56 protein-coding genes and 1 tRNA gene (1 of these 57 only partly in view) are annotated in these 54,851 nt (G+C 71.8%); 22 read left to right on the forward strand and 35 right to left on the reverse strand.

Features of this window, described 5'->3' with window-relative positions:
* The first annotated feature begins 82 nt into the window (after positions 1 to 82).
* Positions 83 to 523 (forward strand): phage holin family protein, encoded by a 441-nt coding sequence (locus tag ABD127_RS15055; protein ID WP_344202989.1) that lies wholly within the window; start codon positions 83 to 85, stop codon positions 521 to 523.
* Here ABD127_RS15055 and ABD127_RS15060 read toward each other — a convergent pair.
* From ABD127_RS15060 to nth, 5 genes are read right to left on the reverse strand one after another with little or no spacing between them, the layout of a single operon-like run.
* Positions 489 to 1,331 (reverse strand): hypothetical protein, encoded by an 843-nt coding sequence (locus ABD127_RS15060; protein WP_344202990.1) that lies wholly within the window; start codon positions 1,329 to 1,331, stop codon positions 489 to 491. The genes ABD127_RS15055 and ABD127_RS15060 overlap by 35 nt on opposite strands.
* A complete protein-coding gene (locus ABD127_RS15065; protein WP_344202992.1) occupies positions 1,328 to 2,497 on the reverse strand; it encodes a MarP family serine protease in 1,170 nt (389 codons plus the stop codon). The genes ABD127_RS15060 and ABD127_RS15065 overlap by 4 nt, the downstream gene beginning before the upstream one ends.
* Positions 2,494 to 3,156 carry an NUDIX hydrolase gene (locus ABD127_RS15070; protein WP_344202993.1) on the reverse strand — a complete coding sequence of 221 codons (663 nt, stop codon included), beginning with the start codon at positions 3,154 to 3,156 and terminating at the stop codon, positions 2,494 to 2,496. Before ABD127_RS15070 ends, ABD127_RS15065 begins: the two co-directional genes overlap by 4 nt.
* Positions 3,153 to 3,776 carry a TlpA family protein disulfide reductase gene (locus tag ABD127_RS15075; protein ID WP_344202995.1) on the reverse strand — a complete coding sequence of 208 codons (624 nt, stop codon included), beginning with the start codon at positions 3,774 to 3,776 and terminating at the stop codon, positions 3,153 to 3,155. Before ABD127_RS15075 ends, ABD127_RS15070 begins: the two co-directional genes overlap by 4 nt.
* The gene (gene nth / locus ABD127_RS15080) at positions 3,773 to 4,513 is read right to left on the reverse strand and encodes an endonuclease III (protein ID WP_344203695.1); all 741 of its coding nucleotides are present in this window, start codon (positions 4,511 to 4,513) and stop codon (positions 3,773 to 3,775) included. Before nth ends, ABD127_RS15075 begins: the two co-directional genes overlap by 4 nt.
* Positions 4,514 to 4,650: 137 nt before the next feature.
* On the opposite strand from nth, the gene ABD127_RS15085 reads away from it, so the two are divergent.
* A complete protein-coding gene (locus ABD127_RS15085; protein ID WP_229052245.1) occupies positions 4,651 to 5,328 on the forward strand; it encodes a Crp/Fnr family transcriptional regulator in 678 nt (225 codons plus the stop codon).
* Positions 5,329 to 5,442: 114 nt separating this feature from the next.
* On the opposite strand, the gene ABD127_RS15090 is transcribed toward ABD127_RS15085, so the two are convergent.
* The 5 genes from ABD127_RS15090 to ABD127_RS15110 form a co-directional block, all read right to left on the reverse strand.
* Complete coding sequence (locus tag ABD127_RS15090; protein ID WP_344202997.1) at positions 5,443 to 6,261, reverse strand: MBL fold metallo-hydrolase; 819 nt, start codon at positions 6,259 to 6,261, stop codon at positions 5,443 to 5,445.
* Entirely contained in the window at positions 6,258 to 7,061 is an 804-nt protein-coding gene (locus ABD127_RS15095) for an NUDIX hydrolase (protein WP_344202999.1), read from the reverse strand. Before ABD127_RS15095 ends, ABD127_RS15090 begins: the two co-directional genes overlap by 4 nt.
* A 27-nt stretch (positions 7,062 to 7,088) precedes the next feature.
* Positions 7,089 to 7,550 (reverse strand): RidA family protein, encoded by a 462-nt coding sequence (locus ABD127_RS15100; protein WP_344203000.1) that lies wholly within the window; start codon positions 7,548 to 7,550, stop codon positions 7,089 to 7,091.
* A gap of 1 nt (position 7,551) precedes the next feature.
* Positions 7,552 to 7,707, reverse strand: coding sequence for a Sp36 family protein (gene sp36 / locus ABD127_RS15105; RefSeq protein WP_344203002.1), 156 nt, complete (start codon positions 7,705 to 7,707; stop codon positions 7,552 to 7,554).
* A 144-nt stretch (positions 7,708 to 7,851) separates the two neighbouring features.
* Positions 7,852 to 8,412 (reverse strand): hypothetical protein, encoded by a 561-nt coding sequence (locus ABD127_RS15110; protein ID WP_344203004.1) that lies wholly within the window; start codon positions 8,410 to 8,412, stop codon positions 7,852 to 7,854.
* Positions 8,413 to 8,547: 135 nt separating this feature from the next.
* Here ABD127_RS15110 and bagA point away from each other — a divergent pair, with 135 nt between their 5' ends.
* Positions 8,548 to 9,516, forward strand: a complete 969-nt coding sequence (gene bagA, locus ABD127_RS15115) for an ATPase BagA (protein ID WP_344203006.1) — start codon at positions 8,548 to 8,550, stop codon at positions 9,514 to 9,516.
* A gap of 46 nt (positions 9,517 to 9,562) precedes the next feature.
* On the forward strand, positions 9,563 to 10,750 hold the full coding sequence (bagB, locus tag ABD127_RS15120) for an ArsA family ATPase (protein ID WP_344203007.1): 1,188 nt from the start codon (positions 9,563 to 9,565) through the stop codon (positions 10,748 to 10,750).
* Positions 10,751 to 10,752: 2 nt separating this feature from the next.
* Here bagB and ABD127_RS15125 read toward each other — a convergent pair whose 3' ends face one another.
* Positions 10,753 to 11,013, reverse strand: a complete 261-nt coding sequence (locus ABD127_RS15125) for a WhiB family transcriptional regulator (RefSeq protein WP_229052253.1) — start codon at positions 11,011 to 11,013, stop codon at positions 10,753 to 10,755.
* Between the two features lie 238 nt (positions 11,014 to 11,251).
* On the opposite strand from ABD127_RS15125, the gene ABD127_RS15130 reads away from it, so the two are divergent.
* Complete coding sequence (locus ABD127_RS15130; protein WP_344203010.1) at positions 11,252 to 13,387, forward strand: transglycosylase domain-containing protein; 2,136 nt, start codon at positions 11,252 to 11,254, stop codon at positions 13,385 to 13,387.
* 126 nt (positions 13,388 to 13,513) lie between these two features.
* On the opposite strand, the gene ABD127_RS15135 is transcribed toward ABD127_RS15130, so the two are convergent.
* The gene (locus tag ABD127_RS15135; RefSeq protein WP_344203012.1) at positions 13,514 to 13,975 is read right to left on the reverse strand and encodes a GatB/YqeY domain-containing protein; all 462 of its coding nucleotides are present in this window, start codon (positions 13,973 to 13,975) and stop codon (positions 13,514 to 13,516) included.
* 65 nt (positions 13,976 to 14,040) lie between these two features.
* Here ABD127_RS15135 and ABD127_RS15140 point away from each other — a divergent pair, with 65 nt between their 5' ends.
* Both ABD127_RS15140 and ABD127_RS15145 read left to right on the forward strand, forming a co-directional pair.
* Entirely contained in the window at positions 14,041 to 14,943 is a 903-nt protein-coding gene (locus ABD127_RS15140) for a metallophosphoesterase (RefSeq protein ID WP_344203014.1), read from the forward strand.
* A gap of 31 nt (positions 14,944 to 14,974) precedes the next feature.
* Positions 14,975 to 15,051, forward strand: a tRNA-Pro gene (locus ABD127_RS15145).
* A 142-nt stretch (positions 15,052 to 15,193) separates the two neighbouring features.
* Here the strand turns inward: ABD127_RS15145 and ABD127_RS15150 are convergent.
* From ABD127_RS15150 to gmd, 3 genes are read right to left on the reverse strand one after another with little or no spacing between them, the layout of a single operon-like run.
* Positions 15,194 to 15,709: a DUF4916 domain-containing protein gene (locus tag ABD127_RS15150; RefSeq protein ID WP_344203015.1), complete on the reverse strand. Its 516-nt coding sequence runs from the start codon at positions 15,707 to 15,709 to the stop codon at positions 15,194 to 15,196.
* Positions 15,706 to 16,692 carry a GDP-L-fucose synthase family protein gene (locus ABD127_RS15155; RefSeq protein WP_344203016.1) on the reverse strand — a complete coding sequence of 329 codons (987 nt, stop codon included), beginning with the start codon at positions 16,690 to 16,692 and terminating at the stop codon, positions 15,706 to 15,708. Before ABD127_RS15155 ends, ABD127_RS15150 begins: the two co-directional genes overlap by 4 nt.
* Complete coding sequence (gene gmd / locus ABD127_RS15160; protein WP_344203018.1) at positions 16,689 to 17,720, reverse strand: GDP-mannose 4,6-dehydratase; 1,032 nt, start codon at positions 17,718 to 17,720, stop codon at positions 16,689 to 16,691. Before gmd ends, ABD127_RS15155 begins: the two co-directional genes overlap by 4 nt.
* Before the next feature lie 154 nt (positions 17,721 to 17,874).
* Between gmd and ABD127_RS15165 the strand changes: the two genes are divergently transcribed.
* A complete protein-coding gene (locus tag ABD127_RS15165) occupies positions 17,875 to 19,353 on the forward strand; it encodes a potassium/proton antiporter (RefSeq protein WP_344203020.1) in 1,479 nt (492 codons plus the stop codon).
* A gap of 12 nt (positions 19,354 to 19,365) precedes the next feature.
* Here ABD127_RS15165 and ABD127_RS15170 read toward each other — a convergent pair whose 3' ends face one another.
* Together ABD127_RS15170 and ABD127_RS15175 are read right to left on the reverse strand one after the other, a co-directional pair.
* Positions 19,366 to 19,878, reverse strand: coding sequence for a LytR C-terminal domain-containing protein (locus ABD127_RS15170; protein WP_344203021.1), 513 nt, complete (start codon positions 19,876 to 19,878; stop codon positions 19,366 to 19,368).
* Positions 19,878 to 20,177, reverse strand: coding sequence for a type II toxin-antitoxin system VapB family antitoxin (locus ABD127_RS15175; RefSeq protein WP_344203022.1), 300 nt, complete (start codon positions 20,175 to 20,177; stop codon positions 19,878 to 19,880). The genes ABD127_RS15170 and ABD127_RS15175 overlap by 1 nt, the downstream gene beginning before the upstream one ends.
* Before the next feature lie 48 nt (positions 20,178 to 20,225).
* Between ABD127_RS15175 and ABD127_RS15180 the strand changes: the two genes are divergently transcribed.
* Genes ABD127_RS15180 through ABD127_RS15190 form a run of 3 tightly spaced genes read left to right on the forward strand, consistent with a single transcriptional unit; the run spans position 20,226 to position 22,603 of the window.
* Positions 20,226 to 21,827, forward strand: coding sequence for a helicase HerA-like domain-containing protein (locus ABD127_RS15180; protein WP_344203024.1), 1,602 nt, complete (start codon positions 20,226 to 20,228; stop codon positions 21,825 to 21,827).
* Between the two features lie 15 nt (positions 21,828 to 21,842).
* Entirely contained in the window at positions 21,843 to 22,115 is a 273-nt protein-coding gene (locus ABD127_RS15185) for a hypothetical protein (protein ID WP_344203026.1), read from the forward strand.
* Between the two features lie 2 nt (positions 22,116 to 22,117).
* On the forward strand, positions 22,118 to 22,603 hold the full coding sequence (locus ABD127_RS15190) for a YqeB family protein (protein ID WP_344203028.1): 486 nt from the start codon (positions 22,118 to 22,120) through the stop codon (positions 22,601 to 22,603).
* Positions 22,604 to 22,772: 169 nt separating this feature from the next.
* Here the strand turns inward: ABD127_RS15190 and ABD127_RS15195 are convergent, their stop codons facing one another.
* Positions 22,773 to 23,936, reverse strand: a complete 1,164-nt coding sequence (locus ABD127_RS15195) for a zinc-binding dehydrogenase (protein ID WP_344203029.1) — start codon at positions 23,934 to 23,936, stop codon at positions 22,773 to 22,775.
* A 104-nt stretch (positions 23,937 to 24,040) separates the two neighbouring features.
* Here ABD127_RS15195 and ABD127_RS15200 point away from each other — a divergent pair, with 104 nt between their 5' ends.
* Complete coding sequence (locus ABD127_RS15200) at positions 24,041 to 24,658, forward strand: 2-phosphosulfolactate phosphatase (protein ID WP_344203031.1); 618 nt, start codon at positions 24,041 to 24,043, stop codon at positions 24,656 to 24,658.
* 139 nt (positions 24,659 to 24,797) lie between these two features.
* On the opposite strand, the gene ABD127_RS15205 is transcribed toward ABD127_RS15200, so the two are convergent.
* Positions 24,798 to 25,388, reverse strand: a complete 591-nt coding sequence (locus tag ABD127_RS15205) for a TetR/AcrR family transcriptional regulator (RefSeq protein ID WP_344203033.1) — start codon at positions 25,386 to 25,388, stop codon at positions 24,798 to 24,800.
* A gap of 100 nt (positions 25,389 to 25,488) precedes the next feature.
* On the opposite strand from ABD127_RS15205, the gene ABD127_RS15210 reads away from it, so the two are divergent.
* The 4 genes from ABD127_RS15210 to ABD127_RS15225 all read left to right on the forward strand — a co-directional run bounded on the left by ABD127_RS15210 (position 25,489) and on the right by ABD127_RS15225 (position 31,404).
* Positions 25,489 to 27,783, forward strand: coding sequence for an MMPL family transporter (locus ABD127_RS15210; protein WP_344203035.1), 2,295 nt, complete (start codon positions 25,489 to 25,491; stop codon positions 27,781 to 27,783).
* A 606-nt stretch (positions 27,784 to 28,389) separates the two neighbouring features.
* On the forward strand, positions 28,390 to 29,805 hold the full coding sequence (locus ABD127_RS15215) for a hemolysin family protein (protein WP_344203037.1): 1,416 nt from the start codon (positions 28,390 to 28,392) through the stop codon (positions 29,803 to 29,805).
* On the forward strand, positions 29,798 to 30,820 hold the full coding sequence (locus ABD127_RS15220) for a hemolysin family protein (RefSeq protein WP_344203039.1): 1,023 nt from the start codon (positions 29,798 to 29,800) through the stop codon (positions 30,818 to 30,820). The genes ABD127_RS15215 and ABD127_RS15220 overlap by 8 nt, the downstream gene beginning before the upstream one ends.
* Positions 30,817 to 31,404 (forward strand): C39 family peptidase, encoded by a 588-nt coding sequence (locus ABD127_RS15225; protein ID WP_344203040.1) that lies wholly within the window; start codon positions 30,817 to 30,819, stop codon positions 31,402 to 31,404. Before ABD127_RS15220 ends, ABD127_RS15225 begins: the two co-directional genes overlap by 4 nt.
* Before the next feature lie 62 nt (positions 31,405 to 31,466).
* On the opposite strand, the gene ABD127_RS15230 is transcribed toward ABD127_RS15225, so the two are convergent.
* Both ABD127_RS15230 and ABD127_RS15235 read right to left on the reverse strand, forming a co-directional pair.
* The gene (locus ABD127_RS15230) at positions 31,467 to 32,990 is read right to left on the reverse strand and encodes a catalase (protein ID WP_344203042.1); all 1,524 of its coding nucleotides are present in this window, start codon (positions 32,988 to 32,990) and stop codon (positions 31,467 to 31,469) included.
* Between the two features lie 144 nt (positions 32,991 to 33,134).
* Complete coding sequence (locus tag ABD127_RS15235; RefSeq protein WP_344203044.1) at positions 33,135 to 34,409, reverse strand: ABC transporter substrate-binding protein; 1,275 nt, start codon at positions 34,407 to 34,409, stop codon at positions 33,135 to 33,137.
* A 208-nt stretch (positions 34,410 to 34,617) separates the two neighbouring features.
* Here ABD127_RS15235 and ABD127_RS15240 point away from each other — a divergent pair, with 208 nt between their 5' ends.
* Positions 34,618 to 35,010 (forward strand): nuclear transport factor 2 family protein, encoded by a 393-nt coding sequence (locus ABD127_RS15240; protein WP_344203046.1) that lies wholly within the window; start codon positions 34,618 to 34,620, stop codon positions 35,008 to 35,010.
* A 58-nt stretch (positions 35,011 to 35,068) separates the two neighbouring features.
* On the opposite strand, the gene ABD127_RS15245 is transcribed toward ABD127_RS15240, so the two are convergent.
* From ABD127_RS15245 to ABD127_RS15275, 7 genes are all read right to left on the reverse strand, one after another.
* Positions 35,069 to 36,289, reverse strand: a complete 1,221-nt coding sequence (locus ABD127_RS15245) for an acetyl-CoA acetyltransferase (protein WP_344203047.1) — start codon at positions 36,287 to 36,289, stop codon at positions 35,069 to 35,071.
* A gap of 74 nt (positions 36,290 to 36,363) precedes the next feature.
* Positions 36,364 to 37,419: an NAD(P)H-dependent amine dehydrogenase family protein gene (locus tag ABD127_RS15250; RefSeq protein ID WP_344203049.1), complete on the reverse strand. Its 1,056-nt coding sequence runs from the start codon at positions 37,417 to 37,419 to the stop codon at positions 36,364 to 36,366.
* A complete protein-coding gene (locus ABD127_RS15255; RefSeq protein ID WP_344203050.1) occupies positions 37,416 to 38,603 on the reverse strand; it encodes a thiolase family protein in 1,188 nt (395 codons plus the stop codon). Before ABD127_RS15255 ends, ABD127_RS15250 begins: the two co-directional genes overlap by 4 nt.
* A gap of 3 nt (positions 38,604 to 38,606) precedes the next feature.
* The gene (locus ABD127_RS15260; protein WP_344203052.1) at positions 38,607 to 39,752 is read right to left on the reverse strand and encodes a branched-chain amino acid ABC transporter permease; all 1,146 of its coding nucleotides are present in this window, start codon (positions 39,750 to 39,752) and stop codon (positions 38,607 to 38,609) included.
* Entirely contained in the window at positions 39,752 to 40,651 is a 900-nt protein-coding gene (locus ABD127_RS15265) for a branched-chain amino acid ABC transporter permease (protein WP_344203054.1), read from the reverse strand. The genes ABD127_RS15260 and ABD127_RS15265 overlap by 1 nt, the downstream gene beginning before the upstream one ends.
* Positions 40,652 to 40,669: 18 nt before the next feature.
* Entirely contained in the window at positions 40,670 to 41,434 is a 765-nt protein-coding gene (locus tag ABD127_RS15270) for an ABC transporter ATP-binding protein (RefSeq protein ID WP_344203056.1), read from the reverse strand.
* On the reverse strand, positions 41,431 to 42,171 hold the full coding sequence (locus ABD127_RS15275) for an ABC transporter ATP-binding protein (protein WP_344203057.1): 741 nt from the start codon (positions 42,169 to 42,171) through the stop codon (positions 41,431 to 41,433). Before ABD127_RS15275 ends, ABD127_RS15270 begins: the two co-directional genes overlap by 4 nt.
* A 195-nt stretch (positions 42,172 to 42,366) precedes the next feature.
* Here ABD127_RS15275 and ABD127_RS15280 point away from each other — a divergent pair, with 195 nt between their 5' ends.
* Positions 42,367 to 43,311, forward strand: a complete 945-nt coding sequence (locus tag ABD127_RS15280; protein WP_344203059.1) for a winged helix-turn-helix transcriptional regulator — start codon at positions 42,367 to 42,369, stop codon at positions 43,309 to 43,311.
* Between the two features lie 36 nt (positions 43,312 to 43,347).
* Here ABD127_RS15280 and ABD127_RS15285 read toward each other — a convergent pair whose 3' ends face one another.
* The 4 genes from ABD127_RS15285 to ABD127_RS15300 are packed head-to-tail and all read right to left on the reverse strand — an operon-like array spanning position 43,348 to position 47,270.
* Positions 43,348 to 43,728, reverse strand: coding sequence for a nuclear transport factor 2 family protein (locus tag ABD127_RS15285; protein WP_344203060.1), 381 nt, complete (start codon positions 43,726 to 43,728; stop codon positions 43,348 to 43,350).
* A 38-nt stretch (positions 43,729 to 43,766) separates the two neighbouring features.
* A complete protein-coding gene (locus tag ABD127_RS15290; protein ID WP_344203062.1) occupies positions 43,767 to 44,468 on the reverse strand; it encodes a VOC family protein in 702 nt (233 codons plus the stop codon).
* Positions 44,465 to 45,736 carry a winged helix-turn-helix transcriptional regulator gene (locus tag ABD127_RS15295; RefSeq protein WP_344203064.1) on the reverse strand — a complete coding sequence of 424 codons (1,272 nt, stop codon included), beginning with the start codon at positions 45,734 to 45,736 and terminating at the stop codon, positions 44,465 to 44,467. The genes ABD127_RS15290 and ABD127_RS15295 overlap by 4 nt, the downstream gene beginning before the upstream one ends.
* A 16-nt stretch (positions 45,737 to 45,752) precedes the next feature.
* On the reverse strand, positions 45,753 to 47,270 hold the full coding sequence (locus ABD127_RS15300; protein WP_344203065.1) for a carotenoid oxygenase family protein: 1,518 nt from the start codon (positions 47,268 to 47,270) through the stop codon (positions 45,753 to 45,755).
* Positions 47,271 to 47,428: 158 nt separating this feature from the next.
* On the opposite strand from ABD127_RS15300, the gene ABD127_RS15305 reads away from it, so the two are divergent.
* From ABD127_RS15305 to ABD127_RS15315, 3 genes are read left to right on the forward strand one after another with little or no spacing between them, the layout of a single operon-like run.
* Complete coding sequence (locus tag ABD127_RS15305) at positions 47,429 to 48,343, forward strand: SDR family NAD(P)-dependent oxidoreductase (protein WP_344203067.1); 915 nt, start codon at positions 47,429 to 47,431, stop codon at positions 48,341 to 48,343.
* A complete protein-coding gene (locus tag ABD127_RS15310) occupies positions 48,340 to 49,182 on the forward strand; it encodes a DUF1295 domain-containing protein (RefSeq protein WP_344203069.1) in 843 nt (280 codons plus the stop codon). Before ABD127_RS15305 ends, ABD127_RS15310 begins: the two co-directional genes overlap by 4 nt.
* Complete coding sequence (locus ABD127_RS15315; RefSeq protein ID WP_344203071.1) at positions 49,179 to 50,033, forward strand: acyl-CoA thioesterase; 855 nt, start codon at positions 49,179 to 49,181, stop codon at positions 50,031 to 50,033. Before ABD127_RS15310 ends, ABD127_RS15315 begins: the two co-directional genes overlap by 4 nt.
* A 139-nt stretch (positions 50,034 to 50,172) precedes the next feature.
* Here the strand turns inward: ABD127_RS15315 and ABD127_RS15320 are convergent, their stop codons facing one another.
* The 3 genes from ABD127_RS15320 to ABD127_RS15330 are packed head-to-tail and all read right to left on the reverse strand — an operon-like array spanning position 50,173 to position 54,385.
* Entirely contained in the window at positions 50,173 to 51,096 is a 924-nt protein-coding gene (locus tag ABD127_RS15320; RefSeq protein ID WP_344203072.1) for an NAD(P)H-dependent flavin oxidoreductase, read from the reverse strand.
* The gene (locus ABD127_RS15325) at positions 51,093 to 52,667 is read right to left on the reverse strand and encodes a class I adenylate-forming enzyme family protein (RefSeq protein WP_344203074.1); all 1,575 of its coding nucleotides are present in this window, start codon (positions 52,665 to 52,667) and stop codon (positions 51,093 to 51,095) included. The genes ABD127_RS15320 and ABD127_RS15325 overlap by 4 nt, the downstream gene beginning before the upstream one ends.
* Complete coding sequence (locus ABD127_RS15330) at positions 52,664 to 54,385, reverse strand: class I adenylate-forming enzyme family protein (protein ID WP_344203075.1); 1,722 nt, start codon at positions 54,383 to 54,385, stop codon at positions 52,664 to 52,666. The genes ABD127_RS15325 and ABD127_RS15330 overlap by 4 nt, the downstream gene beginning before the upstream one ends.
* Positions 54,386 to 54,519: 134 nt before the next feature.
* Here ABD127_RS15330 and ABD127_RS15335 point away from each other — a divergent pair, with 134 nt between their 5' ends.
* Positions 54,520 to 54,851, forward strand: the 5' end (the start) of a protein-coding gene (locus ABD127_RS15335; RefSeq protein WP_344203076.1) for an SDR family oxidoreductase. Its footprint extends 436 nt past the window's final position; only the first 332 of its 768 coding nucleotides appear in the window; the start codon lies at positions 54,520 to 54,522; its stop codon lies off the right edge, out of view.

Raw genomic sequence — 54,851 nt, forward strand, 5'->3', positions numbered from 1 at the left:
TGGTTGAGGTGCGAGGCCGTTCGCGGCCGAGCCACGCAGCCTTGCTAGTGCGGTCAGGCCCGACGCTTGTAGGCTCACGCCCATGGCCACCAGCGTGAAGTCTCCGTCCGACGCCGCGACCGAGCAGGTCGAGGAGCCGACGATCGGTCGCCTCGTCGCCGACGCGAGCCGCGACCTGTCGGCTCTGGTCCAGCACGAGATCGCCCTCGCCAAGGCCGAGATGCGCTTCAGCGTCAAGGCCGGCCTGCTCGGCTCGCTGCTGTTCCTCGTCGCGGGCTTCCTCGGGATCCTCATCGTGATCCTGCTGTCGTTCGCCTTCGCGTACTTCCTGACGATGACCGGGCTGCACCCCGCGTGGGCGTTCCTGATCGTCTCGGGCGCCTACCTGCTGCTCGCGGTCCTGCTGGTCGTCGTCGGCATCGGCCGGATCAAGAAGATCAAGGCCCCGGAGGCCACGATCGAGACGGCCAAGCAGATCCCGGCGGCCCTCAAGGGCCAGCGATCGGCTCCCGACGCCGGCTGACCGCCGTCACGATCACCACCACCACACCGATCGCCAGCACGGCGGCGGACCCCAGCGCAGCGCGCCCGAGCAGTCCGTCGTAGGACTCGCGCGCGACGTCGAGCAGGGCCGACACGACCTGGTCCCCGGCGCCCGCACCTGCCGTGACGTCCGAGGCGGACGCCATCCGCGCCCCGACGTACGAGAGTCCGACGCCGAGCAGACCCCCGAGGCCGAGCCAGACCAGCGCGGCGCCGCGGCTGCGCGCCAGCAGCACGGCGCTCAACGCGCCGACGATCGCGACGAGACCGGCCGTCACGGCCAGCATGGGGCTCGCGCCGATCAGCTGCACGGCCCGGCGCGACGCCGTGCTGTCGTCCTCGATCGGAAAGCTCGTCGGCACCGCGAGGTCGACCCCTGCCTGCACCGCCACGGCGTTCACGAGCGGACCCAGCTCGACGACGAAGCCGCTGCCGTCCTGCCGGAACATGTCACGGTGGGCCGCACGCTGCGACTCCCCCCACGCGTCGACGACGGCCTCGCTCGCCAGGCCCTGGCCGACGAAGCCCTCGACGCCGGCGAGGGTCTGGTCGATCAGCGACTGCGGCACGCCCAGGTCGACGAGACGCTGCCGGGTCTGGCCGCCGAGCTCGTCGGAGACGGCCGAGACGACCGCGTCGCGGGTGCCCGCGTCCTCGAGCACCCCGCGGCTGAGGTCGACGTAGCCGTCCTCGTCGGCGATGTTCGCCGTGACCCAGGCCGTCGGCAGCAGCACCGCGAAGGCCACCACGGCGAACAGGCCCGCCAGGAACGCACCGAAGCCCCTCATGCGCAGCCCCCCGTGCCGACCTCGCGCGTGGAGGTGCGGCCTTGCTCGGCGGCATCGGCGACCTGGGAGGCCGTCAGCGCGTACCCCGTGTTGCTGTCGGTGACCGAGGCCGCGAAGATCACGCCGAGGACCTGCCCGTCGGCCGACACCAGCGGACCCCCGGAGTTGCCGGACCGGACGAGGCTACGGATCGAGAACGACTCGCGCACGTGCTGGCCGTCGTTGTATATGTCGGGGCTCTTGAGCCGGATCTGCTCGCGGATGCGGGCCGCCTGCGCGTCGAACGGACCGTTGCCGGGGTAGCCGAGCACCGCGGCGTCCTGGCCGGCCCGCCCCGCGGTGTCGAAGGCGAGGGCCGGCAGGTCCAGGTCGACCGCGAGCACCGCGACGTCGAGCGTCGGGTCGAAGACGACGACCTCGGCGTCGAACGAGCCCTCGGTCGTGACGACGCTGGGCCGGGAGACCCCGGCCACGACGTGGGCGTTGGTCATGACCCGGTTCTCGGCGTAGACGAAACCGGTGCCCTCGATGCCCCGGTCGCACGACGCCTCGCCGAGGATCTTCACGACCGAGGCCGACGCCTGCTCGACGCCGGGCAGCAGCAGCGTCGCGGGATCCGGCGGGCCGACCCGGACGATGTCCTCGCTGTCGAACGGGTCGAGGTAGCGCGGGAAGAGGTTGGCGTCGATGACGTCGCTGAAGGCGTGCAGCACGCCCGCGGCCTGCGACGGCATGGCGTCGTCGACCGCACCGAGGATCGTGGAGTCGCGCGCCGCGGTGGACAGGTAGGGCACCGTCGTGCCGCTGACGGCGTAGCCGAGGGCCCAGGAGACCACCAGGACCGACACGACGCTCAGCACGCCGCCGCCGGCCGCGTCGAACCAGCGGCCCGTGGGCGTGCGCACCGTGCGGCGCAGGTCGGTGCCGACGACGGTGCCCATGATCTGACCGCCGGCGGCGACCGCCACGACGATGCCGAGGGCCGTGAGCGACGACGCGAGGCTGGGCTCGTCGGGCGAGATGACCAGCGGCACGATCAGCACCGCCAGGAGACCGCCGGCGAGCAGCCCCAGCGTCGCGGCGAGGTTCGCCAGGAATCCCTGCACGACGCCGGACACGGCGAAGGCCAGCGCGACGAGGACGATGCAGAGATCGAGGGAGTTCATGGCAGGGCCGGCAGCTCTCGCTCGTCGGAGACGTCCCACGGACGCTCCCAGCCGATGACCTCGAACAGGCGCGAGATGATGCCCGCCGTGAACCCCCAGAGCGGGATCGTCGTGCCCACGTCGAACGCCGGGCCGCGCCACCCCATCGGGTGCACCACGGTGAAGCGACGATCGGGGTCGAGCAGCTCCGCGATGGGCTGGTGCAGGACCGTCCGCACCTCCTCCGGCGACGCGGCCCCCAGCACCTCGGGGGCACGCCAGTAGGCCAGCACGGGCGCGACCGCGAAGTTGCTCGGCGGCAGCCACAGCGTCGGCAGCACGCCGAACACCTCGACGCCGGCCGGGTCGAGGCCGACCTCCTCCTGCGCCTCGCGCAGCGCCGCGGCCACGAAGCCGTCGGTGCCCTCCCCGTCGCCGGGGTCGACCCGACCGCCGGGGAAGGACACCTGCCCCGCGTGCTGGCGCATCGTCGTGGCGCGCTCGGTCAGCAGCAGCTCGGGACCGTCGGCACCGTCGGAGAACAGGAGCAGCACCGCGGCCGGGCGAGCGTCGGCGGGCGGGTGCGGGAAGCGGGGCGAGAGCAGCTCGGGCTGGACCGACCCGGCGATCTCCGCCAGGGGGCGCAGCCAGGGCGGCAGGGCAGAGGTGTGACCACTCACTGCTCGACCTCCAGGTGCTCGGCGATGTCCGCGACGAGCACACCGTAGTCGTCGTAGGGCGTCGGCTGGGAGCCCACGACCTCGCCGTCGACCAGGAAGGAGGTCGTGGGCAGGCCGCGGAGCGACAGGACCGTGCGCAGCGAGCTCGTCGGGTCGGCGACCTGCGGGTAGGTGACGCCGGAGTCGCGGGCGAGCGAGATCGCGGCGCGCGGGTCTTGGTCGGCGAACAGGACGCCGACGAAGGTGACCTTCCCGGCGTACTCCTGCGCAGCCCGTGCCAGCAGGGGGAGCTCCTCACGGCACGGCTCGCACCAGTTCGCCCAGACGTTCACCACGACGGGGCCGTCGAAGGCCGCCAGGTCGACCGGTGCACCGCTCGCGACGCAGACCAGCTCGATGCCGGCCAGGCGCGAGTCGGCCGCCTCGCCCTCGCTCCTGCTCGGGCACCCGGCGATGCCCGCGTCCTGCGCGGCGGTGGTGACCGCGGTGTCGACCGGGGCGCCGTTGGTCTCGGCGTCGCCCGCTCGGTCGGGAGCGCACGCGACGGCGGTCAGGGTCGTGACGAGCACGACCGCTGCCGTCGACCACCGACGCACGACGGTGCTGAGCGGGCCGTTCATGCGCGACCTTGCGTCGTCACGAGCGCCTCGGCGAGCACCGGGTCGGTCGGCCCGAGACCCCGCGAGGGGCACCACCGCGCCACGGGGCACGCACCGCAGGCGGGCGTGCGTGCGTGACAGCGGCGGCGACCGTGCCAGATCAGGCGGTGGCTCAGCATCGTCCAGTCGCGCCGCGGGAACAGCGCCCCGACGGCGTGCTCGGTGCGGACCGGGTCGGCGACCGTGTGCGCATCGGCCCAGCCGAGCCGCTCGACCAGGCGCAGGACGTGGGTGTCGACGGGCAGTCCCGGGACGTCGAAGGCGTTGCCGAGCACCACGTTCGCGGTCTTGCGACCGACGCCGGGCAGCGTCACGAGGTCGGCCATCCGCGGCGGGACGTCGCCGCCGAAGCGCTCCACGATCGCCGCCGACAGTCCCAGCACGTGCCCGGCCTTGGCGCGGAAGAAGCCGGTCGGGCGGATGATCTCCTCCAGCTCGGCACGGTCGGCACCGGCCATCGCGGCAGCGTCGGGCCACCGCTCGAACACCACCGGGGTGACCGCGTTGACCCGGCGGTCGGTGGTCTGCGCCGAGAGCACGGTCGCGACCAGCAGCTCGAACGGCGTACGGAAGTCGAGCTCGCACCGGGCGTCCGGATACGTCTCGGCCAGCACCCGGTGGATGCGGCGCGCGCGGCGCACGAGGGCCGTGCGGGAGACGTCGTGGGCGGTGGGATCGCCGCTGGACGGCTCCCCGATGCCTCGGCCGGAGCCACGAACACTCTCCGGTCGCGCCACGAACCCAGCGTAGTTGGCCCGTCAATCTGCCGTTCGCGCGCCAGAGTGTGACAGAATTTGACGGTACGTGTGAAACACCACATTGAGAGAAGGCCCACGTGTCCGAGGAAGTGCTCCGCCAGGCCCCGCTCTTCGCCGGTCTCGGCGAGGATGCAGCGGCGACGCTCGAGGCGTCGATGACGGCGGTGAGCCTGCGGCGCGGCGAGGTCCTGTTCAACGAGGGCGACGACGGCGACCAGCTCTACGTCGTGGTCGACGGGAAGATCAAGCTCGGCCGAACCTCCCCCGACGGCCGCGAGAACCTTCTCGCGATCCTCGGTCCGGGACAGATGTTCGGCGAGCTGTCGTTCTTCGATCCCGGTCCGCGCTCGGCCACCGCCACGGCGGTCACCGACGTCGACATGCGCAGTCTCGGTCACGAGGCCCTGAGCCCCGTCCTCGAGGCGCACCCCGGCGTCGCCAACGCGCTGCTCCACCAGCTCGCCGGCCGCCTGCGCCGCACGAACGAGGTGGTCGGCGACCTGGTGTTCTCCGACGTCCCCGGCCGTGTCGCCAAGGCGCTCCTCGACCTCGCGAGCCGGTTCGGCCGCGGCGCCGACGACGGCGTCCACGTCAACCACGACCTCACGCAGGAGGAGCTGGCGCAGCTCGTCGGCGCGTCGCGCGAGACGGTCAACAAGGCGCTCGCCGACTTCGCCTCGCGCGGCTGGCTGCGTCTCGAGCCGCGGTCGGTCATCATCCTGGACCTCGACCGGCTCCAGCGCCGCGCGCGCTGATCCGATCCCACGCTGGAAGGAAGCCCCCGCCCCTCGGGCGGGGGCTTCCTGCGTGCGGTGGGGCGGAAACTCACTCGCCGCGGGGCGGGAATCCACTCGCGGCGGGGCGGGAATTCACTCGCGAGCGGTCAGGTACTCCAGCTGGGCCTCGACGGAGCGCTCGGCGGCGGGCCACAGCGACTCGTCGACCTCGGCGTACACGCGCTCGACGACCTCGCGCGCGGTGACGGCGCCGTCGGCGACCGCAGCACGCACCTGCTCGAGCCGCTCCAGGCGGTGCGCGCGGTAGAACTCCACGACGCCGTGCGCGTCCGGCAGGACCGGGCCGTGGGCCGGGTAGAAGCGCGAGGCGCGGCCCGCGGAGACGACCTCTCCGATCCGGTCGAGCGAGTCCAGGTACGACCCGAGCGCTCCGTCGGGGTGGGCGATGATCGTCGTGCCCCGCCCCAGGATCGTGTCGCCCGTCAGCAGTGCGGCGTCGTCCTCGACCAGCAGGCAGATCGAGTCCTGCGTGTGACCCGAGGTGTGCACGACCTCGACCCGCAGGCCGTCGACCTCGACGACCTCGCCGTCGGCCAGCGGCTCGGCGTCACGGCACCAGGCGGCGTCGCGCGCCCGCGCCGGAGCGCCCGTGCGCGCCACCATCGTGTCGATCGCGTCGGTGTGGTCGCCGTGCCAGTGCGTGTAGAGCACGAGGGCGACGTCGCCGGCCTCCGCCAGCACGGCGTCGAGGTGCGTGACGTCGTCGGGGCCGGGGTCCACGACGATGCTGCGGGCCGCGCCCGGAGCGCGCAGGATCCACGTGTTGGTGCCGTCGAGCGTCATGATGCCCGCGTTGTCGGCCCGCACCACGGTGGCGAGGTCGCTGACCCGCACCGCCACGTCGGTCGGCCCGGCGGTGACGTCCGGGATCTCGGGAATCTCAGCGCTCATGACGACTCCCCCACGGTGTTGACGATGTACCAGGCGTCGCCTGTGCGCTCGAGGTACGGCTCGACCGTCTCGATGACCCGCTCCGCCGAGAGCCGGACGACGTCGGTGGCCTTCAGCCCCACGAGGTCCTGGCACACGGCGATGGTCGGCGGCATCAGCGCGACGCCTCCACTGGCGGCGGAGTCGAGCGCGTCCTGCGGGGCGATCCACGCCGCACGGTCGGCCTCGCCCGGGAGCGAGCCGACGCGCTGTCCCTCCGGCACGGCGGCCACGAAGAAGCGGGTGTCGAACCGGCGCGGCTCGAACGTCGGCGTGATCCAGTGCGCCCACGCGCCGAGGAGGTCGGTGCGCAGCACCCATCCCCGCTCGTCCAGGACGTCCGCGAGGCTGCGGCGGGCGGCATCGAGGTCGAGCCGCACCTGGGTGATCTCGTCGGTGTCGAGCTCGGTCGCGGTCGCGTGCTCGTCGGGGCCGGCGAGCAGGATGCCGGACTCCTCGAACGTCTCGCGCACGGCGGCGACCACCAAGGCCCGGGCGACCTCGGGCGTGCAGCGGAGCCGCTCGGCCCACGCGTCGGGCGACGGCCCGACCCAGCCGATCGGCTCGTCGTCGCCGGCCTGCGTGGAGCCGCCGGGGAAGACCGACATGCCCGCGGCGAAGGCCATCGTCGGCTGGCGGCGCAGGAGGTAGGTCTGCGAGCCGGACGGGGTGTCGCGCAGGAGTGCGACGGTCGCGGCGTCGCGCGGCGCCACGGGTGGAGCGTCCTTCGGCTCCCAGCCGTCGGGAAGTCGGGTCCTCATGCGCGCCTCCTCCTCACTGCCGTCGCCTCAGAGGCGGACGGCGACCTGCAGCTCGACCTCGACCGGGGAGCCGAGCGGGAGCTCCGCGACGCCGACGGCGCTGCGGGCGTGCTGACCAGCGTCACCGAAGGCGCCGGCGAACAGCTCGCTGGCGCCGTTCGCGACGGCCGGCTGGCCCGTGAAGCCGGGCGCGCTGGCGACGAAAACGCCGACCTTCACGACCTGGACGACCGACTCGAGATCGACGACGCTCGCCACGGCGGCGATCGCGTTCAGCGCGGCGACCTGCGCGAGCGCGGCCGCCTCCTCGGTGCTGATCTCGGCGCCGACCTTCCCGGTCGCCAGGAGCACACCGGAGTCGAACGGGAGCTGGCCGGAGGTGAACACGAACCCGCCGTGCGCGACCGCGGGCACGTAGGCCGCGACCGGGGCGGCGACGGGCGGGACCGTCAGGCCGAGCGCGGCGAGCCGGTCGAGGACGGCCGGCACGTCAGGCCGCCGGGCGCTTGAAGTACGCCACGAGGTTCTCGGGGTTCAGCCCCGGGACGATCTGGACGAGCTCCCAGCCGTCGCGGCCGAAGTTGTCGAGGATCGCCTTGGTGTTGTGCACGAGCACGGGGGCGGTCAGGTACTCCCAGGTGGTCATGGGCCGACTCTAGCGGCGCGCCACCGCTGCGTCCTCGGGGCGGTACCTCAGCCACCTTTGGGCTGGCTCCCCGGATGGGCGGTAGGTCAGCCACCGTTCACGGGGTCGAGAGGTGGCTCACCTACCGCCCATCCGGGGACGGTGTCAGGCGGCGTCGACGAGGGCGCGCAGGAGCTCCTCGGCCAGGGCGAGCTCGGCGGCGGCGTCCAGGTCGCTGCCCGGAGTGAGGTTCACGGTGTAGAGCACGCCACCGGACAGTGCCGCGCCCGCGGTCTGGCTGAATCCCTGCAGCTCACCGGTCACGATCCGCGCCTGCTCGCCGACGTCCGGCGCGCTCTCGTCCTCCACCGTGATCCCGCTCGACAGGGCGTCGAGGTAGACCTCCGCACCGCCGCCGAGCTCGGACTCGAGCTGGGCGCCGAGGCTGAACGAGGTCGCACGCGGGTCCTCCTGGCCGTATTCGCAGATGTCGAACGGTCCCTCCTCCGCCGTCAGCGTCAGGCCGGAGACCGCACCGGCGTCGGCGGCTGGGAAGATCTCGCAGACGTTGGGGGCCTCGGCCGGGGCGTCGTCCTCGGACGCCTCGCTGCTGGAGTCCCCACCGCTCCCCGTGTCCGAGCCGGTGCCTGCGTCGTCGTCACCACCACAGGCCGAGAGCAGGGCGAGCGGCAGGAGGACGGTCGAGACGAGACGGAGACGACGCACGAGAGGCTCCCGGGGGTGGAGACGGATGGTCCCGCCACGCTAACGCGGGTCGACCGGCAGAGAGGCGGGGGTTTTCCCTCGGCCCGTCCCGTCGTTCCGACGAGCGGGCGACCCGGATCTCGCTAGGCTGCGAGCGTGTCGTCCACCGCCCTCCACGTCGTGACCGGCAAGGGCGGCACGGGCAAGACCACCGTCGCCGTCGCCCTCGCCCTCGCCCTCGCCGGCCGAGGTCAGCGCGTGCTCGTGTGCGAGGTCGAGGGCCGGCAGGGCATCGCGCAGCTGCTCGACGTCGCTCCCCTGCCGTACGAGGAGCGCCGCGTCGCCTCGGGCCTGGACGGCGGCGAGGTGTTCGCGCTCGCGATCGACGCCGAGTCCGCGCTGCTGGAGTACCTCGACATGTTCTACCGGCTCGGCCGCGCCGGGAAGGCGCTCGACAAGTTCGGGGTCATCGACTTCGCCACGACGATCGCCCCCGGTGTCCGCGACGTCCTGCTGACGGGCAAGGTCTACGAGATCGCCCGGCGCCGCGGCGAGAAGAAGGACACCGGTCCGCAGTACGACGCGATCGTCATCGACGCGCCGCCGACCGGTCGCATCACCCGCTTCCTCAACGTCAGCACCGAGGTCGCCGGCCTGGCGAAGGTCGGCCCGATCCGCCGTCAGTCCGACGCGGTCACCGCGATGATGCGGTCAGGCTCGACCCGCGTGCACCTCGTGACGGTCCTCGAGGAGATGCCGGTGCAGGAGACCCTCGACGGGATCGCCGACCTGGAGTCGGCCGAGCTCCCGGTCGGGCACGTGATCGTCAACCTGGTCCGTGGCGGGCTGCTCGACGCCGCGACGGCCGCGGCGGTCACCGACGGGACGCTCGACGCGGCCGCCGTCGGCGCCGTCCTGGAGTCGGCCGGGCTCGACGCGACCGCGGGCGCCACGCTCGTCGCCGAGGGCCAGGGCCACCTGGAGCGCCAGGCGCTGCAGGCCGCCCAGCGCGCCCTCCTGACCGACTCGCCGGCGCAGACGGCCGAGCTGCCGCTGCTCGACGGCGTCGACCTCGGCAGCCTGCTCGACCTCGCCGGTCGCCTCCGCGAGCAGGGGGTCGCATGAACGAGCGCCAGCGAGTGACGATCCAGGACTTCAGGCCGGTGCCGGCATGACGAACAAGTCCCGCACGGCGCCGGCGTCCGGCCGCCCCCGTTCCCAGGCTCGCGTGGTCGCCTCGCGCGACGCCGCGGGCAACCTCGACGTCGACGCGCTGATCGCCGACCGCTCGGTGCGCATCATCGTGTGCTGCGGCTCGGGCGGCGTCGGCAAGACGACGACCTCGGCCGCGCTCGCGATGCGTGCGGCCGACGCGGGCCGACGCGTGTGCGTCCTGACGATCGACCCGGCCCGCCGCCTGGCCCAGTCGATGGGCCTGACCGAGCTCGACAACACCCCGCGCGCCGTCGACGGCGCGGGGGCCGACGGCGGCTCGCTCGACGCGATGATGCTCGACATGAAGCGGACCTTCGACGAGGTCGTCGAGAGCCACGCGACGCCCGAGAAGGCCGCGCAGATCCTCGGCAACCCCTTCTACCAAGCGCTCTCCAGCTCGTTCGCGGGCACGCAGGAGTACATGGCGATGGAGAAGCTGGGCCAGCTCCACGCGCAGGACGAGTGGGACCTGATCGTGGTCGACACCCCGCCGTCGCGCTCGGCCCTGGACTTCCTCGACGCCCCTGAGCGGCTGTCGTCGATGCTCGACGGCCGCTTCATCAAGCTCCTGCTCGCGCCCGCGAAGGGCCCGGCCCGGCTGCTGAGCGCCGGCTTCGGCATGGTCACGGGCGCGATCAACAAGGTCCTCGGCGCCCAGGTGCTGAGCGACGTGCAGACGTTCGTCGCCGCGTTCGACACGCTCTTCGGCGGCTTCCGGCAGCGCGCCGAGGCGACCTACGCCTTGCTGCAGGCCCCCGGCACGGCCTTCCTGGTGGTGGCCTCGCCCGAGCCCGCGGCGATGCGCGAGGCCTCCTACTTCGTCGAGCGGCTGGCGGGCGACCGCATGCCGCTGGCGGGCCTGGTGGTCAACCGCGTGCACGACGACGTCACCGACGCGATCGAGCTCGACGACGCCCGTGCGGTCGCGCGACGCCTCCGCGAGGCCGGTGGGCCCGAGTCACAGGTAGCCGAGCTGCTCGACGTGCACGTCGAGCGCCTTCTCACCGCAGCACGCGAGCAGCGCGAGCGCGACGGGTTCGCCCGGGCGCACCCCGGCGTCCCGCAGGTGCCGGTGACCGCCCTGTCCACCGACGTCCACGACCTGAAGGGCCTCCGCAAGGTAGGGACCCTCCTGGCGAGGTGACCTCAGCCAGTCGGCTGGAGCACGCGACGCCACTGCGTCACGTTGGGGCGACGGCGCAGGAGCGCACGGCGCTCACGCTCGGTCATCCCGCCCCAGACACCCCACTCGATGCGGTTGTCCAGAGCCTCCGCGAGGCACTCCGCCGTGACGGGGCATCCGCCGCACATCACCTTGGCGCGATTCTGCTCCGCGCCCTTGACGAAGAGCTCTTCGGTCTTGCCACGACAGGCGGCGTTCGCCGACCAGTTCGCGTTCCACGTCATGATGAACCTCCCGAGAGTGGTCCCGACCCGACGGGACCTAAGGTGTCTGAGACGACCGTATGAAAAACCTGAGGACCTGCGGCAGGGCCATGGTGAGGTGTTTCGCATAGTCCTTTTGGGCCATACGTCCCGTTTTCGCCCCCGCGGCGGCCGATCCGAGCGCGGCCCGCGGCGACGCGGCGGCTCCCCGGCGCGTGCGTGACCGGCCCGGCCGGGTGGCGTCACGTATCGTGTGCGCATGGACTGGGATCGTGCTGCGACACGTCTCCGACGCCGCGTGCGCGATGAACCCCGCCCGCCCTCGGCGGGCGCTGCTGCCTTCTCGGTGCTGCGCCTGGCCGCGATCGGCGGACTGCTGCTGGCGGGCATCATCGCCCCGGCGGCGGCGCTGGGCACCTACACGTTCACGCGCGCTGCTGACGACATCATGTCGCTCCCGCTGACGCTGCCCGACTCGAGCAACCCGCAGACGAGCCGCGTGCTCGCGGCCGACGGCCAGCTCATCGCGTACTTCTTCGAGGAGAACCGCCAGGACGTCCCGCTCGAGCAGATCGCGCCGGTCATGCAGGACGCGATCCTCGCGATCGAGGACCACCGCTTCTACGAGCACGGCGCCCTCGACGTCGAGGGCACGATCCGCGCCCTCGTCAACAACTCCGCCACCGGCTCGACCCAGGGCGGCTCCACGATCACCCAGCAGCTCGTCAAGATGACCCTCCTGCAGCAGGCGGGCACCGACGAGGAGAAGCAGGCCGCCACCGAGGAGACGATCGCGCGCAAGGTGCGCGAGCTGCGCCTCGCGATCGACATGGAGCAGGAGTTCTCGAAGGACGAGATCCTCCAGCAGTACCTCAACATCGCGTACTTCGGTGACGGTGCCTACGGCATCTACTCGGCCGCGTCGCACTACTTCTCGGTCACGCCCGACCAGCTCACCGCCCAGCAGGCCGCGATGCTCGCCGGCCTGGTGAAGAACCCCGTCGGCTTCGACCCGAACGTCTACCCGGAGAAGGCCCTGCAGCGCCGCAACACGGTCCTGGCCGTCATGGGCCAGCAGGGCAAGCTCTCGGAGAAGGAGTCCACGGACCTGCAGGCGACCGACCTCGGTCTCAACGTCACGGAGTACCCCAACGGGTGCGTCACGTCCTCGGCCGCCTTCTCGTGCGACTACGTCACGCAGTACCTGCTGCAGGAGCCGGCGCTCGGCAACACCGTCGACGAGCGTCGCGAGATGCTCAAGCGCGGCGGCCTGACGATCAAGTCCAACATCGACCTGAACATGCAGGGCGCGATCAACGCTGCCGTGGCCGACCACGTCGCGCCCACCGACAGCGCGATCGGCGCCATGGCGCTCGTCGAGCCCGGCACGGGCAAGGTGCGCGGCGTCGCGCAGTCGCGGCCCATGGGCACCGACCGCGGTGCGGGCCAGTCCTACATCAACTTCGCGGTCTCGAAGCCCTTCACCGAGTCGAACGGCTTCCAGGCCGGCTCGACGTTCAAGATGTTCACGCTCGCCGCGGCGCTCGAGCAGGGCCTGCCGGTCTCCACGGGCTTCAACTCCCCGGCCCGCATGACCATCCCGCCGGGCACGTACTTCGACTGCCAGGACCGCGGCACCAGCAAGTTCGACGTCCGCAACTCCACGACGTCGGGCTACACCAACATGTACACGGGCATGCGCCTGTCGGTGAACACCTACTTCGCCCAGCTCGAGGCCAAGGTCGGGCTCTGCCCCACCGTGACGATGGCCCGCTCGATGGGCATCACGGTGCCGGAGAACCAGGAAGTCCCGTCGTTCACGCTCGGCGTCACCGACACCAGCGTCCTCGACATGGCCGCCGCGTACGCCACCGCCGCCTCGGGCGGGCTGTACTGCAAGCCGCAGCCCGTCAGCGAGATCGTCGGACCCGACGGCGAGCCGGTCAAGACCTACCAGCCGGAGTGCACCCGCGTGCTCACCGAGGAGGTCTCGGCGCAGATCAACGACATCACGCGCGGCCTGCAGGAGCCCGGCGGCTTCGGCTACTCGCGCGGCACGGGCCTCTCGGTCCCCTCGGCCGCCAAGACCGGCACGACCACCTCGGCCAAGGCCGTCTGGTACGTCGGCTACACGCCCGAGCTGGCCGCCGCGGCCATGATCGCCGGAGCCGACGCCGACGGCGTGCCGATCGCCCTGCGCGGCGGCAACGCGGCCGGCAGCTCGGTCGCGGGCCCGATGTGGGCCGACGCGATGCACGTCATCGACGACTTCCTGAGCCCGATCGAGTTCGCGCGCCCGCCGCAGGGCAGGCCGTCCAACCCGGCACCGCCCCAGCCGACCCAGGCCCCGGCCGCACCGCCCGCGGACCCGGCCGCACCCCCGCCCGCCCCCTGACCTCAGTCCGCCAGATGTGTGCGCTCGCGGGGGGCCCGCTGCACGATGTGTGCGCTGCGGGGGCGGTCTCAGGTGCCCCGAGCCCCGGGAGCGCACACATCTGGTGGCAGGCCGGGCGGGTGCGGGTCAGGCGCCGAGCTGGCGCTTGACCTCGGCGGCGACGGCGCCCCCGTCGGCCCGGCCCTTGACCTGCGGCTGGACGAGGCCCATGACCTTGCCCATCGCCTTCATGCCCTCGCCGGCCGCGCCGGTCTGCTCGATCGCGGCGGTCACGATCGCCGCGACCTCGGCGTCGCTCAGCCCGGCGGGCAGGTAGGCGGCGAGGATCTCGGCCTCGTCGCGCTCCTTCTGCGCCATCTCGGGCCGGCCCCCGTCGTCGAAGGCCGTCGCCGACTCGCGGCGCTTCTTGGCCTCCTTGACGACGATGTCGAGGACCTCCTCGTCGTTCAGCTCGCGGGCCTGCGTGCCGGCGACCTCGGCGGTGCTGATCGCCGCCAGGACGAGGCGGATCGTCGAGGCGGTCAGCGCCTCGCGAGCCTTGAGCGCGGTCGTGAGGTCGGAGCGCAGACGTTCCTTGAGAGCGGACATGGGGCCATTGTCGCGCACGGGTCGCGACCGCGGTCCGAGGTACGACCGTGTGCGAGGCTGGTCGCATGCGCGCTCGTGACGCCCTCCTGTGGTCGACCCTCCTCGGTGCGGGGGCCTTGGCCTGGGGTACCGCCGTCGAGGTGCGCGCCTTCACGCTGCGCCGGGTCACCGTCCCGGTGCTCGCGCCGGGCTCGCGCCCGCTGCGGGTCCTGCACCTGTCCGACGCCCACATGACGCCGTCGCAGGGACGCAAGCAGGAGTGGCTCCGCGGCCTGGCCGCGCTCGAGCCCGACCTGGTGGTCAACACCGGCGACAACCTCTCGCACGTCGACGCCCTGCCCGCCGTGCTCGACGCCTACGGCCCGCTGCTGGACGTGCCGGGCGTGTTCGTCTTCGGCTCGAACGACTACTTCTCGCCGCAGCCCAAGAACCCGTTCCGCTACCTCGTGGGCGGCTCGGGCGTCGCGGCCGGCGGTTCGTGGGAGCGCCAGCGCGACCTGCCGTTCGAACAGATGCGTGAGGCGTTCACGGCGCGCGGCTGGGTCGACCTGTCGAACCGGGAGGACAAGCTCGTGGTCGACGGTCGGCGGCTGTCGTTCACGGGCGTCGACGACCCGCACCTGGAGTACGACGTCCTGAAGGACGTGCCGGCCGACCCCGCGGCGGACCTCGCGATCGGTGTGGCCCACGCCCCGTACCTGCGGGTCCTCGACCACTGGAACCAGCTCGGGTACCCGCTGATCCTGGCGGGCCACACCCACGGCGGGCAGCTGTGCGTCCCGTTTTACGGCGCGCTCACGACCAACTGCGACCTCGACACGAAGCGCGCGAAGGGCCTGCACACGCACCAGGTGGGCGAGCACGAGCCGTCGTGGATGCACGTCTCCGCAGGGCTCGGCACCTCCCGCTACGCGCAGGTGCGCTTCGCGTGCCGCCCCGAGGCGACATTGCTGACCCTCACTGGGTAGACTCTCCGAGGTCGCTCACCGCAGTGACGGCCGGGGTGTGGCGCAGCTTGGTAGCGCGCGTCGTTCGGGACGACGAGGCCGCAGGTTCAAATCCTGTCACCCCGACCAATACGAAGAGGGTCCGCCGACGAAGTCGGTGGGCCCTCTTCGTATTGGTCGAGCCACCAGATGTGCGCACTTCTCCAGATGTGCGCACTTCTTCGGCACTTCGCGGTCGAATCGGCCGAGGAAGTGCGCAGATCTGGTGGGGTCAGGGGAGGGCGGCGCCGGCGAGCGTTGCGGTGACCAGGTGCTGGGTGCCGGGCCAGAGGTCGGCGCTCTCGAGCCCTGTCGGGCTGAACCACTGCACGTCGGTGCCCTCACCGCCTGTGCGGGTCGTGAGCTCCGCGCCGAGGTCGAGGGCGAAGCACAGGCTGAGTGCGTGCTTGCGGGGATCGTCGCCGTAGGTGGGTCCGCGGCGCAGGTCGCCGGGGAACCACTGCATGACGTGGTGCGGCTGCGGGTCGGTGCCGAGGTCGGTCAGCTCGTCGGGTAGCACGAAGGTCTCGCGCAGGTGGCGGGCCAGGGCCTCGTCGGTCGTCTCGCCGTGCTGCACACGACCGCCGACGTGGCACCAGACCTCGTCGGCGGTGTCGGCGAACGTGCGCCGGATCAGGCCGACCTCGAGCCCGGTCTCGCCGCGACGGAACGGCACGACGTCGACGCACAGGATCGGGACCGACTCCTGCACCCGGGCCCAGAGCTCGGCGTCGAGCGGACCGCTCACTCGCGCAGCCGGTCCGCGTTCTCGAGGTACCAGGCGTAGGTCGAGCGCAGACCGTCCTCCAGGCTGATCTGTGCCGTCCACCCCGCCGTGGCGAGGTTCGAGACGTCGAGGACCTTCTGCGGCGTGCCGTCGGGCTTGGACGTGTCCCACGCGGTGTCGCCCTCGAAGCCCGTGACACCGGCGATCGTGGCCGCGATCTCGGCGATCGTCACGTCGGAGCCCGTGCCCACGTTCACCTGCTGCGGCCCGTCGTGGTGCTCGAGCAGGTGCAGGACGGCGGCGGCGAGGTCGTCGACGTGCAGGAACTCGCGACGCGGGGTGCCCGTGCCCCAGTTCGTGACCGACGCGTCACCCGCGCGGGCGGCCTCGTCGTAGCGACGGATCAGGGCCGGGAGCACGTGAGATCCCTGCGGGCTGAAGTTGTCGTTCGGCCCGTAGAGGTTGGTCGGCATCGCGCTGATCCACGGCTTGCCGTACTGACGGCGCACGGCCTGGACGTGCATGATGCCGGCGATCTTGGCGATCGCGTACGCGTCGTTGGTCGGCTCGAGGTAACCCGTGAGCAGCGCGTCCTCGGTGATCGGCTGCGGCGCGAACTTGGGGTAGATGCACGACGAGCCGAGGAAGATCAGGCGCTCGACGTCGTGCTCGAGCGCCGCGTCCAGGACGTTGACCTGGATGCGCATGTTCTCGGACAGGAAGTCGACCGGGTACGTGCTGTTGGCGAGGATGCCGCCGACCTTGGCGGCCGCCAGGGCCACGTACCGCGGCTTGGTCTCGGCGAAGTAGGCGAAGACCGCGTCGCGGTCCTTGAGGTCGAGCTCGGACGACGACTGGCCGACGACGTCGGTGAAGCCCTCGGCCTCGAGCTTGCGGACGATGGCCGAGCCGACCATCCCGCGGTGCCCCGCGACGTAGAAGCGGGACTCGCGCTCGAGCGGACCGGGCGTGAAGTCGACCCCGTCGGTGGGCAGCTCGCTCATGCGGTGCCCCAGGACGCGAGCTTCACCTCGTCGTGCCACGGCCGCCCGGCGTGGGTCAGGGCCTCGACGTCGGCGTCGACCATGAGCTTCGCGAGCTCGCGGCCGTCGATCGTCGGGACCCAGCCCAGCTTGGCCTCGGCCTTGGAGCGGTCGCCGATCAGCGCGTCGACCTCGGTCGGGCGCAGGTACCGCTCGTCGAAGCGCACGTGCTCCTCCCAGTCGAGCCCGGCGCGCTCGAAGGAGATCTGCACGAACTCGCGCACCGTGATGCCCACACCGGTCGCGAGCACGAAGTCCTCCGGCTCGTCGACCTGCAGCATGCGCCACATGCCCTCGACGTACTCGGCGGCGTAGCCCCAGTCGCGGACCGCGTCGAGGTTGCCGAGCCACAGGTGCTCCTGCGTGCCCGCCTTGATCGCGGCGACGGCCCGGGTGATCTTGCGCGTCACGAACGTCTCGCCGCGCCGCGGGGACTCGTGGTTGAAGAGGATCCCGTTCACGGCGAACAGCCCGTAGGCCTCGCGGTAGTTCTTGGTGATCCAGTAGCTGTAGAGCTTCGCCGCGGCGTACGGGGACCGCGGGTAGAACGGGGTGTTCTCGTCCTGCGGCGGCGGGGTCGCGCCGTACAGCTCCGAGCTCGAGGCCTGGTAGAACTTCGGCTTGATGCCCGACTGGCGCACGGCCTCCAGCAGGCGGACCGTGCCGGTGCCGGTGGTGTCGGCGGTGTGCTCGGGCTCGTCGAACGAGACGCGCACGTGCGACTGCGCCGCGAGGTTGTAGACCTCGTCGGGCTGGATCTCGTACATCAGGGTCACGAGGCGAGCGCCGTCGGACTGGTCGCCGTAGTGCAGGAACAGCTTCGCGTCCGTCTCGTGCGGGTCCTGGTACAGGTGGTCGATCCGCGAGGTGTTGAACGTCGACGCGCGACGGATCAACCCGTGGACCTCGTAGCCCTTGGCGAGCAGGAGCTCGGCCAGGTACGAGCCGTCCTGACCCGTGATTCCGGTGATCAACGCCGTCTTGCTCATCGCACCTCGCGAGTCGTGGGGTCGGAGGGCCGTCGCGGCCCAGCGCGAGTCTAGGTGAGTCGCGCCTGTGGGCTCCAGGGAACGCGCGTACCGGGCCGAGACGGTCGTCACGACCGATAGACTGCCCCCACGCACCAGACCCTGGGAGGCCGCGGTGGACGTCCACGACCTCGACCAGTTCCTGCTGATCGGGTCCGCGGTGCTGATCGTCGCCGTGCTGGCCGTTCGCCTGTCCGTCTCGGCGGGTCTGCCGTCGCTGCTGATGTACCTCGGTCTGGGCCTGCTGCTCGGCACGAACGGGCTCGGCATCGAGTTCGACGACGCCGACCTGGCGCTCTCGCTGGGCTTCGCCGCGCTGATGCTGATCCTCGCCGAGGGTGGCATCACGACGAACTGGGCCCACGTGCGGCCGTCGATCGGGTTCGGTCTGCTGCTCGCGACCCTCGGGTCCGTCGTCAGCGTCCTGGTCGTGGCGGTCTGCGTGCACGCGTTCCTGGGGCTCGACTGGACGCTGTCGGTGCTGCTCGCGGCGGTCCTGACGCCCACCGACGCGGCGGCGGTGTTCTCGGTCCTGCGCACCGTCAACCTCAAGCACCGTGTCAGCGGCACCCTCGAGGCCGAGTCCGGCCTCAACGACGCACCGATCGTGGTCCTGGTCGTCGCGATCAGCACCGGCGAGCTGGTCGAGAACGGGATCTGGGCGTTCGTCGCGCTGATCCTGTACGAGATCGTGGTCGGCGTCGGGATCGGCCTGGCGGTGGGCGCGCTCGGCGGCTCGCTGCTGCGGCGCGTCGCTCTGCCCGCCTCGGGCCTGTACCCGCTCGTGGTCCTGGCGTTCACGATCCTCGCTTACGCCTCGTCGGCCGCGATCCACGCCTCGGGCTTCGCGGCGATCTACGTCGCAGCCCTGGTGCTCGGCAACACCGAGCTGCCGCACCGCACCGCGACCCGGTCGTTCGTCGAGGGGGTCGGCTGGCTGGCGCAGATCGCCCTGTTCGTGATGCTCGGCCTGCTCGCCAACCCCGACGAGTTCTCCGCCTGGCACGTGTGGATGGGCCTGGCGGCCGGCGCGATCCTCACCTTCGTCGCCCGCCCGCTGTCGATCGCGGTGTGCGCGGCGTGGTTCGGCATCAACTGGCGAGAACAGCTGTTCATCGGCTGGGCCGGCCTGCGCGGCGCGGTGCCCATCATCCTGGCCACGATCCCGCTCGCGAGCGGCGTCGAGGGCTCACGCGACCTGTTCAACATCGTGTTCGTCGCGGTGGTCGTCTACACGCTGGCCCAGGCCGCGCCGCTCGGCGCGCTGGCCTCGTGGTGCGGCGTGCTGGGCGAGGTGCGCGAGCTCGAGGTCGAGTCGGCGCCCCTGGAGCGGGTCTCGGCCGACCTCCTGCAGGTCCGTGTCAGCCCGGAGTCACGCTTGTCCGGCATCGAGGTCGGCGAGCTGCGGCTACCCGAGGGGGCCATGGTCTCGCTGCTGGTCCGCGGGGAGCGCACGATCGTGCCGACCACCAGCACGCGCATCATGGCCGGCGACGAGATGCTGATCGTCAGCTCGCGTCAGGTGCGCGAGCAGGTCGACCGTCGCCTGAGCCAGGTGGCGCGCCACGGCCGGCTTGCCGGCTGGGGCGACTGAGCCGCGGGCGACTCAGAGCTCGACGAGCGGCACGCAGACGCTGACGTCGCGGGACGCGGCGATCTCCGTCGGCGGCGTCAGGTTCAGGTCCGTGTAGCTCGGGCCCACGACGACCGTCACGCCCTTGTCGTCGATCGGGATGTCGGGTGCCACGATCTGCGGCGGCACCTGGAACTGCAGCGCCACGAGCTGGACCATGGGGTCGTCGGGATCGTTCGTGAAGATCGCGACGTGGTCGACCGGGATCTCGCTCGTCGCGTTGTCGATCGTGCCCGCCAGGAAGCCGTAGCGCTGCAGGTTGATGCTGACCCGGTTCGCCAGGCCGCTGCGACCGGACACGTTGAGCACGTTGACCTGGACGAGGTTCGGCGTCAGCGCCTCCCCCGCCGCGACGTTGCGCTCGGTGCAGGTGGGTCCGGCCTCGGTGTCGGCCTTGGCCGTCAGGAGGTTCCAGCCCACCAGGGCGCCGGCGACGAACACCGCGACGGCGACGAGCGACGTCAGCAGGTTCCAGGTCCGCGTCATCAGCGGGCTCCCATCGTGTAGACCCGAGCGTGCAGCATGTGCCGCTGCTGGAGCGCGGTGCGGACGGCGCGGTGCAGCCCGTCCTCGAGGTACAGCCGACCCTGCCAGCTCACGACGTGGGCGAACAGGTCGCCGTAGTACGTCGAGTCCTCGTCGAGCAGCAGCGCGAGGTCGAGCTTGCTCTTGGTCGTCGTGAGGTCGTCGAGCCGGACCTGGCTGGGCGAGATCTCGGCCCACCCGGAGGCGCTGAGGCCGTGGTCGGGGTACGGCCGCCCCTCGGACACCTCCCGGAAGATCATCCCGCCAGTCTAGGAGACGACGGCCCGGGCGCGGTTAGGCTCGGCCCCATGGCGAGTGGCGAGGCCTCCGAGGCCCTGGGCGACGTCCGGACGACCGTGCGCGAGGGCTACGCCTTCGCCGGCGATGCCATCGAGCTGGGGGTGCTGGTCGACGGGGAGGCCGTCCCCGACGTGCCCGTGCGCATCCCGGTCGCGATGTTCAACCGGCACGGGCTGGTCGCGGGCGCGACCGGCACGGGCAAGACCCGTACCCTCCAGCTCCTCGCCGAACAGCTCAGCACGCTGGGCGTGCCGGTCTTCGCGCCCGACCTGAAGGGCGACCTGTCGGGCATGGCGGTCGCCGGCGTGGCCGACGAACGCCTCACGGCCCGCACGCAGGACATCGGTCAGGACTGGCAGCCGGCGGCCTGCTCCGTCACCCCGTTCGCCTTGGGCGGCGTGGGCACGGGCGTCCCGATCCGCGCCTCCGTGGCCGACTTCGGCCCCGTGATGCTCGCCAAGGTCCTCGGGCTCAACGAGACCCAGGAGTCCTCGCTCGCCCTGGTGTTCCACCACGCCGAGCGCGCCGGGCGACCGCTCGTGACGCTCGACGACCTGCGACAGGTCGTGCACCACCTGACCAGCGCCGAGGGCAAGGCCGACCTCGAGGACCTCGGCGGCCTGTCGAAGGCCACGGCCGGCGTCATCCTGCGGGAGCTCATCGTGTTCGCCGACGCCGGTGCCGACGTGTTCTTCGGCGAGCCCTCGTTCCAGGTCACCGACCTGCTCGCCACGGCCGCCGACGACCGCGGACAGGTCTCGCTGCTGGAGCTGCCCGGTGTGCAGGACCGGCCCGTGCTGTTCTCGACGTTCCTGATGTACCTGCTGCGGCGCCTGTTCGCCGAGCTGCCCGAGGTCGGCGACCTGCCCCGGCCCAAGCTCGTGTTCTTCCTCGACGAGGCGCACCTGCTGTTCGCGGACGCCTCGAAGGACTTCCTCGAGGTCGTGACGCAGACCGTGCGCCTGATCCGCTCCAAGGGCGTCGGCATCGTCTTCGTGACGCAGAGCCCCGGCGACCTCCCGGACGCCGTGCTGGCCCAGCTCGGCTCGCGGGTGCAGCACCAGCTCCGCGCCCACACCCCCGCCGACGCCAAGGCGCTCAAGGCCGCCGTGTCGACATATCCCCATTCGGGCTACGACCTCGCGGCGGTGCTGACCCAGCTCGCGACGGGCGAGGCGATCGTGACCGTGATGAGCGAGAAGGGTGCACCCACCCCCGTGGCGTGGACGCGCCTGCGTGCACCCCAGGCCTCGATGGCCCCGGCACCGGCCGACGTGCTGGAGGGCCTGGCCACGAGCTCGCCGCTCGCGGCGAAGTACGCGCCCGCCCCGGCGGCACCCGCACCGGACGCCGCGCCGGCTCCGCGCGTGGATCCGGAGGCTGCCGGGCGCGACGACCGCCTCGCCCGCGAGGCCGACCGGCTCGAGGACGAGCTGGCCGACAGCGCCCCCGAACCCGCGCCCCGCCGCGCCCCGCGGAGCCGCTCCCGCAGCCGAGCGCCCCGGCGCACGAGGAGCCGCCAGTCGCCGCTGGACCGCGTCGCCGACGAGGCCGGCCGGACACTCGGTCGGGAAGTCGCGCGCATCCTGTTCGGCAAGCGGCGAAGGTGAACGTAGAGTTGACCCATGCCCCGCCCGTCGCTCTACCTGACGCTCCTCCACCGCAACCTCGGTGAGGGACATTCCTGGGTCGATGCCTCGGAGCGGGCACTGTCGGGCGTGGCCCACGCGTACGACCTCGTCAAGCAGGCCGTGATCGGTCCCCCGGCCCTGCGCGCCGGATCCTCCAAGGCCGCAGATCAGACCCCCGCGCCTCCGCGCGACGTCCCCGACACCGACGAGACGTCGGACGCCGACGACGTCTCGGACGAGGACGACGTCGAGACCACCACCGCCTGACCGTGTCGGCGGAACCGCGCGAGCACGCGTACCTCGGCTCGAACCGCGAGGACACCGTCTGGACCTACGTCCTCCTGGGCGGCGGGGGCGTGCTGGTGCTGGTGCTGGCCCCGCTGCTCGCCGCGTGGCTGGCCGACGTCCCGTTCATCCCGTTCAGCGAGCCGCTGCGCTGGGTCGGTGACTTCGACGAGCCGTGGCAGTGGGCCGTCCGCGGGATCGTCGGCCTCGTCGCCGGCCTCGTGCTCGCCGCCGTGACGCTGGAGTCGGAGTACCGGCTCGAGGTGCACGACGACCGGGTCGTGGTCGTCCACGGCAAGGACCGTCGCACCCTGACCCGCGACCAGGTCGTGGGCGTGCACCGCGACCGCAAGAAGGTCGTGATCGACGGCACCCAGGGCCGCCGGCTCTTCGAGGAGACCGTCGAGGCCAAGCGCGACGCCGTGCGCGCCGCGTTCGTCGACCGCGGCTGGCCCTACGAGTCGGAGTAGCCCCCGCGCGGTGGTTGCGGTACCCGGGGCGTGACCGAGGTTTCGAGGCTCAGGCGCCAGAGCGCCTTCGCACCTCAACCACCGGTGACGGCCGCTTTTCCGCCCCTTGAGGTGTGAGCGAGGAACGAGCGAGCCTCGAAAGGGGCACCACAACCACCGGGGGCGGCGGTCAGGCGCTCGTGGCCTCGCTGACCGGGTCGACCAGGATCTTGGCGTGCGACTCCGGGTCGCCGAGCTGGTCGAAGGCGGTCGCCACGCCGTCGAGGCCCACGGTGCCGGTGTGCAGGGGCGACGGGTCGACCGTGCCGTCCGCGAGCCACATCAGCACCTGCCGGAACTCGGCCGGGTCGTAGCAGAACGCGAAGCGGAGCTCGTGCTCCTTGTTGATCGCCATGACGGGACGGAACGTGTCGGGCTCCATGCACACGCCGACCACGACGATGCGACTCTGCAGCGGCGCCGCGGTGCTGATCTGCTCGAGGATGCCCGGCACGCCGACGCATTCGAAGACCACGGGGCCGGTCGGCAGCGCACCGAGCTTCTCGGCCACCTGGAACGCCCGCCACCACGGGGTGCGCGGAAGGAATCGGAGCTTCTCCATCGTCGACATGCCGAGCTCCATGAAGCTCGGGGCGTCGGTGACGTAGCGCTTGCTGGCCACGAACCGGTCCCACGGCGACTCGACGGACGGATCGACGACCACGTCCGCCCCGCACTGCCGGGCCAGCTCGCGGCGGCCCGCGGAGAAGTCGCTCGCGACGACGTTCTTCACGCCGGAGGCCTTGAGCATCAGGATCACGGCCAGGCCGATCGGGCCGCAGCCGATCACGACGGCGGTGTCCTTGCGGCCGACGCGGCCCTTGCGCACGGCGTGCCAGGCGACGGCGAGCGGCTCGGTCATCGCGGCGTGGTCGACCGGGACCTTCGCCGGCACCTCCATCGTGACGGCCTCGGAGACCAGCACGTGCTCGGCGTAGCCGCCACCGGCCCGCGGGGTCAGGCCCGTCATCTGCAGGCCGTGCTCGGTGCGCACGAGCGGGAGCGAGACGACCCGGGTGCCGACGGGCCAGCGGCCGTGGGTCTTGGGCCCGTAGGCCACGACCTCGCCGACGAACTCGTGGCCCATGACGACCCGGTCGTCGGGGGTCATGAAGTCGTCGTACCCGACCTCGGCGACCGTGTCGTGCGTGACCTGCGAGTGGTGACGGGCGTGCAGGTCCGACCCGCAGATCCCGGCTCGCAGGACCTTGAGCAGGATCTGCCCCCGGCCCGGCACGAGGTCCGGGACGTCCTCGACGGTGAGCTCGCTCTGGTGACACACGACTGCGCGCATGGGCGTCCTCTCGACTCGAGCGTGAGCCTAGCGCCGGGTATGACGCAGGTCACGCGTTCCAGTACACGAATGTATCCGACCGACGACGAGGCAGACTGGACGGCATGGATCCCGCCCTCGCCCAGCTCGCGCACACCGTGCGCTTCGAGTGGGGCACTGCCGGTGCGGCCGCCGTGGCCGACGGGGTCGACGTCGCCGTCGTGGTCGACGTGCTGCACGCGACGACCGCCGTGGCGCACGGCCTCGACGCCGGGTCGCCCGTGTGGGCGATCGACCCCGCCGACCCCACGGGCCGCCTGGCCCACGAGCTGTCGTCGCGGGTCACGACGGTGGTGGCCGGATCGCTGCACAACGCGCGGGCCGTCGCCGACTGGCTGGCCCGCGAGCACGACGAGGACGAGCAGACGATCGCGGTCATCGCGGCCGGCGACCTCTGGCCCGACGGCTCGCTCCGCCCCGCGGTGGAGGACCTCTGGGGGGCCGGCGCGATACTCGCGGCGCTCGAGGACCACGACTGGCGCGGCCTGTCCCCCGAGGCCGCCTGGGCCGCCGACTCCTACCGCCTCATCGCCGGCCGCGAGGAGTCGCACCTCGTCGCCTGCGCGGGCGGCCAGCTCTGCATCGCGGCCGGCGAGCACGACGCCCTGCACCGCGCGGCGGACCTCGACGGCTCGCTGACCGTCCCCCTTCTCGGCTCCCAAGGCTTCGTCCCGGCGCCGTAGGTCCCCGCCACCGGTGGTCGAGGTGCCCCCTTCGAGGCTCGTTCCTCGCACCTCAGGGGGCGGGCACGTCTTCGCGCCCTGAGGTGCGACGAGGAACGAGGAGCCTCGAAGGGCACACCGTCACCGCCGCAGTCCGGCGCTACTCCGCGCGGGGGGAGCGGATCGTGCGGGTGGCGAGGTCGCGCATCACACCGACGACCTGCTCGCGGGCGCGCGCGGGGTCGTCAACGTCGGAGGCGAGGGTGGCCTGCTGGAGCACCAGGATCGCGAGCCACGCCTCGGCCGCGGCACCGACGTCGCCGGTCGGGAGCCCTTGGCGATCGGTGAGCGCGTCGGCCAGGGCCACGTGGACGTCGCCGAGCCACTCCAGGAGGCGCGCACGGACCCGGCTGCTCTCCTCCATGATGCCGCCGAAGATGCGCGCCTCGTCGGGCGTCGAGGCCACCAGGCCGATGAAGTTGAGCAACGCCTGCCCCATCGCGACCTCGGCGGGCTCGTCGGCCGGCCGCGCCCGCAGGGCGTCGGCCATCAGGCTGGGGTCGCCCAGGTAGGCCGTGGCGAGCTGCTCCTTCGTGGGGAAGTAGCGGTAGAGCGTCGAGAGGCCGATCTCGGCGCCGCGCGCGACGTCCTCCATCGTCGTGGCGTCGTACCCACGCTCGCCGAACTCGCGCATCGCCGCCGAGGCGATGTGCTGGCGCGTCCGCGCGGCGTTCTGCTCTCGCAGTCCCATGGATGCAGTTTATATCACAGTTGAAGTTCCTCCCAAGATGGGATTTACTTCCATATTGGGAGTCCGCACTCGGCGGACCGAGGGAGAAGAGAGGGTCGTCGTGGCCTGGTACCTGTACAAGCTGGGACGCTGGAGCTTCCGTCGCCGCTTCGCGGTGATCGGGCTGTGGATCGCCCTGCTCCTCGGTGGCGGCGTCGCCGCACTGACGCTCTCCGGACCCACGAGCGACTCGTTCGAGCTCCCCGACATCGAGTCCAGCCAGGCCGCCGACCTGGTCAAGGACCGCACCGGCGTCTCGACCGACGGTGCCGTCGCCCGCATCGTCGTGCAGGCCCCCGACGGCCAGGCCCTGAGCGACAGCCAGCCCGAGGTCGCCGCCGCGGTCGAGGCCGCCACGACCGACCACGTGGTCTCCGCCGAGGACCCCTTCACGGCGGGCACGCTGTCGCAGGACGGCTCGACGGGCTACGTCACGGTCACCTACGACCGCCAGGCCTCCGAGCTCGACGAGGCGGACCTGTCCGCCCTCGACGACGCCGTCGCCGACCTGCGCGACGCCGACCTGACCGCTCTCGTCAGTGGCGACGCGGTCTCCGTCACCGAGCTCTCGCACACCGCCGAGGCCATCGGCATCGCGATCGCGCTCGTGGTCCTCGCGATCACCTTCGGCTCGCTCGTCGCCGCCGGCATGCCCCTCGTGACCGCCGTCGTCGGAGTGGGCATCGGCATCCTGGGGGTCACGACGCTGTCGGGCTTCATGGAGCTCTCGTCAGTCACGCCGGCGCTCGCCTCGATGCTGGGGCTCGCCGTCGGCATCGACTACGCCCTGTTCATCATGTCGCGGTTCAAGCACGAGGTGCACGAGGGCCGCGACCACGAGCAGGCTGCCGCGATCGCCGTCGGCACCGCCGGCTCGGCGGTCGTGTTCGCCGGGCTCACCGTCGTCATCGCCCTGGCCGGCCTGTCGATCACGGGCATCTCGTTCCTGACCCAGATGGGCCTCGCGGGCGCCGCCACCGTGGCCGTCGCCGTGCTCGTCTCGCTGACCCTGCTGCCCGCGCTGCTGGCACTGACCGGCAGGCGGGTCGTCGGGGGTCGCATCCCCGGACTGAAGAACCGCGACCCCGAGGCCGAGGGCGTCGTCACGACGGGGCGCCGCTGGGTCGAGCTCGTCGCGAGGTTCCGCTGGCCGGCGCTGCTGCTCGGCCTGGGCTTCGCCGTGTTCGCGTCGCTGCCCGTGCTCCAGATGGAGCTCGCCCTGCCCGACGACGGGTCCAAGCCGTCCAGCAACGAGGCGCGCCAGTCCTACGACCTGATCGCCGACACCTTCGGCCCGGGCGCGAACGGTCCGCTGACGGTCATCATCGACACCGCCGGCGCCGACGACCCGGCCGCCGCGGTCGACGAGGCCCTGGCCGAGGTCTCCACCGTCGACCAGGACGTCGCCGCGGTCGTGCCACCCGTGACCGACCCGACCGACCCGGCAGCGGTGCAGATGTTCGCGGCCCAGCTGCAGCAGACGCAGTTCGCGGCGATCACGGTCGTGCCCGAGAGCGGGCCGTCCGATCAGGCGACGAAGGACCTCGTGGCCGACGTGCGCCAGGCCCTCTCCGGCCTGGAGGGCGAGACCGGCGCCGTGCCGTACGTGACGGGCCAGACCGCCGCCGGCGTCGACATCTCGGAGAGCCTCGCCGAGGCGTTCCCGAAGTACCTCGTCGTCGTGATCGGCCTGGCCTTCATCCTGCTGGTGCTGGTGTTCCGCTCGATCCTCGTGCCGCTCAAGGCGACCCTCGGCTTCCTCGCCTCGGTCGGCATCTCGCTCGGCGCGACCGTCGCGGTGTTCCAGTGGGGCTGGCTCCAGGGGCTCATCGGGCTCGACGCCGAGGCACCCGTGATGTTCATCCTCCCGCTGCTGCTGACGGGCATCCTGTTCGGCCTGGCGATGGACTACGAGGTCTTCCTGGTCTCGCGGATGCGCGAGGAGTTCGTGCACGGTCGCGAGGCCCGCGACGCCGTGGTGCACGGATTCGCGCACAGCGCCCGCGTCGTGACGGCTGCCGCGCTGATCATGATGGGCGTGTTCGGCGGCTTCGCCGGCGGCAGCGACATCATCATCAAGACGATCGGCTTCGCCCTGGCGGTCGGCGTCCTGGCCGACGCGTTCCTCGTGCGGATGCTGATCGTTCCGGCCGTCATGTCGATCGTCGGCAAGCACATGTGGTGGCTCCCCCGTTGGCTCGACCGGGCCATGCCTGACCTCGACGTCGAGGGCGAGTCGCTGGCCCGCCGGCTCGAGGCGGAGTCCGGCGCGCCGAGGCACGTCGCCGACACGACCGAGCCGCCGACCGGCCCCGACGACGCGAAGCACCTCGCGGGCAAGCACGCCGACTCCTGAGCTGGCGAAGCGAGCGAGCCGACGGGGCGGTCGGGTTCCCGCCCCGTGAGGTGCGAGCGAGGAACGAGCGAGCCTCGAAGGGGGTGCCCCGGCCCAGCGACACCGGCGGCGGCTTCGAGGCTCCCTCGCAGAGCTCGGTCACACCTCAGCCAACGGGACGCCCGGCTCTCCGCCCCCTGAGGTGCGAGCGAGGAACGAGCGAGCCTCGAAGGGGGGTGCCCCCGCCCAGCGACACCGGCGGCGGCTTCGAGGCTCCCTCGCAGAGCTCGGTCACACCTCAGCCAACGGGAAGCCCGGCTCTCCGCCCCCTGAGGTGCGAGCGAGGAACGAGCGAGCCTCGAAGGGGGGTGCCCCCGCCCAGCGACACCCACCGGCGGCTTCGAGGCTCGTCGCTAGCGCTCCTCACACCTCAGCCAACGGGCGCGTCGGGTTCGTCGCCACAGCATTGCCACAGGTCCCGCACACGGAAGCGTGCGGGACCTTGGTGCCGCTGCTAGATTCAGCGCATCCACCGACGACTCCAGTGAGGGAGCCAGTGCCCGGTCAAAGTCCGAGATCCGGTCCGTATCAAGCCAGTAGAGACTCTCTCCTGACGGGCCGGATGTCATGACCATCGTGTTGTCCCTGCTCCTCGGCGTGGTCGTGGTCTTCGTGATCACGCTCGCCACCGGCTACTTCGTGGCCCAGGAGTTCGCCTACATGGCCGTCGACCGGTCCCGCCTGAGGGCGCGCGCCGAGGCCGGAGACGCCTCCGCCCAGCGCACGCTCAAGGTCACCGGTCGCACGTCCTTCATGCTGTCGGGCGCCCAGCTCGGCATCACCGTGACCGGCCTGCTCGTCGGCTACGTCGCCGAGCCGCTGATCGGGTCCGCCTTCGGCGACATGCTCTCCGGCACCGGGGTCTCCACGGCCACCGGCGTCGCGATCGGCACCGTGCTGGCCCTGGCGTTCGCGACCGTCGTGCAGATGATCTTCGGCGAGCTCGTGCCGAAGAACCTCGCGATCTCCAGACCGGAGCCTGTCGCCCGCTGGCTGGCGCGCTCGACCCTGGCCTACCTCGCGGTGACCGGGTGGCTCATCTGGTTCTTCGACCAGGCGTCCAACCTGCTGCTCAAGGCCCTGCGCATCGAGCCCGTGCACGACGTCGAGTCGTCGGCCACCCCGCGCGACCTGCGCCACATCGTGGCCGAGTCGCGCGCTGCGGGCGACCTGACCGACGAGATGTCGCTCCTGCTCGACCGCATGCTCGACTTCCCGCGACGCGACGTCGACCACGCGCTCGTGCCTCGCTCCCGGGTCGACACCGTCGACGCCGACACGATCGTGGGCGAGGTGCGACGCATGATGAGCACCGAGCACTCCCGCTACCCCGTGATCGACGACGACGACCGCATCCTCGGCGTCGTCCACCTGACCGACCTGCTGCTGCCGGACGATCTCCCGGACGTCGACCAGGACGACACGCGTCCGGTCACCACCGTCATGCGCACCCCGGTCGTGGTGCCGGAGATGATGCTCCTGCCCGAGGCCCTCGCCCAGATCGTGGCGGCGGACGACCAGCTCGCCTGCGTCGTCGACGAGTACGGCGGACTGGCCGGCATCATCACGATCGAGGACCTCGTCGAGGAGATCGTCGGCGACCTGCAGGACGAGCACGACGAGACCGAGGAGCCGCTGCTGGTTCCCGACGGCGACGGCTGGATCGTGCGCGGCGACGCCCCGCTGGACGAGGTCGAGCGCGAGCTCGTGCTGATGCTGCCCCGCGGCGACTTCGAGACGATCGCGGGCCTCGTGATCGCCGAGAACGGCACCCTGCCCGACCCGGGCGAGACCGTGAACGTCCGCCTGCCCGACGACCCGGGCGACCTCGCCCACGAGGACGAGCCGATCGTGCGCCACCTCGTGGTCGACGTGCTCGAGGTCGACCAGTACGTGCCGTCGTCGGTCCGCCTGAGCGTCGTCGAGGGCGGCGACGCCGTCGACGAGCTCGCACCGCAGGGAGAGGAGGGCACTCATGGATGACCCGTGGATCGTGCTCGTCGCCACCGTCGTGATCATCGCGGCCAGCGCCTTCTTCGTCGCGATCGAGTTCGCCCTGATCGCCGCCAAGCGGCACCGCCTGGAGGAGGTCGCGGCCACCAGCCGCGGCGGCCGAGCGGCCCTCCGCAGCGCGTCCGAGCTGTCGGTCCTCCTGGCCGGCGCCCAGCTCGGCATCACGCTGTGCGTCCTCGCGCTCGGCGCGATCACCAAGCCGGCCGTCCACTACTGGCTGACCCCGGCGTTCGAGGACCTGGGTCTGCCCTACTGGGGTGCCGACGTGATCGGCTTCGCCCTGGCCCTGGTGGTCGTGACGTTCCTGCACCTCGTCGTCGGCGAGATGGCGCCGAAGTCCTGGGCCATCGCGCACCCCGAGCGCTCGGCGACGCTGCTGGCGCTGCCGATGCGCGGCTTCATGTGGCTGACGCGCCCACTGCTCCACCTGCTCAACAACATCGCGAACTGGATCCTCAAGCGTGTCGGGGTCGACGCCGTCGACTCGCTCGCGACGGGTCAGAACTCCGACGACCTGCGGGCGCTCGTGAAGCACTCGTCCTCGGTCGGCGTGCTGGACGCGTCGTTCTCCGAGCAGCTCTCGGGCGCGCTCGACCTCGGACGGCTCACGCTGGCCGACGTGGTCCGCCCGTCGGTGCCCGTGGCCGTCGATGCCGACGCCACGGTGGCTGACGTGCAGCGGGCCAGCCGGGACTCCGGCCACCTGCGCATCCTGGTGCGCACGGGCGACGAGACGATGGACGTCGTGCACGTGCGCGACACCATCACGCTGCCGGGCAGCACGCCGGTCACCGGCCTGCTGCGCGACTGCCAGGTGCTCGATGCGGGCATGACGGTGCTCGCGGCGCTGGCGCGGATGCGCGAGACCAGCACCCAGCTGAGCCTCGTGCGCCGCACGACGGGCGACCTGGGCGTCGTGACGATCGCGGACATGATGCAGGGCCTCGTGCCCAGCGGCACGAGCGGAGCGCCGGCGGGCGCATGAGTCCGCTCGTCCGCTTCCCGCAGCACCTCCACCTCCAGCCGGAGGCGGAGGTGCCGCTCGGGGTCGACGCCGCCGAGCTCGAGGAGTGGGGCGACCGCGTGTGCGGCCTGGCGTGCCTGCGGACGGTGCTGACGTTCCACGACCTGCCGGTGCCGCGGCTGTGGGACCTGGTCGAGGCAGCCCGTGAGCTCGAGGCGTACGTGCCGCAGGGCATCGTGCACGCGCGCCTCGTCGACGTCGCCCGCCGCCACGGCCTCGACGGCGCGGCGGTGGAGCTGCCCGGGATCGACGACGTCGTGCGGGTCGGCGACGCCGGGTTCCCGGTGATCGTGTCCGTCGGCCCGACCCTGCCGGACGACGGCTCGCGCGGCGGGCACCTCATCACGGTCGGCGGATCGACCCCGGACGGGCAGGTGGCCATCGCCGACCCGGGCCGCTGGGGCGCCTCGCGCGACCGCGTGCCGGCCGACCGCTTCTCGTCCTACACCGGGCGTGCGATCGTGCCGTGGCCGCCGGCGCAGTCCGATCGGGCGAGGGCGCTGCTCGAGTCGTCGACCTCACGGCCCACCTCGGGCGGGCGGTGAGCTGGCAACCTCATCGAGTTCGGAAGGGTTGCTGACTCACCGCCCCCGGGGGCGTCAGGCGGTCAGGCCTTGTCCTGCATGCTCGACCGCGCCGTGTTGCCCTGCTCGTCGGCCTTGGGGTCGGTCTCGTCGGCCTTCGCGCGCACGCCCTCCTCGATCTTGGCGCCGATGTCGCCGTCGACGTTGCGCCAGTACTCGAAGGCGCGCTGCAGGACCGGCTCGCTGACCCCGTTCAGCAGGTGCCCCACGACGTTGTCGACCAGGCGCCCACGAGCGGCTTCGTCCATGACCTCGCGCACCAGCGCCCCGGCCTGGCTCCAGTCGTCGTCGTCCTCGCGCAGCGTGTACGCCGTGCGCACCATGTCGCCGTCGGCGTGCCAGCGACCGCCGTCGTCGGTGCGGGCCGGGTCCGCCGCGGGCCCGCCGTACGAGTTCGGCGCGTAGACCGGCGAGGTGGCGTTCTGCACCCGCATCGCGCCGTCCTTCTGGTAGTTGTTCGTCGGCGAGGTCGGGGCGTTGACCGGGATCTGCTTGTAGTTCACGCCCAACCTGGCGCGGTGCGCGTCGGCGTAGCTGAAGCCGCGGGCGAGCAGCATCTTGTCGGGCGAGAGCCCGGTGCCCGGGACCGTGTTGTTCGGTTCGAACGCGGCCTGCTCGATCTCGGTGTGGTAGTCGGTCACGTTGCGGTTCAGCGTCAGCCGGCCGACCTCCTGCAGCGGGTAGTCGGCGTGCGGCCACACCTTCGTGAGGTCGAAGGGGTTGAGGCGGTAGGTCTTGGCGTCCTCGAAGGGCATGACCTGCACGTGCAGCGTCCAGCTCGGGTGCTCCCCGCTCTCGATGTGCTCGAACAGGTCGCGCTGGTGGTAGTCGGTGTCGGCCGACGCCATCTGGTCGGCCTCGTCCTGCGTGAAGGTCTCGATGCCCTGGTCGGTCTTGAAGTGGTACTTGACCCAGAAGTGCTCGCCGGCCTCGTTGATCCACGAGTACGTGTGGCTCGAGTAGCCGTTCATGTGCCGCCAGGTGCGCGGGATGCCGCGGTCACCCATGAGCCAGGTGACCTGGTGCGCCGACTCCGGGACGAGGGTCCAGAAGTCCCACTGCATGTCGTGGTCGCGCAGGTTGTTGTCGAGGCGTCGCTTCTGCGAGCGGATGAAGTGCTGGAACTTCATGGGGTCGCGGATGAAGAAGACCGGCGTGTTGTTGCCGACCATGTCCCAGTTGCCCTCGCTCGTGTAGAACTTCAGCGAGAACCCGCGCGGATCACGCCACGTGTCCGGGCTGCCGCGCTCGCCCGCGACGGTCGAGAAGCGGGCGAGGACGTCGGTCGTCGTGTCGGGAGCGAACACCGCGGCGCGGGTGAAGGCCGTGACGTCGTGCGTCACCTCGAAGCTGCCGAACGCGCCGCCGCCCTTGGCGTGGGGCTGGCGCTCCGGGATGCGCTCCCGGTTGAAGTTGGCCATCTGCTCGATCAGGTAGTGGTCCTGGAGCAGCAGCGGGCCGTCCGCGCCGACGGACAGCGAGTGCTCGTCGCTCGCGACGGGGATCCCGGCGTCGGTGGTCGTGGCGGGCCGTTCCTGGTCAGTCATGGGGGCTCCTCGAAGATCGGATGTCCCCGGTGGCGTACCCGCTCGTCGCGACTCCAACCGCAAGGGTCGCCTCACCTCACGAGCGGCTCGGACGGGGACGGGCCCGACACCGAGATGGTGTCGGGCCCGTCCGTGGACGTCAGGTCAGTCGACCTGGATGACCTCGCCGCTGGGCACGAACGCCAGCGTCTCGGCCGACCAGACGCCGGACTCGAAGCCGCTCAGACCCGTCAGCTTCTCCGGCGTGCTGATCCAGGAGATGCCCTCCAGGAACATGGGCGAGGAGTAGTCGAGGTTGCGCGCCGCCTCGATCAGGCTGGCCCGGGTCAGGCCGTCCTCGGAGTCCGCCGCCTGCTCGATCGTGGCGATCAGCATGTCGGCCATGGCCCACCCGGCCGCGGTCACGGCGTCGGCCTGCGACGCGATGCCCTCGGTCTGCTTCATGTACTCCTGGACCGCGGGGTCGGAGTCGGCACCCGGGTCGTTGGGGTTGCGCAGGAACAGCGGCACGACCGCGCCCTCACCGGCCTCGCCGACCGCGGTCCACTCCGCCTTGTTGGCGCAGTTGGCCGGCAGGATCACGAACTCCGGCTCGAGGCCGACCCGTGCCATCGCGTTGTTGAGCGGGGCGCAGGTGCCCGTCAGGCCCACGTGGTAGACGACGTCGACGCCGGCCTCCTTGAGCTGCGTGGCGGCGACGGTCGGGTCCGTGGCCGGGACCTCGACCGCGATGTCCACCCCGGCCGCCTCGGCGACCTCGTTGAAGCTCTCGGCGTTGATCTCGCCGCTCGCGGTCTGGTTGACGGCCAGGCCGAGCGTGAAGTCCTTGTCGCCCATCTTGCTCTGGATCGCCTGCAGCACGAACTCGGCCTCACGGCTCGACTCGGCCAGGAACTGCACCGTCCACGGGTAGTCGTCGATGACGTAGGTGTCGGGGTTCGACGCGCTGGGGTAGAGCATCGGCACGCAGTTGGCGTTCTGGTCGTCGGCCATCGCGGCGACCTGGCCACCACCGAAGGTCGAGAGCACGTGGACCTGGTCGTTCTGGATGAAGTCGACCGTGTTGGCCTTGGCCTTGTCCGGCGCGAAGGCGTCGTCCTTGTAGATGACCTCGATCTTCTGGCCGTCGAGGCCACCGGCGTCGTTGTACGCCTTGATGCGGGCGTCGTACCCGACGGTGCTGATCGCGGCGGGGCCGGCGACGGGACCGGACAGCGGGACGCTGTAGCCGACCTTGATGTCGCCCGTGATCTCCTCGGTCGCCGCGGCCGGGTCGATGCAGTCGTCGACGGAGTAGAAGCCGTCGGCGCTGCTGCCGGAGTCGTCGTCGGTCGACCCCTGCGAGCAGGCGCTCAGCGTCAGGACGGCGGCGACGATCCCGGCCGGGAGCGCCCGGCGGAAGCGACGGTTCGTGGTCATGGTGTACCTCTCGGGGGGACGGGTTGCGTGATGTGAGTCACTACAACTAACGGTGGGACTCTATGAAACAGAGTGACTCCCGTCAAGCCCTTCCGGCGATTGCGTCGCGTCGCGGCCCGATTACTTCACTTAACGAAGTGACTCCGCTACAGTCCGACGCGACCCGGGTCGTGGTTGCGCCCCGAGACCTCAGCGAACGGAGCCCGAGATGACCGACGAGACCCGCCACCCGCACGTCCAGCTGCTCGACCGCATCATCGCGGCCGCCCAGGCCGGCGACGCGTCCGACCTGTACGACATCTACGCCGAGGACGCGGTGATCTGGCACAACCACGACAACGCGGAGCAGACCGTCGCCGAGAACGCCCGCCTGCTCGAGAAGATGCCCGAGTGGGTGCGCGACCGCTCCTACGACGACCGCCGCATCCAGCTGTTCGACGGAGGCGTCGTCCAGCAGCACGTCCTGCGCGGGGTGCACATCCGCACCGGCGAGCCCGTCGAGCTGCACGCGTGCGTCGTCGTGCAGGTCGACGACCAGGGCCGCATCAGCCGCCTGGACGAGTACCTGGACTCCAAGCAGGCCGCCAGCCTCCGCCCCTGAGGCAGCGCGTGGCCGAGGGCCCGGACCTGACCAGGTCCGGGCCCTCGGCCGTCCACGCTCAGTCGCGGGTGACGACGAAGCTCACGGTCGTGGCGGTGCTGCCGCCGAAGTTGAGCGTCGCGAACGTCTCGGCGCCCTCGACCTGGTACTCGCCGGCGGTGCCGCTGACCTGCTTGCCCGCGTCGAGGAGCATGCGCACGCCGCTGGCCCCCACCGGGTGGCCGCCGCCCATCAGGCCACCGCTGGGGTTGATCGGGAGCGTGCCGCCGATCTCGGTCTCACCGTTCTCGATCGCCTTCCAGGACGCGCCCGGCTCGGTCAGGCCGATGTGGTCGATCGCGAGGTACTCGCTCGCCGAGAAGCAGTCGTGGGTCTCCAGGCCGTCGACGCCGTCGAGGTCGGTGCCCGCGCGGTCGAAGGCCTCGAGCACCGCCTGACGCAGGTGCGGCATGAGGTAGTCCTCGCCGGCCGTGCGCTCGATCTTGCGGTCCAGGCCGATCCCGGCCGAACGGTGGCCCCAGCCGGCCAGTCGACCGATCGGCCGCACGTGCGGGTGGCGCTCGAGGTACGCGTCGGTCACGAGCACGACGCCCGCACCGCCGTCGGTGATCTGGCTGCAGTCGAAGCGACGCAGCACGCCCTCGACCGGCGGATTCACGGCGTCGTCGGTCCCGCTGACACGCAGGTCCGGGACGTCCCAGCCGCGCGTCTGGGCGTTCGGGTTCGCCTTGGCGTTCGCGAAGTTCTTCGCGCCGATCGCGTGCAGGTGCGTCAGGTCGAGGCCGTAGCGGTGGTCGTACTCCTCGGCGATCCGGGAGAACATGTGCGGCCACATGAACGTGGCGTCCTGGCCCTCGTGACCGATCCAGGCCGCGGCGCCGAGGTACTCGGCCGCCTTGTCGCCCGGCACGGTCTTCTGCAGCTCGACGCCGACCACCAGGGCGGCGTCGTAGTGACCGGCCTGGAGGTCGGACATCGCGCTCAGGACGGCGATGCTGCCCGAGGCGCAGGCGGCCTCGTGGCGCGAGGACGGCAGGCCCCACAGCTCCTCGCGCACCGTCGCAGGCATCGTGCCGAGGTGGCCCTGACCGGCGAACAGCTGGCCGAAGGCGTTGCCGACGTGGACCACGCCGATCGTGGTCGGATCGACGCCCGAGGCCTCGAGCGTGCCGTCGACGACCTCGGAGGTCAGGTCGGCGAAGTCCAGACCCTCCCGCACCAGGTTGCGCGAGAAGTCGGTCTGGTGACCGCCGAGGATCCAGATGTTCGTGCCGGCCATGGGGACCTCCAGGTCGTGATGATCATGCTACAGATATCAGAGTAAGTCGGGACGTCGCCGCGGGCAACCCTCGGTCACGACCAGGCGGGCGTGGCGAGGGGCCGCACCTGGACGCCCGGCGGGGCCGCGACGACGTGCGGCAGCGTGTTGACCACCGAGGCCCCCACGGCGTACGGCTCGGCGGGCATGCGGCTCGTGTCGTCCGGGTGCTTCTCCAGCTCGACGTCGATGCGCACGCCGGGGTGACCCGTCAGGTGGACCTGCCACAGCGGCGGGTCGTCCCGGTCGAGGTGCGCGGTCTCGAGGTACCAGTGGATCGAGACGGTCAGACGACGCTCGCCCGCGACGAGCCCGTGCCACCGCCAGTTGAAGTGGCTCACGGTGCCCGCGCGGACCGTGCCGGCCTTGACCTCCAGGTCGGAGGCGGCCAGGTGCTGCACGTGGTCGGGCTCGATCGCGTCGAGTCTGAGACCGAGGTGGTGCGCCGTGGCGTCGAGCACCTCGGTGAACATGCCCTCGAGCGCCGCACCGGGCCCCTCCACCCGCGACCCCAGCTCGGCGAGCGTCTGGCCGAAGCCGAGGGTGTCGAAGAGGTAGCCCGGGTCGCGCACGGCCCTGCTGTCGGCGTGCTCCACGATCTCGACGTGGTCGAGCCGACCCACGAGCCCGCTCGCGACGACCGCCAGCTGCTCCCCGGCGAAGCCCGGGTTGAGCCCTGCAGCCATGAGCGTGGACCCGCCCCGCTCGGCCGCAGCCTGCAGCGCGTCCAGGCGTGGTCCGGGTCGCGAGGCCGGGTGGCTGTAGCCGTTGATCGAGATGACGTTGGCGCCGCTCTCGAGCAGGGCGATGATGTCGTCGTCGTGGCTCCCGTAGGTGCCGATGCGCCCCGCGTGGACCACGACGTCGGCGTCGAGGTCGAGGATCGCCTGGCGGTCACTCGTCGACCGGACGCCGGTCGGCCCGCGGCCGGCCATCTCACCGACGTCCTGGCCCGCCTTGGCCTCGCTGTAGACGTGGACGCCGACGACGTCGACCCTCGGGTGGTCCAGCAGCATGCGCAGGCACGCCGTGCCCATCGCACCGGTCGCCCACTGGACGACCCGGTAGCGGCGCGCCTCGGGCGCGGTCATGCCGCAGCCCCCAGACCCTCGATCACGATCGCGGTCGCCACACCGAGCGCGCCCGGGATGACCAGGAGCCCGTACCCGCCGCCGCGGCGACCGAGGAGCTCGGTCGCGTGCGCCAGCAGCATGCCGCCGCTCGCCCCGAGCGGGTGCCCGACCGCGACCGCACCGCCCTGGACGTTCACGACGTCGTCGTCCAGGTCGAGCTCGCGCGCCAGGAGCAGCGGGGTCGTCGCGAACGACTCGTTGAGCTCGGCGACCGCGAGGTCACCCGCCGTGATGCCGGCCCGCGTCAGCGCCGTGCGGGCGGCGGCGACGGTGCCGTCGAGGCTCGGCGAGCGGACCGCGACGTGCGCCCATCCCGCGACGCGGGCGAGCGGTGCCCGGCCCAGCGTCTCCGCAGCCTGCGCCGAGCCGATCACCGCCGCGCTGGCCCCGTCGCACATCTGCGGCGCCGTGGCCACGGTGTGCAGGCCGGTCGCGGGTCGCTCGAAACCGGGGAGGCGGCGCTCGACCCGCTCCCAGAGAGGATCGGTGGAGAACAGCGCGGGCAGCTGCGCCAGCGACTCCGTCGTGACGTCGGGACGCGCACCCTCGTCGCGGTCGAGCAGGTGGCCGTCGACCTCGATCGGCACGACGCACGCCCACTCGGCGGCCGCGGCCCGCACGTGCGACCGCACCGCGAAGGCGTCGAGCTCGGCACGGCCGAAGCCGTGCTTGACCGCGGTCGCGTCGGCCGCGACGCCGATCGTCACGAAGCCGGTCGACTCCCCCAGCTCGTCCTGCAGCGCGAAGGCCGGCTGGTCGCTCATCATCGGCGTGCGCGACATCGACTCCGCGCCACCCACCACGACGACGTCGGCCATCCCCGAGCGCACCTGGCCGGCGCCGCTCGCGATCGCGTCCAGTCCCGAGCAGCACAACCGCGACACGACCCCGGCAGGTGTCTCGTCAGGCCATGCGGCCCGCATGACGGCGACCCGCGCGAGGTCGCCGGCCTGCTCACCGACCGTGGTGCTGACGCCGATCACGACGTCGTCGACGACCTCGGGCGGGAGGCCACGGTGAGCCAGCTCGCGCAGCAGGTGCGCCAGCAGGTCGTAGGACGGGACGCCCGCGAGGGTCCCGCCGTCACGGCGCACGCGGGCCCGCGGCGTGCGGATCGCGTCGTAGACGAACGCCTCCCCCACCGCTCAGTCCTCGCTGCCGCGGCGCGCGACGGGGGCGGCGTCAGGGGCGGAGGGCAGGACCTGCCCCGCGCCAGCGGGGCGCTGCGCCTCGACGCGGACGAACCGCCGCACCAGGCGCCTGATGCCACCGGCGATGCCGTCGGGAGCCACGAACACCACGGCGATCAGGACGATCGCGAACAGCACGGCCGAGGCCTGGCCGCCGCCGATGTCGGAGGTGTAGTACGGCAGGAACACCACGACCAGGCCGCCGATGATCGGGCCGGCCATCGTGCGCTCGCCGCCGACGACCAGGCCGATCAGGAGCGTGATGCCGGCGAGCACCGTGAACGAGCCCTCCGCGAACAGGCTGCCGATGTACATCGCGAACAGGCTGCCCGCCAGGCCCGTGATGGCGCCCGACACCGCGAAGCTGAACAGCTTGACCGCGGCGATGTTGACGCCGGAGGCCGCCGCGGCGATCTCGTTCTGACGGACCGCGTTCATCGCCATGCCGTAGCGGCCCTTGATGATGTTGCGCAGCACGACGAAGGCCAGCACGAGGCACACGATCGTGAGCCAGTAGAGCCACTGGTCCTTCTCGCCGAGCGTGAAGCCGGACCACTCCGGCGGACGCAGCAGCGTGCGCCGGATCGTCAGTCCCTCCGCTCCCCCGGTGAGGCCGCCCAGGCGAGCCACGATCTCCGGGAACGCGACGCCCAGCGCCAGGGTGACGATCGCGAGGTACAGGCCCCGGATGCGCAGGGCGGGGATGCCGACCAGCAGACCCACGACGAAGCAGATCGCCATCGCGACCGGGATCGTCGAGAGCGCGGTCTGGTTGTAGTTCACGACCAGGACGCCGGTCGTGTAGGCACCGAGGCCGAGGAAGGCCGAGTGGCCGACCGACAGCAGGCCCACGTAGCCCGTCGTGAAGTTCAGGCCCAGGATCGCGATCGCGAAGATCGCGGCGCGGGTCAGCTGACCCTGCTCGAACGGTTGCAGCGTGCCGCCCCAGAACACCACGATCGCGGCCACGGCGAGGCCGGCGGCGATGATCGCGCGGTGGGTGCTGCTGCCGCGCAGGATGATCCGCGGACCCCGACGCCCCTCGCTCGGGCCGCTGTCCTGGCTCGGGGCGGCCGTGTTCTTGTCGATCAGGGTGCTCATCACACACGCTCCAGACGCTTGCTGCCGAACAGTCCGCTGGGTCGCAGACCCAGGACCGCGACGACGACCACCAGGGCCACCGTCAGGGAGATCGACCCGCCGAGGGCCGAGCCGTAGCCGTTGATCATCGCCAGGCCCACGCCGAGCGACAGGCCGCCGACGACCGCACCCTTGATGCTGTCGAGGCCACCCAGGATCGCGGCGACCGTGCCGAAGATCAGCATGTGGAACATGCCCGGCAGCCCGAGCTGGCCGGGCGGCAGGATCGGCACGAGGATCGCCGCGGCGACCGCACCGATGGCGCCCGCCAGGCCCCAGCTGATCATGAACACGCGTCCGACCTTGATGCCGCAGAGCCCGGCCGACTCCTGGTTGGTCGCGACGGCGCGCATCTGCAGGCCCAGGTTCGTCCGGCTCATCAGGAGCGAGAGTCCGCCGACGATCACGACCAGCGCGCCCATCACGAACAGGGAGTCGTAGAACAGGCGCGCGCCGGCGATGTCGAGGAAGGAGTCGATCGAGACGGGCACGAGGCGGGGGTAGACCTTGTCGTCCGAGCCCCAGATCGTGCCCGAGAGGCCGTTGAGCCCGGTGAAGAGCGCCAGGCCGACGATCAGCACGGCCGCCTCGTCACGGCGGCGCACCGGCCGGACCAGGAAGCGCTCGGCCGCGGCGCACAGCACGAAGCCGATGATCACGGCGGGGATCAGCGTGACCCAGATGTTCCAGCCGCGCTCGGAGAGCCACCAGGAGATGTAGGTCGTGAACAGGGCGAACTCGCCCTGCGCGAAGTTGATCGTCGCCGAGCTGCGGAACACGATGACCAGCGTCAGCGCGATCATCGCGTAGATCGAGCCGGCCGTCATGCCCGCGAACAGGCGGGTCAGGAAGATGTCCATGGGAGTCGGGGGTCCCTTTCAGTAGCCGAGGTAGACGCGGCGGATGCTGTCGCTCTGCTCGAACTCGCGAGCGTCGCCGTGCTGCACGACCTCACCGACCTCGAGCAGGTAGACGTAGGAGGCGACCTTCATCGCGAGGGCGGCGTTCTGCTCGACGAGCAGCAGCGCGGTCCCCATCTCGACGTTGATCTGCGCGATCGTCTCGAAGAGCTCCTGGACGATCCGGGGTGCGAGGCCGAGGCTGATCTCGTCGCACAGCAGCAGCCGCGGGCGGCTCATCAGCGCGCGAGCGATCGCGAGCATCTGCTGCTCGCCGCCCGACAGCGTGCCGGCGGCCTGGTCACGACGCTCCGCCAGGCGGGGGAACGTCGTGAACCAGCGGTCGACGTCCTCCTCGACCCCGGCCTTGTCGCGACGGCTGACCGCGCCGGCGCGCAGGTTGTCGTGCACCGACAGCGCCGACATCGTGCCGCGACCCTGTGGCACGAGGCTGATGCCGCGACCGACCATGCGGTCGGGTCGGACGGCACCGACCTTCTGACCGTCGACCAGCAGGTCGCCGCTGAACGGCAGGAGGCCGGCCAGCGAGCGCATCAGCGTGGTCTTGCCGGCACCGTTGGCGCCCAGCACCACTGCGACCTGCCCCGGCCCGACGGCCAGGTCGACGTCACGGAGCACGAGCGACTGCCCGTACCCGGCCGAGAGTCCGCGGGTCTCGAGCAGGGGCGTCGCCTCGGGCGCGGCGGCCGAGGCGCTCGCCTGGGACAGGACGTCGCCGCTCATGCGGCGGTCCCCAGGTAGGCCGAGACGACGGCAGGGTCGCGCTTCACGTCGTCGGGCAGGCCGTCGGCGATCGTGCGGCCGAAGTCCATCGCGACCACGTGGTCGCAGATGCGCATGACCATGCCCATGTGGTGCTCGACCAGCAGCGCGCTGAACCCGAGCTCGCGACGCAGCTCGAGGATCAGGTCGCCCAGCTCGTCGACCTCCGCGTGGGTCAGGCCGCCGGCCGGCTCGTCGAGCAGGAGCAGGGTCGGGCGGCTGATCAGCGCGCGGGCCAGCTCGACCCGCTTGAGCGTGCCGAACGGCAGGCCCGCCGCCGGGTGCGAGGCCAGGTCGGTCAGGCCCAGGAGCTCGAGCAGGTCCCACGCGTCGCGCTCGACCTGCTTCGCGGCCTTGCGCGAGGCCGGCCAGCCGACCGCGGACGCGAGCAGGCCCGGCGTCGAGGAGCTGTGGGCGCCGATGATCGTGTTCTCCAGGACGCTCTGCTGCGGCCAGAGGGCGAGGTTCTGGAAGGTGCGGGCGATGCCCTCGCGCACGATCTTGTGACGAGGGACCGTCAGCAGGTCGGTGTCGCCGTAGGTGATCGAGCCCGAGTCCGGCTGGTAGATCCGCGTGATGCAGTTGAAGATCGACGTCTTCCCGGCACCGTTCGGTCCGATGAGGCCACAGATCTCGTCGGTCGCGACCGTGAAGCCGACCGAGTCGAGGGCGCGGATACCTCCGAACGAGAGCGCCACGTCAGAGACATTGAGCATGGGTGGGGGATCCGTTCCTGAGTCCGGGGACGCGGGTCTCACGCAGCGTGAGCCCGGTCACTACAACTAATAGTGTGACCCTAGGGATCCGCGGTCACTACGTCAAGCAGAGTCTCTCGCGGCCGCGTCACCTCGCGACGTCCCCGGCCGTGGCACGCGGCGGACTATCCTGCCCGGGTGGACGACCAGCCCGGAGCCGACGACGGCGTGCTCGACCCGGAGCGCCCCAACGCTCTCGGCCACGGCTTCGGGGTCATCGGCGACGAGTGGACGCTGCTGATCCTGCGCGCCACCTTCGACGGCGCCCGCAAGTACGGGGAGATCGGGGCGGCCTTCCCCATCTCGCACGCCGTGCTCACCGCGCGCCTCGACTCGCTCGTGGCCGAGGACGTGCTCCGCAAGGAGGTCTACCAGCGCAACCCGGTGCGATCGGAGTACCTGCTGACCGAGAAGGGTCGCGGACTCTGGCCCGTGCTGACCGCCCTGTGGCGGTGGGAACGCACCTGGGCCCCGCGCGACCAGGGCGTCACGCCGACCATGGTCCACGCGACCTGCGGCCAGGAGTTCGTCCCGGCCTTCTGCTGCAGTGCGTGCGCCGAGCCCGTCGTGGCCCAGGACGTCGACAGCGGTTGGGGTCCGAGCGGCGGGTGGCGGCGATCGGTGCCCCACGTGCAGACCCGCCGACGCTCGGGCAACCGTCGCCAGCAGGAGTACTTCTACCCCGACACCATGGCGGTCTTCGGCAACCGCTGGTCCTCGGCGATCGTCGGCGCCGCCTTCATGGGCCTGACCCGGTTCAACGACTTCCACGACAAGCTCAAGGTGCCGCCGACGCTGCTCGCCGCGCGGCTCACCTCGCTCTGCGAGAGCGGGATCCTGCACCAGGTCGTGCTGCCGGACCGTCCCGACTGGTCGGAGTACAAGCTGACCCCGAAGGGCCTGGACTTCTTCCCCGTCATCGGCACGACCGCTGCGTGGGCCGAGCACTGGTACCACGAGGAGGCCGGCGACGTCCTGTCGTGGTCGCACCGCTCGTGCGGGCAGGCGTTCACCGGGGTGTTCCACTGCGACCAGTGCCACGAGGTCCTGCGCGGTGGCGACCTCCGCCAGGGCGGGGCCTGACCACCGCGCAGGACCGCGGTCACCGGACGTCGAGGCTCAGGCGGCGCCCATGCCGCGCAGCAGCGTGGCGCGGTCGTAGTACTCCAGCCACTCGGTGACGAGCCCGTCCTCCCACGACAGGATGCCGACGACCGGCACCTCGCCGTGGTGCTCGGCGTAGTCGAAGACGTCGACGCGCTCGACGAACACGCGACCACCGATCACGCCGATCGACTTGACCTGCAGGTCGACGTCGTGGGCGTTCTCGCGGAACGGCTGCAGGTGCGCGTCGATGGTCGCGCGGCCCACGACGGGCTCCTTCATGACGCTGTGCAGCACGCCGTCCTCGGCGAACATCGCCGCCACGGCGTCCCAGTCGCACGCGTCCCAGGCCTTCAGCATCTCGTGCGTCCGGGCGATCTTCTCGTCATCGGTCATGGTGACTCCTCTTCTGGGGTGGTCCGGTGTGCTCCGGGTCAGTGCAGTCGGAGCAGGACGCCGCCGACGGTCAGGGAGGTCGGGGCGTCCACGCCCTCGACGGTGCGCAGGTCGACCGCGCTGAGCATGCGCCGGCTGCCCTGCACGAAGTGCACGGTGCGCGTGCCGAGCTGGATCGACGGGACGTCGCCCGCCTCGACGGCGACGCCGAACACGGCGGCCCAGCGGACCGCCTGCGCCTGCGGGTCGGACGACTCGACGTCGACGCCCAGCACGTCGTCGACGACGGGGTGCTCCGGGGCGTCGGTCGCGATGTCGTCCCAGAACCACTGCTCGGGCTCGGGGATCTCGTCGAGCTCGACCAGCAGGCCCATGTCACCGGGGTGCAGCTGCACGATGCGGCGGCCGTAGGCCTCCAGGTCCGCCACGGTGCGGACGCCTGCGGCCTCCGCGTTCGCCACCAGGGTCGCCGCGTCAGGCACCTGCACCGACAGCGCGTAGCCGCCCCCGCCACCGACCTTTGCGAGCCAGGCGTTGATCGACGCCGACTCCACGAGGGGCGCGACGATCTCGAGGTGCGCCTCACGGCCGACGCGGATCGTCTCGTCGGCGAGGCCGATGTCCTCGAGCAGCGGGTCGGCGAATCCGGCGCTCAGGCCCAGACCCTCCCGCAGCTCCTTGCTCGTGGTCTCGAGGTCCTCGGCCCCGAGGACCACCTGTCGGATGATCGCCCAGCTCATGCGTTGCTCCTGTCGTGTCCGGCCCAGTAGGGCGCGCGAAGGTCGCGCTTCAGCACCTTGCCCGTAGCGGTACGGGGAAGGGAGTCGATGACCTCGATGGCGGTGGGCCGCCGGTCGGGCTCGAGGTGCTCGCCGGCGAAGGCGAACAGGTCGTCGACCGAGACGCCGCTGCCGTGCTCGACGACGACGAACGCCACGGGGGTCTCGCCGCGGCGCTCGTCCGGGGCGCCGATCACGGCGACCTCCCGCACACCCGGGTGCGCCATCAGCACGTCCTCGACCTCGGCCGCCTCGATGTGCTCGGTGCCCGACATCAGCAGGTCGTGCTGGTCGGCCGAGACCACCAGCACGTCACCGCCGGACAGCGGCTGCCCGCACTGGTCGCACATCAGGATCGCCGTGAGCGGGTTGCCGCAGACGCCGTGGGTGACCTCCAGGGCAGCACCCTCCGGGGCGTGGAACCACTGCTCGGCCCACTGCAGGGCCAGGGCCACGACGGGGAAGAAGGCGCGCCCCTTCGCCGTCAGGCGGTACTGCATCCAGTCCGAGCGGCCGAGGTTGTCGATGGGCTCGAGCACCCCGATCGCGCCGAAGACCTTGAGCCGGTCGGCGATCAGCGTCGGCGGGGCACCGAGGCTCGTCTCGAACTCCGAGAAGCGCGTGAGCCCGCGGAAGGCGGCACCGATCAGGGCCGACGACCACCGGTTGCCGAAGATCGCCATGGTGTCGGGGAACAGGCCCGACTGGCCGCTGCCGCCCTCGGTGTCCGAGCGACGCCGCGTCACGGCCGCCGGCACCGAGCGGGGCCAGCTGCCGCTCGGACCCCAGTCGGCCTGCGCGTCGCGGGGGTGGAGCACCTCGCCGCACGCGCGACAGCCGAGCACGGGTGCGAAGTCGGAGCCGCAGACCGCGTGCCGCATGGCCGGCAGGCCCTCCGCGTGGTCGGGCACCCACTGGCGCTCCCACTCCCAGATCGCGAGCAGCACGGGCCACAGGGAGCGCGACCGCGCCGTCGGACGGTACTCGGCCCGCGGCGGGTTGGGCTGGTAGACGCGGCGCTCCAGGAGTCCCTCGTCGGTCAGCAGGCGCAGGCGCGAGGTCAGGACCGCGTTCGAGATCGGGATCGCGGCCATGAACTGGCCGTACCGGCGCACGCCCCACAGCGAGTGCTGCAGGATCAGCAGGGTCCACTCGTCGCCGAGCAGGCCGAGCATCCGGCCGATCGCGTTGGTTCCTCCCGGCTCGAGCTCGGCCGGTTCCTCGGTCATCGTGTGCCGCTGCCCGTTACAGGCCGACCGCGCTCGCGGCGGTGTCGGCGGTCTGCCAGCGCCGCAGCTCCGACCCGGCGGCCCACGTGGAGTGGGTGCCGGACGAGATCCGCTCGGGGAGCTTGAGCTTGCACACCGGCCCGTCCCCCACGCGCGACGCGTCGAGCACGACCGCGAACGAGGCGTCCTGGTTCATGTCGGTCGTCAGGGTGATGAGGTAGCCGTCGTCCTCGGCGGTCGACCCGACGCGGGGCGCCATCGCGGTCTCGCTGCCGTAGACGCCATCACCGAAGCTGAAGTGCTCCTCGGAGCCCGTCTGCAGGTCGTGCTTCATCAGACCGTCGAACAGGAACCAGCCGGGCTTGCCCGTCGCGGCGTACGCGTAGCGGTACTTCCCGCCCGTGTAGTCGCCGTTCATCATGCCGAACTCGGTGATCGAGTCGCTGCGCTGCTCCTCCGTCACCAGGCCGGTCGTGAGGTTGAGGCGCCAGCGGTGCAGGCGGGCCTGCATGCGGTCGAGGGCCAGGAAGCGGAAGGAGCGCTCCCACTTGTTGCCCATGCCGTTGTCGGCGGGCTCGGGGTCGCCCTGGAAGAAGCCGTCGAGGACGATCTCGTCGCCCTCCTCGTAGGCGTTGACGAAGTGCAGGACGTAGGTCGACTCGGCCTCGAACCAGCGGATGTCGGAGCTCTGGCCGCGGCGCGGGATGACCGCGAAGCGGGAGGGCATGTCGCGGTGCCAGCGCGAGATGTGCGCGTCGCTCTTGAGTGCCTCCGGGTCCCAGAAGACCGGGAAGTCGTTGAGGATCGCGTAGTTCTCGGTGAACGCCATGTCGTGCGGCAGGCGCGGCCCGGGCAGCGGGATGTCGACGTAGTGCGCGAGGTCGTTGTTGGCGTCGACGACGCCGTACTTCATGTACGGCGCCTCCTTGCTGTAGTTGAAGAACAGCATCTCGCCGGTCTTGTCGTCGATCTTGGGGTGCGCCGAGACGCCCCACTCGAACGGGAACTTGCCGTTGAAGCCCTCCTTGCCGAGGGTCTCGGCGCTGTACGGGTCGACCCGGTACAGGTCGCCGCACTGGTAGAAGCTCGTGAGCGCGGTGCCGCGGTGCACGACGACGTCGGTGCTCGAGGCGTCCTTCATGCGGCGGCGCGCGCCCCAGCCGTCCTCGCGCAGCGCCAGGCTGGGGCGCTCGGCGATGCCGGCCCACAGGGCCTGCCCGGCCTCCTGCTCCTCGACGAACCCGTCGGTGCGGATGAAGCGGTTGCGGTAGAAGGCCGTGCCGTCACGGAAGCCCACGACGTGGAGCATGCCGTCGCCGTCGAACGGGTGGTAGTTCTTCAGCGAGGGGTGGACCGGGTTCTCGGTGTTGCGCAGGTAGACGCCGTCGAGATCGGTCGGGATCTCGCCCTCGACGACCTCGAGGTCGTCGGCCTGCCACTCGGTGGTCTGCGGCTGCCAGGGGCCCGTGCGGTACGGGTGGTCGTCGTCCGCGGGAAGGGTCGACAGGATCCGACCGACGACGTCGACGTCCATGGGGCTACCTCGGTTTCTCTCTCGCCACGCCGGTGGGCGGGCAGGGCTTGTCATCTGCGTCACACCGTACTACTACTATCAGAGTAACTCCACCGGGGACGCAGAAAAAAGTTGTCCTGCGCAACGCCCTGGTGGCCCGCCTTGGAGAGGACCCCCGCGTGACCACCCCCCAGAAATCCCTGCCCTTGCAGGGCCAGGTCGCTGTCGTGACCGGCGGTGGCAAGGGCCTCGGCCGCGCCTTCGCCCTGCACCTGGCCGAGCGCGGTGCCGCCGTCGTGGTCAACAACCGCAACCGCACGGTGGACGCGGACGGCCGCGGACCGGCCGACCACGTCGTGGCCGAGATCGAGGCCGCCGGCGGGCGGGCGGTCGCGAACTACGGCGACGTCGCCGTGACCGCCACCGCGACCGCACTCGTCCAGGACGCCCTGACCCACTTCGGCCGCCTGGACGTGCTGGTGACCAGCGCCGCGATCACCGGGCTCGAGATGTTCCACAAGACCACCGAGGCGAGCTTCCGCACCGTCCTGGACGTCAACGTCGTCGGCACGGCACTCGTCGCCGCCGCCGCCTCGGCCGTCATGCGCGAGGCCGGGCACGGTCGCGTCGTCATGATCGCCTCGACCGCCGGGCTGCACGGCGAGCTCGCGGCCGCGGCCTACGCCGCGAGCAAGGGCGCCGTCATCGCGCTGGCCCGCACCGCGGCCCACGAAGGAGCCTCGAAGGGGGTCCTGACCAACGTCCTGCTGCCCTACGCGACGACCCAGATGACCGAGCAGGGCATGGACCCGCAGCACGCCGACCGCATGCGCTCCGAGCTCGTCGCGCCGGTCGTGGGCGCGCTCGCCGACCCCGCGTGCACCCTCAACGGCCAGGTCGTCGTCGCCGCGGGTTCCGGCCTGCGCGTCGCCGACGCGGTCGAAGGCGGCACCGTCACGTTCCCGCCCGGCCCGCTCTCGCCCGCCGCGCTCACCGACCTCCTCGCCCGCAGCCGCGCGGGCGAGCCCCACACCTACACCCACGCCCGGGCCGCCTTCCAGAGCCTGGCCACCGACCTGAAGGAACTCTCGTGAACTCCCCCATCTCCTGGAGCGACCTCGCCCTCAACCTGGGCCTCGGCGTCGCCGCCTCCGTCGTGTTCTTCGGCGTCATCATGGCCGTCGCGACCGCGGTCAAGAACCACTCGATCATCGACATCGGCTGGGGCCCCGGCTTCGCCGTCGTCGCCCTGGTCTCGTTCCTGGCCTCGGCCGGCGACGGCGGCGACGACACGCGACGCGTGGTCGTCCTGGCCCTGACCGCGGTCTGGGGCCTGCGCCTCGGCTTCCACATCGGCAAGCGCAACCTCGGTCACGGCGAGGACCCCCGCTACACGCGCCTGCTCGCCTCGCGCAAGAGCGGCAGCCTGGTGGCGTTCCTGGTCAAGCAGATCTACGGCCTGCAGGCGTTCCTGCTCTTCGTCGTCTCGCTGCCCGTGCAGTTCGCGATGTACCAGAGCGCACCGCTCGGCGTGATCGGCTGGATCGGCGTCGCCCTGTGGACGATCGGCTTCGTGTTCGAGGCCGTCGGCGACTGGCAGCTCGCGCGGTTCAAGGCCGACCCGGCCAACGAGGGTCGCATCATGGACCGCGGACTGTGGGCCTGGACGCGTCACCCCAACTACTTCGGCGACGCGTGCGTGTGGGTGGGCCTGTTCGTCCTGGCGCTCGGCCACTGGTCCGGGATCGTCACCGTGGTCGCGCCGATCGTCATGGTCAAGCTCCTGGTGTCCTACAGCGGCAAGAAGCTGCTCGAGAAGGGGATGCGGCGCAAGCGCGGCGAGGCCTACGAGCACTACATCGCGACGACGAGCGGCTTCTTCCCGCGTCCGCCGAGGCGTCGTCCCGCACCCTCGGCGACCGCGGACCGATGAGCCTGTCGGAGGTCTTCCGCCTCGACCAGGTCGGCACCGACACCTGGGTCGGCGCCGACGACGGCCTGCGGCTGCCGCAGCTGTTCGGCGGGCACCTCGTCGGGCAGTCGATCGTCGCCGCCGGACGCTCGGTGCCGGACGGCAGCCTGCCGCACTCGGTGCACACGACGTTCCTGCGCGGGGGCCTCTCGGGGACGCCCGTCACGTACCGGGTCGACCGGCTCCGCGACGGGCGTCAGGTCGCGACCCGCGAGGTCAGCGCCTGGCAGGGCGATCGGCTCGTCTGCCGGTCGACGATCTCGTGCACCACGATCGACGACGGGCTGAGCCACTCGCGGCCGCGACCCGCATCGGTCGGACCGGACGCGGCGGTCGACCTGCGGGTGCTGGCCGAGCCGGACGGCGGCCTGGGCCGCTTCTGGGACGACTTCACCGCGATCGAGATCCGTGTCGAGCCGGAGGACCCGCCGGGGCCGGCCGGTGCCTGGGCGTCCCCACCGCAGAACATCTGGATGCGATCGGTCGAGCGGCTCGGCGACGACCCGCTGCTGCACCGCGCCGCGATCGCGTACGCGAGCGACCTCATGCTGATGTCGACCGCCGTGACGCCTCACGGGCACACGACGGGAGCCGAGACGACGCTCGCGGAGCAGTGGTGGGCCGTCTCGCTGGACCACACGATGTGGTTCCACCGCGACGTGCGCGCCGACGACTGGCTCCTGTACGAGCACGCGACGACCGCGGCGCACGACTCGCGCGCGCTGATCGACGCCGCGGTGTTCGGCCCGGACGGGACCCAGGCGTGCCGCATCACCCAAGAGGCGCTGATCCGCCCCCTCGCCCCCACCTGACCCCCGGGCGGTGACTTACGCGCCAAACCGTGAGCTGGGCGGTGACTTACGCGCCAATTGACAGCGACGATTGGCGCGCCACTCACCGCCCGGGCGCTTGTTTGGCGCCTACCTCACCGCCCCCCGGGGGCCCGGAACGTCAGAGGCTGCGGAGGCGGTCGAGGGCCTGGCCGTACTCGGCCGCGAGCCGTTCGACGACGGCCGCGGCGGGCTCGACCGCGGTGACGGCACCGAGGCCCTGCCCCGCGGCCCAGACGTCCTTCCATCGCTTCGCGGGCGACTGCGTCGCGTCGTAGCTGCGCTCGGCCGGCCCGACGAGACGATCCGGATCGAGCCCGTTGGCGACGAGGCTCGGCCGCAGCCACGAGGCAGGCGTCCCGGTGACGCCGTCGCTCACGACGAGGTCGTCGACCCCGTGGTCCACGACCATCTGCTTGTACTCCGGCACCGCGAGGCTCTCCTGCGTCGCGAGGAACCGCGTGCCCATGTACACGAGGTCGGCCCCGGCGGCGATCGCCCCCGCGACGCCGTGGCCGTCGCTGATGCCGCCCCCGATCGTGACGAGCCCGTCGAACTCGCGCCGCACGGCCGACACGAAGGCGAACGGCGACAGGAAGCCCGTGTGGCCCCCGGCTCCCGCCGAGACGCAGGCCAGCCCGTCGACCCCGGCGTCGATCGCCTTGCGCGCCAGGGCGAGGGTCACCACGTCGGCGATGACGATGCCGCCGTAGCCGCGCACCGTCTCCATGACGGGCCGAGGCGAGCCGAGGGCCGTGATGACGATCGGCGGCCGGTGCTGCGCGACGAGCCGCAGGTCGTCCTCGAGCCGCGCGTTGGTGCGGTGCGTCACCAGGTTCAGGGCCCACGGCTCCTCGTCGAGCTCGTCGTCGATGCGCCCCATCCACGCGTCGAGCTCGTCGAGGGTCCGGCAGTTCGGCGCGGGGAAGGAGCCGACCGCGCCGGCGCGGCTCGCGGCGACCACGAGGTCAGGACCCGAGACGAGGAACATCGGGGCGGCGACCACCGGCACCGCGAGGCGCTCGATCCAGGACGTGTCGGTCACGTGCTCGTCTCCTCGAACTCACGGCGCAGGACGTCCTTGCGCACCTTCAGGCTGGCGTTGCGCGGCAGCTCGGGCAGCACCCGCACCCGCGTCGGCTTCTTGTAGCCGGCCAGACGCTCGCGGACGAAGCCGTCGAGCGCGGCCAGGTCGACGCTCGCGCCGGGGGCGGCGACCACGGCGGCCGCCACGGTCTCGCCCCAGCGCTCGTCGGCGACGGCGAACACCGCGACGTCGGCCACCCCCTCCGCCTGGGCGAGCACCCGCTCGACCTCCGCCGGGTAGACGTTCATGCCCCCGGTGACGATCATGTCCTTGCTCCGGCCGCGCACGTAGAGATGGCCCGCGCCGTCGAGGCTGCCGAGGTCGCCCGTGTGCAGGCGTCGCTCGCCCGACGGTCCGAGGCGCACCGCGTCGGCGGTCTGGGCCGGATCGTCGAGGTAGCCCGCGAACAGGGTCTCGCTCTCGACCACGACCTCACCGACCTCGCCGGCAGCCAGCTCGGCGCCACGCTCGTCGAGCACCAGGACGCGCGCGATCGACGTCGCGCGCCCCGCCGAGGAGAACGGGTCGTCGGCCTCGGCGCCCTCCCGCCAGTCGTCGGGCACGGTCGCCGTGACCGGCGCACCAGTCTCGGTCATGCCGTACGTCTCCACGTACCGGTGGCCGACCGCGTCGACCAGGTCCGCGGTCGCCTCCCGCGTGGCCAGCGAGCCGGAGTGCAGCACGCCGTCGAGGTGGTCCAGCACCTCTGGGCGGCGACGCACCTCGGCCGCGAACGCCCCCATCAGGGGCGTCGGGGCGTACGTGAACGAAGTGCGCTCACGCACCATGCGGTCGACCCACTCCTCCGGCGGCAGCCCGGCCATCCAGGACAGCTCGCCGCCGACGTAGAGGTGCGGCAGGACCACGCCCCAGATGCCCGCCGCGAACGCGAGCGTGCCGGTGAACCCGCAGCGGCTCCCCCACCGGAGGCCGTCGTGGGCCGGCATGTGGCGGATGATCCGCGCGAGGTTCTCGTGGGTGTGCACCACGCCCTTGGGCCGCCCGGTGGTACCGCTCGTGAAGCCGACGATGGCGGGCGTCCCGGCGGGCACCGCGACCTGCAGGAGCTCGGTCGAGCCGCTTCCGACGGCCTGCTGGGCGTCGAGGTCGAGACGACCGACCCCACCGAGTCCGACCACGACGGCACCGGAACCCCGCAGCAGCGGCTCGAGCCGCTCGGCGTGCGCCGGCGTGTGGACGACCGCTCGGGGCGCGACCCGGTCGAGGATCTCGGCGATCTCGGCCGCGTGGAGCCGGTCGTTGACCTGCACCGCAGTGGCGCCGGTCAGGCCGACCGCCAGGTACGCCTCGACGGCGTCGGCCCCGACGTCCACGACCAGGGCGACCCGGTCGCCCGCTCCGACGCCGCGCTCGGCCAGGGCGTGGGCGAGGCGAGCGACCCGGGTCAGCGACTCCCGGTGCGTGCGCACCCCGTCGGGGTCGCGGAACGCGACGCGGTCGCCGGCCCGTGCCATCGCCGCCGTGACGACCGACGCCCAGGTCGGTCCGAGTGCGGCGGGATCGGTCACGCCGGCGTCCCCTGGCGCAGCTCGCGCTTGAGGATCTTGCCGACCGGGTTGCGGGGCAGCTCGTCCATCACCGCGAGCCGCTCGGGCAGCTTGTACGAGGCGATCTTGCGGCTCGTCAGGTAGGCCACGAGGTCCGCGAGCTCCATCGTCGCGCCGGCGCGCAGGGTCACGACCGCCGCGACCCGCTCGCCCAGGACCTCGTCGGGGTCGCCGATCACGGCGACGTCGACGACGTCCGGGTGGTCGCCGATCAGGCCCTCGAGCTCGGCCGGGGCGATGTTCATCCCGCCACGGATCACGAGGTCCTTGGCACGGTCGAGGTAGCGCAGGAACTGGTGGCGGTCGCCCGCGATCTCGAAGATGTCGCCCGTGCGCAGGTGGCCGTGCTCGTCGAACGGGTTGGCCCGGGTCTCGGGGTTCAGGTAACCCGAGAACACCGTGGAGCCGCCGAGACGCAGCTCGCCCGGCACGCCCGGCTCGGTGATCTCCTCGTCGGTCGTGGGATCGACCAGGCGCACGAGGACCTGCTCGGCGACCCGCGAGGACCAGGTCACCCCCGGGGCGCCGTACCGGGGGAAGTACTGCGCACGGTCGTCCGGGTCGGGGAAGTCCTCCACGCTCGACAGCAGGCCGATGCCCTCGTTGGACCCGAAGAAGTTGATGACGCCGATGCCGAACTTCTGCTGCCAGCCGCGCACCATCGCGGGCTGCAGCGGGACCGAGCCCGAGCCCAGACGGGTCAGGCTCGACAGGTCGGCCTTGGCCAGGAGCTCCTCGTTGTGCAGCAGCATCCACAGCAGCGCGGGCGGGGCGACGGTGTAGGTCACGCGCTCGACGGCGATCTGCTGCAGGAAGGTCGGCAGGTCGAACGGGTGGTGCTGCACCAGGACGCACCCGGTCCGCAGCCACGGCAGGAACATGCCGTTGATGCCGGCCATGTTGACCATCGGGAACGGGTTGAGCAGGACGTCCTCGGCCACCATGCGCGGAGCGTCGACCGTGGCCCAGCTGATCGCGAGCCACTCCAGGTGCGCGCGCGGCACGCCCTTGGGTTCGCTCTCGGTGCCCGAGGTCCAGCAGACGGTCAGGCAGTCGTTGGCGTCGTTGGGGTCGCTCGCACGGCGGGCGTCGACCGCCTCGCGCTCGGCGTCGCTCGCGACCGAGGGCACCCACACGTCGGCACCGTCAGGGACGTCGACGTGCTCGGCGGCGTCGCCGTAGACCACCACGGCGCGCAGGCTCGCGACGCGCTCGCGCGCCGCCAGCACGTCGGCGACCGGCGAGCGTCCGCCGAAGCGTGCGCTGGTGACGTACGCGGCGAACTCGGCCTGGTTGGCCATCCCGAGGATCTCGTGCTCGCGGTACTGCATCGGCAGCGGCGAGACGACGATGCCGAGCGACCAGGCCGCGAGGTACACCTCCACGAGCTCGATCGCGTTGGGCAGCTGGACACCCAGCACGTCACCCCGCTGCAGCCCGAGCGCGTCGAGCCGGGCCGCGAGCGACACGACCTCGGCCTCGAGCTCGCGCCAGGTGAGCCGGCGCGGCGCCGAGCCCAGGAGCGCGGCGCGGTTCGCCGGGTCGACGACGGCGAGCTCGTCGGGACGCTCGGCCACCTGCCGGTCGAACAGCTCGTCGACGGTCTCCTCGGACCACCAGCCGCGGGCCTGGTAGTCGGCCACCTTCTCGGCTGCGTGCAGCCCTCGCGCGATCGCCATCGGTTCCTCACCCTCTTCGTCGCCACACCGAGGTCCCGGGCCCAGACTGAGCCCGTGACACTTCAGCTATCAGTGTGATAGAGATTACTACACCAACCAGAGTGATTATCAAACCCGCGACAGCAAGGACAAGCATGAGCATGCGAGGAGCGAGCGTGGCCGGAGCCACGATCGTCGTGACCGGCGCGAACCGGGGCATCGGCCTGGCCTTCGTGACCGAGGCCCTGGCCCGCGGAGCCGCGAAGGTCTACGCCGGCGTCCGCGACACCTCCACCGTGACTCCCGAGCTCGCCGCGTCGGGGGCCGAGATCGTGCAGCTCGAGGTGACCTCCGCCGACGACGTCGCCGCGGCCGCCCGCACCTGCGCCGACGCCACCGTGCTGATCAACAACGCCGGCCTGCACGCCCAGGACCGCCTCGTGAAGTGCTCCGACGTGGACGCCGCGCGCCGCGAGATGGAGGTCAA

Source organism: Aeromicrobium alkaliterrae, from assembly GCF_039529015.1.
Lineage (GTDB): Bacteria > Actinomycetota > Actinomycetes > Propionibacteriales > Nocardioidaceae > Aeromicrobium > Aeromicrobium alkaliterrae.

Excerpts from the sequence above, each read along its gene's own strand:
- ABD127_RS15055 (WP_344202989.1), top strand. The coding sequence starts at position 83 with ATGGCCACCAGCGTGAAGTCTCCGTCCGACGCCGCGACCGAGCAGGTC.
- ABD127_RS15060 (WP_344202990.1), bottom strand. The coding sequence starts at position 1,331 with ATGAGGGGCTTCGGTGCGTTCCTGGCGGGCCTGTTCGCCGTGGTGGCC.
- ABD127_RS15065 (WP_344202992.1), bottom strand. The coding sequence starts at position 2,497 with ATGAACTCCCTCGATCTCTGCATCGTCCTCGTCGCGCTGGCCTTCGCC.
- ABD127_RS15075 (WP_344202995.1), bottom strand. The coding sequence starts at position 3,776 with ATGAACGGCCCGCTCAGCACCGTCGTGCGTCGGTGGTCGACGGCAGCG.
- ABD127_RS15090 (WP_344202997.1), bottom strand. The coding sequence starts at position 6,261 with ATGAGCGCTGAGATTCCCGAGATCCCGGACGTCACCGCCGGGCCGACC.
- ABD127_RS15095 (WP_344202999.1), bottom strand. The coding sequence starts at position 7,061 with ATGAGGACCCGACTTCCCGACGGCTGGGAGCCGAAGGACGCTCCACCC.
- sp36 (WP_344203002.1), bottom strand. The coding sequence starts at position 7,707 with ATGACCACCTGGGAGTACCTGACCGCCCCCGTGCTCGTGCACAACACC.
- bagB (WP_344203007.1), top strand. The coding sequence starts at position 9,563 with ATGACGAACAAGTCCCGCACGGCGCCGGCGTCCGGCCGCCCCCGTTCC.
- ABD127_RS15125 (WP_229052253.1), bottom strand. The coding sequence starts at position 11,013 with ATGACGTGGAACGCGAACTGGTCGGCGAACGCCGCCTGTCGTGGCAAG.
- ABD127_RS15130 (WP_344203010.1), top strand. The coding sequence starts at position 11,252 with ATGGACTGGGATCGTGCTGCGACACGTCTCCGACGCCGCGTGCGCGAT.
- ABD127_RS15135 (WP_344203012.1), bottom strand. The coding sequence starts at position 13,975 with ATGTCCGCTCTCAAGGAACGTCTGCGCTCCGACCTCACGACCGCGCTC.
- ABD127_RS15140 (WP_344203014.1), top strand. The coding sequence starts at position 14,041 with ATGCGCGCTCGTGACGCCCTCCTGTGGTCGACCCTCCTCGGTGCGGGG.
- ABD127_RS15155 (WP_344203016.1), bottom strand. The coding sequence starts at position 16,692 with ATGAGCGAGCTGCCCACCGACGGGGTCGACTTCACGCCCGGTCCGCTC.
- gmd (WP_344203018.1), bottom strand. The coding sequence starts at position 17,720 with ATGAGCAAGACGGCGTTGATCACCGGAATCACGGGTCAGGACGGCTCG.
- ABD127_RS15170 (WP_344203021.1), bottom strand. The coding sequence starts at position 19,878 with ATGACGCGGACCTGGAACCTGCTGACGTCGCTCGTCGCCGTCGCGGTG.
- ABD127_RS15175 (WP_344203022.1), bottom strand. The coding sequence starts at position 20,177 with ATGATCTTCCGGGAGGTGTCCGAGGGGCGGCCGTACCCCGACCACGGC.
- ABD127_RS15180 (WP_344203024.1), top strand. The coding sequence starts at position 20,226 with ATGGCGAGTGGCGAGGCCTCCGAGGCCCTGGGCGACGTCCGGACGACC.
- ABD127_RS15185 (WP_344203026.1), top strand. The coding sequence starts at position 21,843 with ATGCCCCGCCCGTCGCTCTACCTGACGCTCCTCCACCGCAACCTCGGT.
- ABD127_RS15195 (WP_344203029.1), bottom strand. The coding sequence starts at position 23,936 with ATGCGCGCAGTCGTGTGTCACCAGAGCGAGCTCACCGTCGAGGACGTC.
- ABD127_RS15200 (WP_344203031.1), top strand. The coding sequence starts at position 24,041 with ATGGATCCCGCCCTCGCCCAGCTCGCGCACACCGTGCGCTTCGAGTGG.
- ABD127_RS15205 (WP_344203033.1), bottom strand. The coding sequence starts at position 25,388 with ATGGGACTGCGAGAGCAGAACGCCGCGCGGACGCGCCAGCACATCGCC.
- ABD127_RS15215 (WP_344203037.1), top strand. The coding sequence starts at position 28,390 with ATGACCATCGTGTTGTCCCTGCTCCTCGGCGTGGTCGTGGTCTTCGTG.
- ABD127_RS15220 (WP_344203039.1), top strand. The coding sequence starts at position 29,798 with ATGGATGACCCGTGGATCGTGCTCGTCGCCACCGTCGTGATCATCGCG.
- ABD127_RS15225 (WP_344203040.1), top strand. The coding sequence starts at position 30,817 with ATGAGTCCGCTCGTCCGCTTCCCGCAGCACCTCCACCTCCAGCCGGAG.
- ABD127_RS15230 (WP_344203042.1), bottom strand. The coding sequence starts at position 32,990 with ATGACTGACCAGGAACGGCCCGCCACGACCACCGACGCCGGGATCCCC.
- ABD127_RS15235 (WP_344203044.1), bottom strand. The coding sequence starts at position 34,409 with ATGACCACGAACCGTCGCTTCCGCCGGGCGCTCCCGGCCGGGATCGTC.
- ABD127_RS15240 (WP_344203046.1), top strand. The coding sequence starts at position 34,618 with ATGACCGACGAGACCCGCCACCCGCACGTCCAGCTGCTCGACCGCATC.
- ABD127_RS15245 (WP_344203047.1), bottom strand. The coding sequence starts at position 36,289 with ATGGCCGGCACGAACATCTGGATCCTCGGCGGTCACCAGACCGACTTC.
- ABD127_RS15250 (WP_344203049.1), bottom strand. The coding sequence starts at position 37,419 with ATGACCGCGCCCGAGGCGCGCCGCTACCGGGTCGTCCAGTGGGCGACC.
- ABD127_RS15260 (WP_344203052.1), bottom strand. The coding sequence starts at position 39,752 with ATGAGCACCCTGATCGACAAGAACACGGCCGCCCCGAGCCAGGACAGC.
- ABD127_RS15265 (WP_344203054.1), bottom strand. The coding sequence starts at position 40,651 with ATGGACATCTTCCTGACCCGCCTGTTCGCGGGCATGACGGCCGGCTCG.
- ABD127_RS15270 (WP_344203056.1), bottom strand. The coding sequence starts at position 41,434 with ATGAGCGGCGACGTCCTGTCCCAGGCGAGCGCCTCGGCCGCCGCGCCC.
- ABD127_RS15285 (WP_344203060.1), bottom strand. The coding sequence starts at position 43,728 with ATGACCGATGACGAGAAGATCGCCCGGACGCACGAGATGCTGAAGGCC.
- ABD127_RS15290 (WP_344203062.1), bottom strand. The coding sequence starts at position 44,468 with ATGAGCTGGGCGATCATCCGACAGGTGGTCCTCGGGGCCGAGGACCTC.
- ABD127_RS15295 (WP_344203064.1), bottom strand. The coding sequence starts at position 45,736 with ATGACCGAGGAACCGGCCGAGCTCGAGCCGGGAGGAACCAACGCGATC.
- ABD127_RS15300 (WP_344203065.1), bottom strand. The coding sequence starts at position 47,270 with ATGGACGTCGACGTCGTCGGTCGGATCCTGTCGACCCTTCCCGCGGAC.
- ABD127_RS15315 (WP_344203071.1), top strand. The coding sequence starts at position 49,179 with ATGAGCCTGTCGGAGGTCTTCCGCCTCGACCAGGTCGGCACCGACACC.
- ABD127_RS15330 (WP_344203075.1), bottom strand. The coding sequence starts at position 54,385 with ATGGCGATCGCGCGAGGGCTGCACGCAGCCGAGAAGGTGGCCGACTAC.